This window comes from Lysobacter sp. Root983, assembly GCF_001429345.1.
Taxonomy (GTDB): Bacteria; Pseudomonadota; Gammaproteobacteria; order Xanthomonadales; family Xanthomonadaceae; genus Lysobacter.
Genome location: NZ_LMJO01000022.1, coordinates 1 through 55,602, shown reverse-complemented (window position 1 = coordinate 55,602; position 55,602 = coordinate 1). Strand labels below are relative to the sequence as shown.

Sequence of the window (55,602 nt, the reverse complement as noted above, 5' to 3'; positions counted from 1 at the left end):
GGATCGTAAGGCGCGATCAGCAGGGTGTCGTCGATCTCGCGCAGGGCTTGATCGACGTAGCCCATGGTCGCCAGGCGCTGCGCGTGGGCGCCGCGCCAGGAGGTGTCCGAGGGCGTGAGCGCGATCGAGCGTTCGGACAGCCTCAGGCATTGCTGCCATTGCTGTTCGCGGCAGGCGCGGTTGGCCTGCACGCCCAACGCGTCGGGTTGTTGCGGATCCAGTTTCAGCGCCGTGGCCGCGGCCTGATCGGCCTCGGCGCGCACGGCGTCGCGGCCGGGTTCCTTGGCCAGCGAGCGCAGCCACAGCCGCGCCGCCAACGCGCCCCAGGCGCGCGCGTAATCGGGATGCTCGCGCAGCAGCGCGCGCAAGGCGTTCTCGGACGCCAGCCCGGAGGAGTTGGTGTTGCGCAAGCCGCCGGACGAGGCGTTGCGCGCGATCAGGTAGCGCTGGTACAGCGCCGGGTCTTCGTTGGCCGGCGGCGCCGGCGGCTTCTCGCCGAGCTGGCGCTGCATGGCGTTGCCGATCGCGTAGGCGATGTTGCGCTGGATCGCGAAGATGTCGCGGAACTCGCGGTCCAGGTCCTGCGTCCACAGGGTGCGGTCGCTGGCGGCTTCGACCAGGCGCAGGCTGATGCGCAGGCGCTCGCCGTCCTGGCGCACGCTGCCTTCCAGCACGTGGGTCGCGCGCAGGCGGCGCGCGATCTCAGCCAAGGGCAGCTTGGCGTCGCGGAACTGCACCGAGGAAGTGTGCGAGGTCACGCGCAGGCCATCGATGCGCGCGAGCAGACCGATCAGCTCCTCGCTCAGGCCGTCGGCGAAGTCCTGGCTGCGCGGGTCGTCGCCGAACGCGCGCAGCGGCAGCACCGCCAGCACCGGCGGCGCTTCGCTGCGGGCGCCGGCCCCGCCGGGGTCGGCGCCGCCCTCGCCGCCGTAGCGCCACCACGCCAGGGCGGCGATCGTCAGCAGCGCGGCCAGGGCGGTCAGCAGGATCGCGCGCGTCCGCGTCCGGGGCGGCATCGCCACCGCGTCGCCGGCGCCACGCGGCGGGATCGGGGCGTTCGTATCGCCCACCGATTCCGGGCCGGCCCCGCCGGCGGACGCGACCGCCGGCGGCAGATCGAAGCGATAGCCGTAGCCGTGCACGGTGTGCAGGTAACGCGGCGAGGCCGCGTCCTCGCCCAGGGCGTGCCGCAGCAGGGTCATGACCCGGTTCAGCACGCCCGGGGTGACATGCCGGTGGCCCCAGACCGCGTCCAGGATCTCGTCGCGCGCATACACCCGCCCAGGGGCGCCGGCCAGCAGCGCCAGCACCGCATAGGCCTTGGGCTCCAGCGCCTGCACCTCGCCGTCGCGCAGCAGGCGGCGTCCGCCGCGGTCGATCACGATGGCGTCGAAGGCGAGCGGGGCGAGGTCGGGCGGGGCAGGATCGATCGGGGGCACGGCGGAGGTCATGTGATGCGGTCGCGGACCATCGGGGGACGGGCCATTAACGGTTACGCGCGGGCCGCGCTGACGCGGCCTAAGCTTTTCCCAAGCTTAGGTCTGCGGCCTCGGGCTTCCCAGTGACCTTCCTCATGCCGCCCTAAAGACCGCGCGGCGACGCGGCGCCAGCCTGTGCGGGCCGGGCCCTCCGGCGCTACCGACCTTACGCCATGAAGCTGACCGTCCTGTCCCTGGCCGCCGCGCTCGCGCTGGCCGTCCTTCCCGCGGCCGCCACCCCGCCGCAAGACGCCACGCTGTTGATCGACTGCGCGCGCCCGGCGCTGCCCGACCAACAGGCGGTCGCGCGCCTGACCGGCATCGACAACCTCGGCCAGGCCTACGCCGTGCGCGCGCGGCTGATGGTCGATGTCGGCCGCGCCTGCCGGCGTGCCGGCGCCCAGCGCGTAAGCATCGTGCTGGCGCCGCAGGCCGTGGACGCGCGCCGGCTCGCCGCCGTCCGTTAACCCTACGCCCACACGGCATGCGCTCTACTGGCGCCCTCGAACGCCCCGGAGCGACCGCATGCGCCTGTCCTATCTGTCCGCCGCCGTACTGAGCGCGGCCTTGGCCGGCTGCGCCGCCACCACCCCCGCCCCGGCCGAACCGGCGGTCGCGCCGGACCGCCTCGCGCCCGCCGAACGCCCGGCCGGCAAGATCGGCGCCGACCAGGTCGGCAAGGTCAGCCCGGTGCCCGCGTTCAAGGGCTTCGGCGAGCACTGGTCGGTCGACATCCAGGCCAGCGGCGACATGCAGCACACCGTGGCCCTGACCTGGGGCTCGGGCAGCTACAGCGCGAAGGGGCAGGCGCGTTACAACGGCCAGCCCGCGGACGCGCCGAGTTCGCTGATCGTGCTCAGCGGCGCGCTGGACACGGCGCAAGGCCCCAAGCCGATGATCATCGAGATCTCGCGCAAGGACTGCACCGACGACGGCGACCGCCCGCATCAGCACAGCGTGAGCGTGCGCGTGGAAGGCATGGACCCGCCGCTGCAGGGCTGCGGCGACCTCGCGGTGTACTGAGCGCGGCCTAGCCGACCGGTTCGCGGCCGCATGTCACAGCGGCGCGGACTGGATCGTCGTTCCAGTAAGACGGAATGGTCCGTCGCCCCTGGAGCGAAGCTATGAACGACACCGCCGCACGCGCGATCAACTACCAGCGCGAAATCCCCGATGTGCTGCAGGCCCTGGGCAGCGTGCACCGGGCCATGGACAGTCACGGTCTGGAGCGCGGCCTGCATCATCTGGTGCAGCTGCGCGCGTCGCAGATCAACCGCTGCGACTACTGCATCGCCATGCACACCCGCGAAGCGATCGCCGACGGCGAAACCGAAGAGCGCCTGCAGGCCTTGGCGGACTGGGCCGAACGCGCAGACTTCAGCGCGCGCGAAGCCGCCGCGCTGGCATGGACCGAGGCCCTGACCCGGCTGCAGCCCGACACCGAGCTGGGCCCGCTGCGTGCGCGCCTGCGCCAGCACTTCAGCGACAATGAGATCGGCGTGCTGACTTCGACCGTGGCGATGATCAATCTGTGGAACCGCATCCAGGTGTCGAGGCACTGATGGCGCAGGCCTCGCACCCGCGGGCCGCCGCGCTCGCGGCGACCTTCGAACGCCAGCGCGGTCTGCTGATCGGCCTGGCCTACCGCATCCTCGGCTCGCGCGCCGACGCCGAGGACGCGGTCCAGGACACCTATCTGAAATGGCAGGACGCCGACCACGCCGCGATCGACAACCCGGCCGCGTGGCTGACCACGATCTGCACCCGGCGCAGCATCGACCTGCTGCGCTCGGCGCACCGCAGCCGCGTCGACTACGTCGGCTCCTGGCTGCCCGAGCCCATCCACAGCGCCAGCGAGGATCATCCCGAGGCCGCGCTGTCGCTGGCCTCATCGTTGAGCACCGCCTTCCTGCTGCTGCTGGAACGGCTGACGCCGAAGGAGCGCGCGGCCTATCTGCTGTACGAGATCTTCGATATGCCCTATCCGCAGATCGCGCGCACCCTGGAGCTGCAGGAACCGGCCTGCCGCAAGCTGGTCTCGCGCGCCAAGGCGCACGTGGAGCAAGGCGGGGTGCGCCACGTCACCCCGCAGCAGCGCCAGGACCAGTTGCTGGCCGCGTTCGAGGGCGCGATCGCCAGCGGCCGCACCGACGACTTCGCGGCCCTGCTGGCCGACGACATCGAGCTGCGCGCCGACAGCGGCGGCAAGGTGCCCACGCGCCTGGACGTGCTGCACGGCCGCGAGCAGGTGCTGGACTTCGTGCTGGGGTCGCTACGCCAGTACTGGGGCGAGTACCGCTGGATCGTGTCCGACCTCAACGGCGCGCGCGGCGTGATCCTGGAGCACGACGGCCACGTCGCCGCCTCGCTGTCGTTCGCCTACGACCAGGACGGCCGCGCGACCCGCATCTACATCATGCGCAATCCGGACAAGCTGGCCGCGCTGGACGCCCCCGCGATCGGCTGAGCGCGCGTGGCCGGCGCCGACGCATTCACGTAGTCCGCGCCCGCGCGTTCTAAGGGGAGACGGCAAGCTCGCCGTCGCCGTCCGCAGGAGCGCTCCATGCGTGTACTCGTCGTCGCTATCGCCGGCCTGGGTCTGGCCAGCGTGCTCGCGTCCTGGCCGGCGCCGGTGCGTTCGGCCGATCCGGTCGCCGCCTCGTATCCGGCGGCGGTGTTCCGCGGCGGCAATCAGGGCTGGGGCCTGATCGTCGACACCGGCGCCAAGGCCGTGCGCTACGACCTGGTGGTGCCGCAACTGGCCGGCGTGGCCTACGGCGGCCTGATCCCCGATCCGAAGATCAAACCGCAGCCCGACCGCTACGCCCTGATCGGGCGCATCAACGTCAACGGCCAGTTGCGCGAACTGGTGGTGCGCATCAACAAGGTCGCCAGCGGCAAGACCTGCCTGGACAGCGCCGGCAAGAAGCACGCCTATGCGGTGATCGCCGGCGCGGCGCAAACCGCCAACTGGTACGGCTGCGGTGATTTCGCCGCGCAATGAGCGCGATGACGGGCGCCGCATTCCCTGGCTGGGACTGTTGGCGTTCGTGCTCGCCGGCCTGGGCCTGCCGCCGGCACCCGCGACGGGCTTGGCGGACGCGCGCCCGGGCGCTTGCGACGCAGCCGTGGACTGCGCCGCGGCGGGACCGCCGATGGCGGCCCAGGCCGGATCGAGCGTGGATGGCGAGGCGGCGCGGTTCGCGCGTGCAGCGACCGAACCCTGCGATCGCGCGCGCTAGCTCCCGTCGGCGCGCGGCTTACGGCGCCGGCAGACGGAAAAACGCGCGCGCGGTCGCGGTGCTGTTGGCGGCGGTCAGGGCCACGTCCTCGCCGCGATCGCGCGCGAGTTCCTCGACGATGTGGGCCAGGTACATCGGCTCGTTGCGGCGGTGCGAGGGCGCCGGCTTGACCGTGCGCGGCAGCAGATAGGGCGCGTCGGTCTCGATCATCAGGCGGTCGGCGGGAATGTTCTTGACCAGTTCGCGCAGGTGCTGGCCGCGGCGTTCGTCGCAAAGCCAGCCGGTGATGCCGATGTGCCAGTCCTGATCGAGGTAGTCGAACAGTTCCTCGCGGGTGCCGGTGAAGCAGTGCACCACCGCCGGGCCGAGCCGGCCGTCGAAGTTGCGCAGGGTCGCCATGAAGTCGGCATGCGCGTCGCGCTGGTGCAGGAACAGCGGCTTGCGCGTGTCGACCGCGATCTGCAGCTGCTGCTCGAACGCGCGTCGCTGGGCCGGGCGCGGCGAGAAATCGCGGAAGTAGTCCAGCCCGCATTCGCCCACCGCCACCACCTCGGCATGCGAGAGCAGGGCGCGCATCTCGGCGTCGCATTCGGCGGTGTACTCGCTGGCATGGTGCGGATGCACGCCGGCGGTGGCGTACAGCTCACCGGGGTGCTTGCGCGCCAGCGCCAGGGCCTTGGGCGAATGCTCGCGGCTGGCGCCGGTCACCACCATTTGCGCCACGCCGGCTGCGCGCGCGCGCTGCAGCACCGCGTCGCGGTCGGGATCGAAGCTGTCGTGGGTGAGGTTGGCGCCGATGTCGAGCAGTTGCATGAGGGTGCGTTCGGTAGCGAGGCGCGCAGTTTAGCAATGCCGGCCACGCGGCTCTCTGGGCGTCCTGTCTGTACTTTCTGTCTGTTTGTGTCTTCTGTGGGAGCGGCGTAAGCCGCGATGAGTGCCGGCCACGACGCAATCGGCGATCCCGGCGTACTGGAGCCATCGCGGCTTACGCCGCTCCCACAGGAAGCGGAAAGCGGGGCGCGTCGTGGCGCGGGCGCCGCGATGGCAAGCGCGCCGCCCCCGCGTATCCTTGCGCGCGTGACCGCGCCCGTCTTCCCCATCGATTCCCTGCTGCCGCAGATACGCGACAGCCTGGCCGCGCATCCGCGCCTGGTGCTGGAGGCGCCGCCGGGCGCCGGCAAGACCACCCAGGTGCCGCCGGCGTTGCTGGACGCGCCCTGGCTGCAGGGCCGCAAGATCGTGATGCTGGAACCGCGCCGGGTCGCGGCGCGCGCGGCCGCGCAGTTCATGGCGCGCCAGCGCGGCGAGGCCGCCGGCGAGACCGTCGGCTACCGCATCCGCTTCGAGAACCAGATTTCCGCGCGCACCCGCATCGAGGTCGTCACCGAGGGCATCCTCACCCGCATGATCCAGGACGATCCGACCCTGGACGGCGTGGGTGCGCTGCTGTTCGACGAATTCCACGAACGTCATCTGGCCGCCGACCTCGGCCTGGCCCTGGCCCTGGACGTGCAGGCCGCGCTGCGCGAGGACCTGCGCATCGTGGTGATGTCGGCGACCCTGGACGGCGAACGCCTGGCCCAGTTCCTGGACGCGCCGCGCCTGAGCAGCGCCGGCCGCAGCTATCCGGTGAACATCGCCCACCATCCCGCGCGCCGCGACGAGAAACTCGAACACCAGACCCGGCGCGCGGTCGAGCAGGCCCTGGGCCAGCACCCCGGCGACGTGCTGGTGTTCCTGCCCGGCCAGCGCGAGATCGCGCGCGTCGACGCCGCTCTGCAGACCAGCGAGACGCTGCGCGGCGTCGATGTGCTGGCCCTGCACGGCGAACTGCCGGTCGAACAACAGTCGCGCGTGTTGCAGCCCGATCCCGACGGCCGCCGCCGGGTGGTGCTGGCCACCAACGTCGCCGAATCCAGCGTGACCCTGCCCGGCGTGCGCGTGGTGATCGATGCCGGCCTGGCGCGCGAGCCGCGCTACGACCCCAACAGCGGTTTCGCGCGCCTGGACGTGGTCGCGATCGCGCAGGCCTCGGCCGACCAGCGCGCCGGTCGCGCCGGCCGCGTCGCCGAAGGCTGGGCCTATCGGCTATGGCCGGAATCGCAGCGCCTGGAGCCGCAGCGCCGGCCCGAGATCGCCCAGGTCGAACTGGCCGGACTGGCCTTGGAGCTGGCTGCGTGGGGCGATGCCTCGTTGCGTTTCCTCGACGCGCCGCCCAACGGCGCCCTGGCCGCCGCGCGTGAACTGCTGCAGCGCCTGGGCGCGCTCGACGGCGGCGCGATCACCGCGTTCGGACGGCGCGTGCTGGCGCTGGGCACGCATCCGCGTCTGGCCGCGATGTTGCTGGCGCCCAGCGATGCGAACGAACGCGCCCTGGCTTGCGACTTGGCCGCGCTGATCGAAGCGCGCGATCCGCTGCGCAGCGGCGGCGATGCGCTGGCCGCGCGCTGGCAGGCGCTGGCCGCGTTTCGCGCCGGGCGCGCGCCGCCCGAGGCCTCGCGTTCGGCCCTGGCCGCGCTGGATCAGGCCAGCAAGCAATGGCGCCGGCGCCTGCGTCTGGACCGCGCGCCGCCGTCGCAGGTGCCGTCGCACGCGCTCGGCGACCTGCTGCTGCACGCCTTCCCCGACCGTATCGCGCGTCAACACCCCAGCGATCCCTACCGCTATCAGCTCGCCAACGGCCGCAGCGCGCGCTTGTTCGACGACAGCGCGGTGTACGGCGAACGTTGGCTGGTGATCAGCGAACTGCGCGACGACCCGCGCGACGCGCGCGTCTTGCGCGCCGCGCCGCTGGATGAAGCGCGCCTGGAGCGCGAGTTCCCGCAGCGCTTCGTCAGCGAGGACCGGGTGGTCTGGGACGCCAACGCGCGCGCGATCGCGGCGGTGCGCGAGCGCCGCTACGACCGCATCGTGATCGATAGCCGCCCGCTCGCGCGGCCGGATCCGTCGCGCTACGCCGATGCGTTGGTCGATGCGGTGCGTCAGCTCGGCCTGGATGCCTTGCCCTGGACCGAATCGCTCAGCCAATGGCGCGCGCGCGTGCGCAGCTTGCGCGCCTGGCTGCCGGAACTGGCCGGCGAGCAGGGCCTGCCGGACCTGTCCGATGCCGCGCTCATGGACGATCTGGACGACTGGCTGAAGCCGGCCTTGTCCGGCAAGACCCGCTTGGACGCGCTCAGCGAAAGCGAACTCGGCGACGCCCTGCGCTCGCGCCTGGACTGGTCGTTGCGCCAGCGCATCGACGCGCTCGCGCCGACCCGCATCGTCGTGCCCTCGGGCATGGAACGCCGCATCGACTATGCCTACGAAGAGGAAGGCGGCGCCGCCGCGCCGGTGCTGGCGGTCAAGCTGCAGGAGCTGTTCGGCCTGGCCGACACGCCGCGCGTCGCCGACGGTCGGGTGCCGCTGACGCTGCATCTGCTGTCGCCCGCGGGCCGGCCTTTGCAGGTCACTCAGGACTTGAAGGGCTTCTGGGAGCGCACCTATCCGGAAGTGAAGAAGGAAATGAAGGGCCGCTATCCCAAGCACCCCTGGCCCGACGATCCCTGGACCGCGACGGCGACCCATCGCGCCAAGCCGCGCGGGACCTAGGGCGGTATGCGCACGCCGCCGCGCCGCGGCGGCTGCTAGGCCTCGGACGCATCGCCTACACTGCTCTGGTTCCCGCTACCGTCCTTCGCCGCGCATGAGCGCCAGCCCCGCCGACCTCCCCGAGTTCCTGCCGTTCAAGCTCGACCTGGTCGGTCGTCGCGTGCTGTGGCTGCGCTTGAACGCGCAACAACGCGCGCAGGCCGCCTTCCTCGACGATCGCGCCTTGCCGGCGAATGCCGAGGGCGGTTGGATGCCGCTGGACTCGTTGCCGCCCGCGCTCGCGCAGGGCGGTCCCCAGGCCGATGCGATCTTCCACATCGGCCATTGCGGCTCGACCCTGCTCAGTCGCGTACTCAGCGCCTGGCCGCAGGTGCAGGGCCTGCGCGAACCGCTGCCGTTGCGCACGCTGGCCGAAGCCTGGCCGCAACTCGGCCGGCCCGATTCGCGCCTGTCCGACACTGAAGCGCCGCAGTTGCTGCGCGCGCTGTGGGGCAACTGGAGCCGCGCCCTGCCGCCGCAGACACGCAGCGTGATCAAGGCCACCAGCGGCTGCAACGGCCTGATCGCGCCGCTGTTGAACGCTTGCGGCGACGCGCGCGCGGTGCTGCTGGACATGCCCTTGCGCCCGTACCTGGCGACCTTGCTGAAATCGCCGGCCTCGGTGCTCGACGCCGCCAGCGCCGCCGGCGAACGCCTGCGCGATCTGCAGGCGCGCGGGCACGCCGCCGATGCGGCGCTGCATGCCTTGTCGTTGCCGCAGCAATGCGCGATGGGCTGGCTGGCCGAGCGCGTTCGCTTCGCCGCACATGCGGGCGGCGAACACGCTACGCGCGTGCTGCGTCTGGATTTCGAAACCTTGCTCACCCAGCCCGAAGCCAGCTTGCAGCGTCTGGCGACGCATCTGAGTCTGGACCCGCAGGGCGTGGCGCAAGCGCTGGCCTCACCGGCCTGGGGCCGTTATTCCAAAGCGCAGACCCACGATTACAGCGCGGACGACCGCGCCCACGACCTGGCGTTGGCGATGCAACGCCACGCCGACGAAATCGCCGAAGGCGTGGCCTGGGTCGACACGCTCGTGCGCCGCGAACCGGCATTGGCGGCCGTCGTCGACTGATTCGCCGCGGCGGCATCGTCGCGAGCAAAGCAAATCCCCCTCAATCCCCCTTTTCCAAAGGGGGAGGAAAAGCACGGGAGGGGCGGGAAAAGCACGGGTCGTAGGATGCGGTGAGCCTTAGGCGAACCGCATCGTCGCGCTACTTTCGGTCTGCGCCGGCGTCCGCCTTGTCGCGCTTGGCGAGGACCACCACCAAGCATGCGGCCGCCGCGGCGAACAAGCCGTAGAAGAGCACGCCCAGGTCGGTATAGCGCGGGAATAGCGTGAGCGAATCGCGCAGCAGGATCAGGGCGACGATCGCCGCGAGCGCGAACACCACCGCGGCCACGCCGCGCCCGGCGCGTCCCAGCGGCCGCCACAAGGCCATGACGCCCAGCACCAGCAGCGCCGCCGCCATCACCGGCAGGCCGATCATGATCGTCATCAGACCCGACATGTCCGACGCGCAGGCGCTGGTAGGCGACAGCGCGCATGCCGTCGCCCAGGCCGCGCGCCGCCGCGCGCTCACGTATCGGCCCACATCCGGAACAGATTGGTGCGCAGCGATTCCAGCAGCACCTGCAGACGCGGGTCCGGTCCGCCGGGGAGGGCGGCGGCGATCGCGCGCGCTTCGTCCAGTTGCACCAGCAACTCGCGCTTGGACACGTCGGCGACCCAGCTCTGCAGCCAGGTGATCGCGGCCAGGCGCACGCCGCGCGTGACCGGGGTGACGCGGTGGATGGTGGTGGACGGGTAGAGGATGGCGCTGCCGGCGTCGAGCTTGTAGGTCAGGTGCTGGGCGCCGAGTTCGATCATGAGCTCGCCGCCGTCGTACTCGCCCGGCGGGTTGAGAAAGATGGTGCACGACAGGTCGCTGCGCAGCGGCGGCGTGGACGGGAACAAGGCCTCGTCCACGTGCCAGCCGTAGTTCATGCCCGGCTCGTAGCGCACCACCGTGGTCCGCGCCATTTGCTTGGGGTGGGCGTAGGTGCGCACATCGGGGTGGCGCATGAAGGCGTCGCGCGCGATCTGGGCGATGCGCGCGTTGGCCGGGTCCTCCTGCGGCGCCTGCAGGTTCTGCTTGACCGTGGAGTCGGGATTGGTGACGCGGCCGTCGCCGAAGCGCACCTGCGGCAGCAGCTCGCGCACCGCCTGCAGTTCGGCGGCGTTGAGCACGTTGGGCAGCACTCGGATCATGGCGGCTCGCGTCGGGTCGGTCCCGGATCGGGCGATCGGGTGCGGCCATGATCGGCATTCAGCCCCGAGCGGGCAATACGCGACCCCGATCACGCGATTTCAACGATCCGCGATGGAGACTGGCGCTCGCATTCCAGCCCCAGGATCGGATCCGATGAGCAAGCTCAATACGCTGCCCGAACGCGCCATGGAACTCGTCGCCACGGTCGGCGAGAGTCTCAAACAGGTCCCCGGCAGTGCCGGCAAGCTGCTCGAAGCGGGCGTCGTGCTGGGCGCGGTCAAGACCGGCGCGCGCGTGGCCGGCGGTTTCGTGCGCCGCAACCCGGCGATCGCGGTGGCCGCGGTGGCCGGCGCCGGCCTGCTGTGGCTGGCCGCCCGCCATCGCGCCAAGCAGAACCGCGCCGACGCGCCGATCGAAGGCAGCGCCAAGCGCATCGACGCGCGCCGCGCCGACGGCAGCACCCGCCGCCGCCGCGCTCGGACGACCGACGAAGGCACCGCCAGCGAGTAAGGCCCGGTCCGGATCGCCCGGGGTCGCCGTTACGGCGCCTCGGGCAGTTCCACCACGAAACGCGCGCCGCCCTGGCGGCGATCCTCGTACCAGAGCTGGCCGCCGAAGTTGGCCACGATCTGGCGCGCCAGCGACAAACCCAGCCCGCTGGACAGGCCGTCGTCGACGCTGTCCTCGTGCAGGCGCACGAACGGCTTGAACAGTTCGCGCTGACGCCCGGGCGCGATGCCGGGGCCGCGGTCGGCCACGATCAACTGCCAGAACCCCGGCGCGCCCGGACGCGCGGCCAGCAGCAGCTCGCTGCCGGGCGCGTACTTCATGGCGTTGGTGACCAGGTTTTCGCTGACCTGGCGCAGCACGCGCGGGTCGATCGCGACCTCGGCCGTGCCCGGCGGCGGCGCCACCTCGATGCGGATGCCGCGCGCGTCCAACTGCATCTCGTAGCGGTGCACCAGCCATTCCAGGGTCTGGCCCAGGTCGGCGCGCTCGTCGCCGCTGGCCGCGCGCTTGCCGGCGCTGCTGCTCTCCAGGTAGTGACGGATGTAGCCCAGGGCATCGTCCGCGCTCTCGTGGATCATCTGCAGGTAGCGCGGCACGCGCTCGGGCTTGCAGCCGCCGCTGCGCAGCAGGTCGCTGGCGAACAACACGCTGGTGAGCGGATTCTTGAGGTCGTGCGCGACCAGGTTGACCAGCTCCTCGCGCTCGCGCGCGACCCGTTCCAGGCGGTCGCGGGTGAGCTTGAGGCCGACGTGGGCGTTGACCCGCGCCAGCAGTTCCTCGGGCAGGAAAGGCTTGGTGACGTAGTCGACCACGCCGGCGTCGAAGGCGCGCAGCAGCAGGTCGCGGTCGTGGGCCGCGGTCACGAACACCACCGGCACCTTCAACGGCGCCTGCGCACGCAGCGCCTGCATGACCTCGAACCCGTCCATGCCCGGCATCATCACGTCGAGCAGGATCAGATCGGGTTCGGATTCGGCGTAACGCGCGAGCGCTTCGTCGCCGCTGGAGGCCGGGATCACTTCGTAGCCCTGGCGCTGCAGCAGGGTGCCGACCACGCGCAGATTGGCGGCCTGGTCGTCGACCACCAGAATCCGGCCCATGGACGTCGTGGCGATGGTCATACGTCCGGTGTCGCTCCCCAAAGCCTGTGTGGCTGGCGCCAGGTCCGGCAAGAGGTGGGCATCGCGGTCCGGAACCGGCGAGCTTTGCGGCGAGTCCTGCCGCGCCTCTGACACGTCGTCTATGCGCATTTATGGTGGCAACTTAACAGAATATTTCGCGGCGTAGCGGCGCGTTTCCGGGGACAGTCTGAACCATTCACCGGCGTTCGCAACGTCGCCGTGGGGGGCGCTGCGGGCGGGTCCGGCGGGCGCCGTCGGCGCATCGATTTCCAGCCGCCGCCGTCCGGGTTCGCCGGCTCCGCGGCGGCGGCCGCCCCGGCCGGCCCCGGCGCGGCGGCTATCATGGCCGGGCTCCGTCTTCGCGAACCCGCCGTGACCCCCACCCACGACCCCGCCGCGCGGCGCCTCGGCCTGAGCCTGGCCGCGGCCGGCGCGATCCTGTTTTCGGCCAAGGCGATCCTGGCCAAGCTGCAGTACCGCTACGGCATCGACGCCTTGGACGTGATGGCGCTGCGGATGTCGCTGTCGCTGCCCTTGTTCGTCCTGCTGGGCCTGCGCGAGACCCGCCGCGCCCGCACCCGCGGCGACGGCTTGAGCCGACGCGATCTGGGGATGATCGTGGTGCTGGGCGTGCTCGGCTACTACCTGTCCAGCCTGCTCGACTTCTGGGGCCTGGAGTACGTGCCGGTCTCGCTGGAACGCCTGATCCTGTTCCTCAATCCGACCTTCGTGCTGCTGATGGGCGTGTTCGCATTCGGCCGCAAGGTCGCGCGCAAGGAATGGATCGCGATGGCGGTCAGCTATGCCGGCGTGGCCCTGGTGATGGTCGAGAACCTGCGCGTGGAAGGCGATCACGTGCTGCTGGGCAGCGCGCTCGTGCTGATGGCGGCGTTCTGCTACGCACTGTACCTGGCGATGTCGGGGCAGCTGATCCAGCGTGTGGGCTCGCTGCGCCTGGTCGCCTACGCGATGGTGGTGTCGACCGCGGCCACCCTGATCCACTACCTGATCGCGCGCGATCCCGCGCATCTGCTGCAGCTGCCCTGGCAGGTCTACGGCCTGGCGGCGGCGAACGCGCTGTTTTGCACCTTCCTGCCGGTGACCTTCACCATGGCCGCGGTCGCGCGCCTGGGCGCGGGCACGGCGGCGCAGCTGTCGGTGCTGGGTCCGGTGTCGCTGGTGTTCCTGGGCGGCTGGGTGCTGGGCGAGGCGATCACGCCGGTGCAGATCGTCGGCACCGCGGTGGTCTTGGGCGGGGTGTTGATCCTGACCCGGCCGGGCGCGAACTCGGTACCGGTGGCGCCGCCGATGGCGGGGCGGGATTGAGGGGCACGCGGTAGCGACGCGCGCTTCGGTGGCGACGTCGCCGCATCGTCAGCGCGAATCGCGGCACCCCGAACGGCGGCGCGCTTCGATCGCGCTAGAGCTCCCGCCACGCCCCCGGCGCCAAACCGTCCAGGCGATGCTCGGCGATCGCCACCCGCACCAAGCGCAAGGTCGGCAACCCCACCGCCGCGGTCATGCGCCGCACCTGGCGATTGCGGCCTTCGCCGATGGTCAACGCCAGCCACGCATCCGGCACGGTCTTGCGAAAGCGCACTGGCGGATCGCGCGGCCACAGCGTCGGCGTCTCGATGCGTGTCGCTTGAGCGGGGCGGGTGCGGCCGTCGTTGAGGTCCACGCCCTCGCGCAGCGCGTGCAGCTGCGCCTCGGAAGGATCGCCCTCGACCTGCACCCAATAGGTCTTGCTCTGCTTATGACGCGGATCGGTGAGCCGATGCGCGAGGCCGCCGTCGTCGGTGAGCAGCAGCAGGCCTTCGCTGTCGTGATCGAGCCGCCCGGCCGCGTATACCTCCGGCGGCAAACCGAAGCCGGCCAGGGTCGGCCGCGGTGGCTGGCTGCGGTCGGTGAACTGGCAGAGCACCCCGTAAGGCTTGTTGAACGCGATCAGCATGCGCGCATGATCGCCGAGGCGCGCCCGCGTCGCCAAACCGCATGCCTGCGGCGCCCCTCACTCCAGTCACGCCCCGGCCCCAGCGCACAGCGGTCGGACGTTCGGTGCGGCGCGAGCCCATCGCTCGCTGCACCTCACCCCGCAAGCGGGAGAGGGGCTAATGCGTCGGTTGTAGGATGCGGTGAGCCGCAGGCGAACCGCATCGTCGCGACCTCCCGCCGCCGGCGCTGCCGCGCATCGGCAAGCGCCAGCACGCGACTCGCGCGATCGCAGCACGCGCCCGCGATCCAGCCGCAAGCGCGCGCTGCCCCGCAGTCCTCAGCCCGGCTTCTTGAAGCGCAGGGTCATGCGGTCGCTTTCGCCGATCGCTTTGTACTTGGCGTCGTCGGCGGCGTCGTGCTGGTTGCTGGGCGGCAGGGTCCACACGCCCTTGGGATGGTCGGCGGTGTCCTTGGGATTGGCGTTGACCTCGCTCTTCTCGTCGAGCACGAAGCCGGCGCCCTGGGCCAGTTCGATCACCAGCGCTTCGGTGAGGTAGCCGGACTTCTTCATCGCTTCCAGATCGGTGCCGGGCTTGGCGCGGTGATCGACCACGCCGAGCACGCCGCCGGGCTTGAGCGCATCGAAGAAGGCCTTGAAGTAGGCCGGCGCGTTGCCGTCGGAGACCCAGTTATGGGCGTTGCGGAAGGTCAGCACCACGTCGGCGCCGCCGGCCGGGCCGAAATTCGGCGCCTTGGGATCGAACACGCGCACGTCGGGCTTGCCGTAGATCGCGGGGCTGTCGGCGAACTTGGCGCGCAGCGCGGTGTTGAGGCTGTAGCGGTACTTGGGCTGGTCCGGAATCGCGTCGTCCCACACCGCGGCCACGTACTGGCCGTCGTCCTTGAGGTAGGGCGCCAGCACTTCGCTGTACCAGCCGCCGCCGGGGGTGATTTCGATGACGGTCTGGCCCGGCTTCACGCCGAAGAAGCTCAGAGTCTGGGCCGGGTGGCGGTAGACGTCGCGGGCGCGGTTCTTTTCGTTGCGCCAGTCGCCGGCGAGCACGCGCTCGAAGCTGGCGGCTTTCGTGGCCGCGGCGGCTTTCGCGGCGGGTGGCTTGGCTTCGACCGACGCGGCGCCCAGGCCGAGCGCGGCGGCGATCACGGCGACCAGCAAGGGACGGTGCAGGGAGAGTGCGGTCATGCGTCGGCCTCGGAGCGGAAAGGGCGATCAGCCTAACCGCTGCCGCGTTAGCGGCCAGTGCTGGTCGTCCCGGACCCGCTCAGGTCTGCGAGTGCTTGCGCACCGGTCGCGTCAGCGCTTCGTCGCTGGGCAGGGTCTCGTGCATGCGCTGCACATAGGCCTGGGCCTGTTCGTGCACCCAGCCGCGGAACGCGAGCAGGCCGGCGTGATCGGCCGAGCGCTGCGGGTAGACCAGGTAATGGGCGTAGTCGGTGCGCAGGCGTTCCGGGCGCAGCGACACCAGCTGGCCGTTCTCGATCAGCAAGCGCGTGCGCGCCATGCGTGCCAGCGCCACGCCCATGCCTTCGACGGCGGCGCGGTGCATGGTCTCGGAATCGTCGAAATGGGCGACGTAGCGGTTGGGTTCGCGGCCGCCGTAGTGCTCGAACCAGTCGCGCCAGTGATCGGCCGGATCGCCCAGCAGCGGCCAGCGCTGCAGATCCTCCAGCGCCGGCAGCCCGCCCATGCGTTCGACCAGCTTGGGGCTGGCCACCGGGGTCAAGGTCTCGTCGAACAGGTGCTCGATCACCACGCCCGGCCAGCCGCCGTAGCCGCCGCGCAGGGCGGCGTCGACATTGGTCTCGCGCTCGAAATCGACCAGGCGCGTGCTGGACTGCAGGTTGAGCTCCAGCTGCGGATGCAGGGCCAGGAAATCGCCCAGCCGCGGTACCAGCCAGGCCGAGGCCATCGAGGCCATCAGGCTCAGGGTGAGCACGTCGTCGCGGCAGGGCGCGTAGGGGCGCAGGGCGTGGTCCAGCGCCTCCAAGTGCGGCGCGATCCGGTTCATCAGGCGCTCGCCGTCGGCGGTCAGCTTGACCCCGCGCGGACCGCGATCGAACAGGCGCCGCCCGAGGCGCTCCTCAAGTGCACGGATCTGGTGGCTCAAGGCACTCACGGTGAGGTGCATCGAGCCCGCGGCGCGGGTCAGGTTGCCGCTGCGGGCGGCCGCGGCGAAGCCCAGCAGGGCGTGCAGAGGAGGGCGGCTCATCTTGAATCCTGCTCAAGGCTGACTTGCAGAATGGTCGCTTTTTCAAGGCCAAGCCTAAGCGTAACTTGCACCCTACTCAACTAGCCAGTCCATTCCGGACCGGCGCCCGTCCCGCCAGGAGCACGTCATGAGCGTCTTGAGCATCTACAAGGACCTGCTGTTCATGCAGGGATACCTGACCGATCACCGCTTCTTCGACCCGCCCGAGGCCGTGCCGGCCGCCGACACCAAGGCGGTGGTTCCCAAGCCGATTCTGGCCGGCGTCCCCCAGGCCGCCGCCAGCTGCGGCGTCCCAGGCGCGATCGGCGCGTGCTGCTGATAGCGACGGGCCGCCTGCGCGCCCTCCCCTAGAAGGCCCGGCCCGTCCGGGCCTTCGCTTTGTGGGAGTCGCGCGGGCCTTGCTTGTGCAATATTTAGGCGTACTATGGGCTCAAACCGAGCAGGAGCCCGCCGTGTCCGCCGCCGCCTTCGACACCTTCCTCGAAACACTACGCGAGCCCTCGCGCCCGACCCTGTCGCCGGTGCGCATGGCCCAGGCCCTGCACATGGGCGTGAGCGACCTGGCCGGGCTGGCGCGCGTGCACCGCAATACCGTCACCGGCAATCCGGAGTCGGCGCAGCTGCAAGGCGCCTTGCGCGACATCGTCAAAGTGCTGGCCGCGGCCTACCGCGTGAACGACGACCGCGAGCGCACCCTGTTCTGGTTCATCAACCACCCGATCGCCGAGTTCGGTTACCAGACCGCGGCCGATCTGGTGCGCGACGGCAAGTCCGAAGCCGTGATCCGCTACCTGGCGACGCTGGAAGGCGGCGCCACCGGATGATCCTCGCGGGGCTGGGGCCGGAGCTCCCGGCGTATCGCATGCACACCCCGCGCTGGTCGTTCCAGCCGCTCAGCGGCGCCGGCGCGGCCGTGGCCGGCGGCCGCCTCAACCGCCCCGGCATCGACGCGCTGTATCTGGCGCTGGAGCCGGACACCGCGATCGAGGAATTCCGCCAGGACGATCCGCTGGTGCGCCCCGGCACCCTGGTCGCCTACCGCGTCAGCATCGCGCGCGTGGCCGATTTCCGCGCCGGCTACGACCCCGCGCAGTGGGCGCCGCTGTGGCAGGAGCTGTCCTGCAACTGGAAGCGCCTGGCTTTCCTGGACGGGATCGAGCCGCCGAGTTGGGTGATCGCCGACGACGTGCGCGCCGCCGGCCTGGCCGCGATCGTGTTCCCGTCCACCCGCCGCATCGGCGGCCTGAACCTGGTGGTGTATCCCGACCTGCTCGGCGCCGACGACCGCCTGCTGGTGCACGACCCGCGCATGGACCTGCCGATCGATCCGTCCAGCTGGCGTTGAGCGCTAGGGCAGGCGCCGGTCCAACGGATACGGCGCGACGTCGGTGTAGCGGCCGGCGACCAGCGCCGCCTGCACCTGTTGCCACCAGGCGACCTGGAAGATCTCCGGGTGCGCGTGCAGCAGCGCGCCCAGCAAGGGCGGCGCCAGGCCGAGGAAGCGCGGGAACTGCTCGGGGAACACGTCGTTGCCGGCCGCGTAGAACCAGGCCCCCGATTCCATCTCGTCTTCGTGATTGCGCGCCTCGGGCACCGCGCGGAAGCGGCAATCGGTGACCAGGCACAGCTCGTCGTAGTCGTAGAACACCGCGCGGCCGTGGCGCGAGACGCCGAAGTTCTTCAGCAGCAGGTCGCCGGGGAAGATGTTGGCCAGGGCCAGGTCCTTGATCGCCTGGCCGTAGTCGATCGCGGCGGCGCGCGCGGCCTCCAGCGGCTGCTCGCGCAGATACAGGTTCAAGGGCCGCAGCCGGCGTTCGACGTAGCACAGGTGCAACACCAGATCGTCGCCGTCCTGGGTGATGCTGCCGGCGCAGGTGCTCAGCAGTTCCTCCAGCAGGTCCGGCGCGAAGCGTGCGCGCGGAAAGCGCAGGAAGCGGAACGGCTGCGCATCGACCAGGCGGCCGACGCGGTCGTGGTGGAACACCAGCGCGTACTTGGCCTCGACTTCGGTGCGCGCGATGTCCTTGGGATAGGCGAAGCGGTCGCGGATCAGTTTGAACACCAGCGCATAGCTGGGCAGGGTGAACACCGCCATCACCATGCCGCGCTCGCCGTCGGCGCGCACCAGGCGTTCGCCGGCCTGGGCCGCGAACTGACGGAAGAAGGTGCGGTAGCGTTCGGTCTTGCCCTGCTTGGCGCGGCCGAGCACGGTGTAGAGCTCGTCGATCGGCTTGCCCGGCAGCAAGGTGCGCAGGAACACCACCGCGTCGCCGACCGTGGCGAGGTCGGCGTGGAAATAGCTGCGCGAATAGCTGAACAACTGGACCACGTCGGCGCGCAAGGTCAGCACCGCATCGACGCGCAGGGCGCCGCCGTCGTTGACCAGGGCGATCACGCAGGGCGAGAACGCGCGCTCGCCGAATACCCGCCCGATCAGGTAGGCGCGGCGCTCGCGGTAGAACACCGCGTCCAGCAGCTCGATCGCGCGCACCGGGCTGGGGCCCCAATGGTGCAGATCGTCCTGCAGGCGCACCGCGATCCCGGCCGCGCAGCGTGTGCGGTGCGCGTAGGGCACCGCGAACGGATAGTCGTCCAGCACCCGCATCAGGGTTTCGGTGAGCCGGTCCTCCGACACCGCGTAGCTGTGGCGCGCGACCGGGTGGGTGATGGCGTCGGTGGGCTCGATGTCCAGGGCCACGAACTCGATCGCCGCGTCCACGCCGCGAGTCTTGAAGAAGCGCCGGGTCAGGGTGTTGAAGAAGGTCTTGTAGAGCTCGCGATCCAGCAGCGGCTCGATCTGTTCGGCATAGCGCGCGTGCACCGCCGACCATAGCGCGCGGTCGTGGGCCTGCGCGCCCAGGCGCGCGTCCAGCGCGTCGCTGGCCTCGGCCACGCAGCGGTCGTACAGGGCGATGCGCTCGACCGCGTCGTCGCGCGCGCCGTTCCAGTCGCAGGTTTCGAAACGGCCCTTGGCGCGCCGGGTGATCGCGGCGAAGCGCGCGTGGTAATCGGCGAAGGTCTCGCGGATCTGCGCGGCGACGGCGTCGGCTTCGACCAGGGCGACGGGATCGATGGGCATGCGGCCAGTGTACGGCTCACCCGGGCGGCGGCGCGCGCATCCGCGCGTGCGATTCGGAAATCCTGCGGGCGCAAACCTTACCGTCTTGAATCGCGCCGGCTTCAGCCGCCGAAGCGGGCCAGATCGAAGGCCGCCAGTTCGGGCGGTGCCTCGGCCTCGCTCATCGCCCGGGCTACGAGTTCGCCGCTGATCGCGGCCAGGGTCAGCCCCAGGTGCTGGTGGCCGAACGCGTAATGCAGGCGCGGATGACGCGCGCTGCGCCCCATCGCCGGCAGATAGTCGGGCAGGGTCGGGCGCGCGCCGAACCATTCGCTGGGCTCGCCGCGCACCGGCAGGCCGAGTTCGGCGACGTGCCGGCGCAGGCGCCGCCACTTGCCAGGGTCGGGCGGCGAGTCCACGCATGCGTATTCGACGAAACCGGCGGCGCGCAGGCCGCCGTCGAAACGGGTCACGATCATCGAGCGGTCCTCGAACACCACCGGCGGCCGGTCCGGCCAGTCGTGGTCCGCCCACTGCAGGTGATAGCCGCGCTCGGCCACCAGCGGCGCATCGATGCCGACCGAGGCCATCAGGGCGCGCGAACGCGCGCCGGCGCAGACCAGCACGCGCTCGGCGCGCAGTTCCGCGCCGTCGCCGGTGCGCGCGAGCACGCCGTCGTCGTCGAAGCTCAAGGCTTCGATGCGGTCGTAGCGGCGCCCGCCGCCCATGGCCTGGTAGCGGTCGTGCAACGCCGCGGCCAAGCGGCGCGGGTCGGCGATCTGGGCGGTGCCGGAGAACGCGATGCCGGCTTCGATCGGCGCGCGCAACGAAGTACGCAGAGCGTCGAGGTCGCGCGCGATCAAGGCATCGAAACGGGTGTCGCCGATATCGCTGTGCTCCCAGCTCGCGCGGCCCTGCTGCGCGCTGCGCGCGGACTCCCAGCAGACCCAATGCCCGGTTTCGCGCAGCAAGTCCGGCTGCTCCAGGGTCTGCGCGAGTCTTTGCCAGGCCGGCAGCGCTTGCGCGAGCAGGCCGCGCAAGGCCAGCCGGCCGCGTTCGTAGGCGGCGGGCGTGCATGCGCGCAGATAGCGCCAGACCCAGGGCGCGATGCTGAGCGGATCGCGCAGCGCCAGCGGCCCGCCGAAGGCGTACAGCCGCCGCGGCGCCGAGCGCAGCGTCGCGGGCGAGGCCAGCGGCTGCGCCTGTTCGGTGGCGATATGCCCGGCGTTGCCCCAGGACGCGGCCGCGCCTTCGCGATCGGGATCGGTCAGGAGCGTGCGCCAGCCGCGTTGCTGCAGGGCCAATGCGCAGGCATGGCCGATCACGCCGGCGCCGATCACGAGCACGGAAGACGAAGTTCGGCTCAAGCGCGCGGCCCGGGCGGACGAGGAGCCACGATGCTAGGCGCGGCCGCGGCGGGCGACTACGCAAATATCCGCACGCCGGGCGCGGAAGCCAGACAAGCCGCGCGCGCCGGCGCGCACCGAACATGCCTCGGCACGCGTCCGCGTGCGCTGCGCAGGAGTCGGTCGATGGATCCCATCCGGGACGGCACCATCCTTTTGCTGTCGGCACTGACGCTGCTGGCCCTGGGCTATGTCGGGCGCTGGTGGATGATCGAACGCGCGCGCCGCGTGCCGACGGACGCGCCGCGTCGGCCGGATGCGCGCGATCTGGCGACCGGCTTCGTCGCCAACTTCTTCGACACCCTCGGCATCGGTTCCTTCGCCACCACCACCGCGATCTTCAAACTGCGCGGCCGCGTCGACGACGACCGCATTCCCGGCACCTTGAACGTCGGCAACGCGCTGCCGACCGTGGTCCAGGCGCTGATCTTCATCGCGGTGGTGGAAGTCGACCTGACCACCCTGCTGGGCATGATAGGCGCGGCCGTGATCGGCGCCTGGCTGGGTGTGCGCGTGGTCGCCCGCCTGCCGCGGCGCGCGATCCAGATCGGCATGGGCGTGGCCCTGCTGATCGCGGCCGGGCTGTTCCTGGCCGCGAACCTGGATTGGCTGCCCGGCGGCGGCGTCGCGCTGGGATTGGAAGGCGGCAAGCTCGTGTTCGCGATCGCGGTGAGCCTGTTGCTGGGCGCGCTGATGATGCTGGGCATCGGCCTGTACGCGCCCTGCCTGATCCTGGTCGCGCTGCTGGGCATGAATCCGATCGCCGCGTTCCCGATCATGATGGGCGCCTGCGCTTTCCTGATGCCGGTCGGCGGCGGCGCCTTCGTGCGCTCGGGCCGCTACGACCTGCGCGCGGCGCTGGGCCTGGCGGTGGGCGGCATTCCGGGCGTGCTGATCGCCGCGTTCGCGGTCAAGTCGCTGCCGCTGCAATGGCTGCGCTGGCTGGTGGTGGTGGTGGTGCTGTACGCGGCCGCGCAGATGCTCATGTCCGCGCGCAAGGCGGCGCGGGCTTGAGCCGGCGATAGTCGCGCGGGGTCAGGCCGACGCTGGCCTTGAACTGGCGGCTGAAGGCGCTTTGATCGGTGAAGCCGCACTGGTGGCCGATCGCCGCGATGGTGTCCTCGCCGTGCAGGCGCTGCATCGCCGCTTCGATGCGCAGGCGCGTGAGCCATTGCTGCGGCGCGAGCTGGAACACGCGCCGGAACTGGCGTTCCAGTTGCGATAACGACAGGCCCGCCAATTCCGCCAGGGCCTGCATGCGCACGGGTTCGCCGTAATGCGCTTCCATGTGGTCGAGCACGCGGCGCAGGCGCGCGTAGCCGGGATGACGGCCGTCGGGCTGGGCGAGGTCGCGCGAGATGCCGATCAGGCCCAACACCTCGCCTTCGTGCCACAGCGGCTGCTTGCTGGTCAGGCACCAGCCCGCGGCGCGGTTCTGGAACATGTGCATTTCCAGCTGGTCGTCGATGCGCCCGCCGGCCAGCACGCGCCGGTCCTGCGCGGAGTAGCTGTCGCCCAGGCGCGCCGGAAACAACTCGCTCGCGCCGCGGCCGATCACCGCCTCGCGCCCGCCCAGGCCGAGGCGCTGGACCAGGGTCTGATTGGCGTGGGTGTAGCGGCCCTGGCGGTCCTTGATGAAGAACACCACGTCGGGCAGACGATCGAACAACTCCTGCAGGAGGTCCGGGTCCACCAGCGGCAGCGGCGCGGAAGGCATCGTCCGATTATGCGGCGCGCGCGAAACTTTGTGCCGATTTCCGCATCCGCCGTGGCGCAAGCCCGCTAGACCCGCACGCGCCCTCGGCCGGACCATGGCGATCATGCGCAGCATCGACTACATCGACAGCCACACCGGCGGCGAGCCCACGCGGGTGGTGCTGTCCGGCCTGCCCGATCTGGGCAGCGGCGATCTGGCCGAGCAGCGCGCGGCCTTCGCCGCCCACCACGACCGCTGGCGCAGCGCGATCGCCTGCGAGCCGCGCGGCTCCGACGCCATGGTCGGCGCCTTGCTGCTGCCGCCGCAGCACGTGTTCTCGGTGGCCTCGACGATCTTCTTCAACAACGTCGGCACCCTGGGCATGTGCGGCCACGGTACCATCGGCCTGGTGCGCACGCTCGCGCACCTGGGCCGGATCGGCCCGGGTCGGCATGCGATAGACACGCCAGTGGGCACGGTGGTGGCGCAGCTGCACACCGACGGTCTGGTCTCCATCGACAACGTCGAAAGCTATCGCCACGCCCAGGACGTGGTGCTGGACGTGCCCGGCTACGGCCGCGTGCGCGGCGACGTGGCCTGGGGCGGCAACTGGTTCTACATCACCCGCGACGGCACGATCCCGCTGGCGGTCGCGCATTGGCGCGCGCTGACCGCCTACACCGAGGCGATCCGGCACGCGCTGGAAGCCGCCGGCGTGCGTGGCGCGGGCGGCGCCGAAATCGACCACATCGAACTCAACGGCGCGGCCACCACGCCCGGCGTGGATGCGCGCAACTTCGTGCTGTGCCCGGGCCTGGCCTACGACCGCTCGCCCTGCGGCACCGGCTTCTCGGCCAAGCTGGCCTGCCTGGCCGCCGACGGCGCGCTCGCGCCCGGTGCGGTCACGCGCATGGAGAGCGTGCTGGGCAGCGTGTTCGAAGGCAGCTACGAACATGCCGCCGATGGCCGCATCCGTCCGCGCATCAGCGGCCGCGCGCATCTGATGGCGCAGGGCCGGCTGCTGGTCGAGGACGACGATCCCTTCGCCTGGGGCGTGCGTCCCGAGTAGACGCCGCGCGCCGCGAACCCTTTCAACACCGTATCGAACAGGATCCCTACATGAGCAACGCAAGCTTCTGGCGCGGCGTCGTGCCCGCCATCACCACGCCGTTCACCGCCGACGGCTCGGTCGACCATGCTTTCCTCGCCCACCACGCCAACCAGCTCATCGACGCCGGTTGCACGGGCATCGTGCCGCTGGGTTCGCTGGGCGAGGGCGCGACGCTGTCGTTCGAGGAGAAGCTGGCGATCATCGAAACCCTGGTCGCGGCGCTGGGCGATCGCGCGCCGGTGATCCCCGGCATCGCCGCCCTGTCCACCGCCGAGGCCGTGCGCCTGGCCCAGGCCGCCGAGCGTCTGGGCGCGCGCGGCCTGATGGCGCTGCCTCCCTACGTCTATTCCACCGACTGGCGCGAGATGGGCGCGCACATGCGCGCCATCCTCGAGGCCACCGACCTGCCGGTGCTGCTGTACAACAACCCGGTCGCCTACAAGACCGACTTCGTGCCCGAGCGCATCGCCGAGCTCGCCGCCGCCTATCCGAACCTGCAGGCGGTCAAGGAATCCTCCTGCGACATCCGCCGCTTCGCCGCGATCAAGGCCCTGCTGGGCGACCGCCTGGAACTCATGGTCGGCATGGACGATGCGATCGTGGAAGGCGTGTCGATGGGCGCGGTGGGCTGGATCGCCGGCGTGGTCAACGCCTTCCCGGCCGAATCGGTGCGCGTGTTCGAACAGGCCCGCGCCGGCGGCGCGCCGGCGGCGATGGCGCTCTACGCGTGGTTGCTGCCGCTTCTGCGCATGGACACCGTGCCCAAGTTCGTGCAGCTGATCAAACTGCAGCAGCAGCGCGTGGGCATGGGCGACGAGCGCGTGCGCGCGCCGCGTATGGTGGTGGAGGGCGCCGAACGCGCCGAGGCGCTGGCGGTGATCGAGCACGCCCTGGCTACGCGCCCCAAGCTTTGATCCAGGCCACCCCGCGAGGAACCAGCGCATGCAACCGATTCTGATCGCAGGCCAATGGCAGCAAAGCCGCGACGACGCCGGCGGCTTTCGCGCGTTGGATCCGGCCAGTGGCGAGCCCATCGGCGAGATCTTTCCGCGCTCGGGCCCGCGCGATATCGAGGCGGCCGTGGCCGCGGCCAGCGCGGTCGCCGACGAACTGGCGGCGACCGCGCCCGCGCGCATCGCCGATTTTCTCGAACGCTACGCGGCCGGCATCGAGGCGGCCGCGGACGAACTGGTCGCGATCGCGCATGCCGAAACCGCGCTGCCGCTGGCGCCGCGCCTGTCCGCGGTCGAACTGCCGCGCACCACCGGCCAACTGCGCCAGGCCGCGGCGGCGGTGCGCGCTTACGCCTGGACGCAGCCGGTCATCGATACCCAGGCCGGGCTGCGCGCGCACTACGCGCCCCTGCACAAGCCGGTGCTGGTGTTCGGCCCCAACAATTTCCCGTTCGCCTTCAACGCGGTGGCCGGCAGCGATTTCGCCTCCGCCATCGCCGCGCGCAATCCGGTGATCGCCAAGGCCCATCCCTCGCATCCGGGCACCAGCCGCGTGCTCGCGCGCATCGCCCATGAGGCCGTGCACGCCAGCGGCCTGCCGGAGGCGACGGTGCAGCTGCTGTACGACCTCGACCCCGAGCGCGGCCTGCAGCTGGCCGGCGACCGCCGCCTGGGCGCGATCGGTTTCACCGGCAGTCGCGGCGGCGGTCTGGCGCTGAAGGCCGCGGCGGACCGCGCCGGCATCCCGATCTACGCCGAGATGTCGAGCGTCAACCCGGTGTTCCTGCTGCCCGGCGCGCTGCGCGAACGCGGCGAAGCGCTGGCGCAGGAGTTTCATGCCTCCTGCACCCTGGGCAGCGGCCAGTTCTGCACCAACCCCGGTGTGGTGGCGCTGCCGCAGGGCGAGGACGGCGACGCCTTCGTCGCCGCTGCCGCCGCGCGCTTCGTCGCCGCGGCGCCCGCGGTGCTGTTCTCTTCCGGCGTGCAGCGCCAGCTGGAGCTGGCGGTGACGCGGCTGCGCGCGGCCGGCGCGCAGGTGGTGGCCGGCGCGGCGCAGGCGTCGGGTCCCGGCGCGCGTTTTGCGCCGACCCTGCTGAGCGTGGACGGCGCGGACTTCCTAGCCGCCGCCGAAGCCCTGCAGCAGGAAGCCTTCGGACCGGTCTCGCTGCTGCTGCGTTATCGCGACGCCGACCAGGCCGTGGCGATCGCGCGCGCCTTCGACGGCAATCTCACCGGCAGCCTGCACAGCGCCGCCGACGGCAGCGACGAGGAAACGCGCACGCGCATCGCCGCGGCCTTGCGTCCGCGCGTGGGCCGTCTGATCGACGACAAGTGGCCGACCGGCGTGGCCGTGAGTGCGGCCATGCAGCACGGCGGGCCCTATCCCAGCACCAGCCACGCCGGTTTCACCTCGGTCGGCATGCCCGCGTCCATCCATCGCTATGCCGCATTGCACAGCTACGACAACGTGCGCCAGGACCGCCTGCCGCCCGAGCTGCGTGACGCCAACCCCGGCGGCGTGCAACGCTGTATCGACGGAGTCTGGACCACCGCCGACCTCGATTCGGGCGTTTGACGCGACCGGGTCGGATCGATGCGCGTCGGCGTGCTCGGCCCGCATCGAACCACTGGCCGAGTGACAGAACATGAGTCGTGAAAACAATCCGGACTACGATATTCGGCTGCCGCCATGGAATGCGCCCGATCCGCAGTTCGGATTGGCCGGTAAAAGTCGCAAGAAGACCTTATTGGCGGGGAAAGCGCCTTGGCGCATTGCCCCGCGCGAAAAACACGAGCCTGTGCACGGCAAGGCGAGCTCGTGCGATTCCCTGTTGAGCGTTCATCCCAACGCCATCGTGGTCGGCGCGCCGGCGGGCACGACCGAAATCGCATTCATGATGGGCTTGTATACGATACTCATCGGATTCGCCGCCGGCATGTTCGGATGGGGTGCCGTCGAATCCATCATGGATCTGGATCCGAGCAAGTCGGATCATGTCTTGAATGCATCGATTTCCATCGTCTCGACGCTCGCGGCGCTGTTCTTTCTGGTTGCGGCGATCTTTTTCTTCCGGGTTGGATTTCTTACCCCCCGCGATCTGCCGGTCCTGTTCAACCGCCAGACCCGAGAGGTTTCATTCTTCGCCGTCATCCCGATGAAGTTCTGGAAATTCTGGCAACGTGCCGGCGTTGGCGAGGTAAAAACCTATCGCTGGGACGATGCCCATGCGCGCAGCTATCGACTCAACGAGATGACGGGCGAAGCGGCGCGCACTACGTATCTGCTGGCGTTGCTGTGGGACGACCCCAAGCAACCCGGGCAATGCCCGCAGATCGCGACCATCGGCTACAAGGGTTGGTGGGAGGATGAATTGCTGTGGCGCCTGTACGAGCACATTCGACGCTACATGGAAGAGGGCGGCCCGCCGATTCAGCCGGGCGAGAGCCTGCGGCGTTCGGGAACGGGCGCGTTGCCGCAATTCCCAGCGCAGGTCATCGCCGCCGCCGGCGGGCCGGCCTTGAGCGAGGACGCCGTGCATCGGCTGGCGAGCGTTCGCGAATGACGCACCCTTGTCGTCTGCCAGCGCCCACGACGCCGGCCTCGCCGCGGCCGGCATGCCCGCATCCATCCATCGCCATGCCGCGCCGCGCCGCCGCGACAACGCGCGCCAGGACCGCTTGCCGCCCGCATCGCGTGACGCCGGCCGCGGCAGCATGCAAGGCTGTATCGACGCAATCTGGACCACACCCGCTCCGACTCGAGCGCCTGACGCCACCGGGTCGGATCGATGCGCGTCTCCCGTTCCGCCCGCATCCATCTTCGCCGAGAGTCCGCGCATGATCGTTCGCCTGCTGTGTCCGCCCTTGTTGCTCGCCGTGCTGTCGTTGACGGGCCCGACGCCGGCCAGCGCCGCCGAAGCCGGCGCCAGCGCCGCCGCCGCCGCGCCCAACGAGACCACGCGCCAGTTGCGCGAGCTCTACGACGCCGAGTGGCGCTGGCGCCAGCAGGAATTCGTGCGCGTGCGCGAGCCCGACGGCCGCTGGGAAGACGGCGACCGCATGCCCAGCGTCACCCCGCAGGCCTGGCAGCGCCGCGTCGCCTACTGGGAAAAGGCCCTGGCCGAGCTCGACGCGCTGCCGCAGGCGCAGCTGTCGGACGAGGAACGCATCAACGCCGCGGTGTTCCGCACCTCGGTGACGATCGAGCTCAACAACGCGCGTTACCGCACCTATGAGGCGCCGTTCAACAGCGATACCTTCTTCTGGGGTGGGCTCAACCCGCGTCGCCCCTACCAGAAGGCCGAGGAATACCGCCGCCTGCTCGGCCGCCTGCACGACCTGCCGCGCTACTTCGACGAGAACATCGCCAACATGCGCGCGGGCCTGGCGCGCGGCTACAGCGTGCCGCGCGTCGCCATCGAAGGCCGCGACCGCACCATCGAGGCCTATGCCAAGGGCGGCGCCGACAATCCGTTCACCGCCACCTTCGCCGCGATTCCCGCGCACCTGGGCGAACAGACGCGACGCGCCCTGCAGGCCGAGGGCGAGCGCGCGATCCGCGACGAAGTGGCGCCGGCCTACGCCAAGCTGCTGCGCTTCATGCGCGAGGAATACCTGCCGCGCACGCGCACCAGCACCGCCGCGCGCGAGCTGCCCGACGGCGAGGCCTTCTATCGCAGCCAGATCCTCGAATACACCACCACCGACCTGACCCCGGCGCAGATCCACGAGATCGGCAAGCAGGAGGTCGCGCGCATCTCGGCCGAGATGCACGAGGTGATGCGCAAGGCCGGCTTCAAGGGAAGCTTCGCGGAGTTCCTGGCGTTCCTGCGCAGCGATCCGCAGTTCTACGCCAAGACCCCGCGCGAACTGCTGTCGTATTCGGCCTACGTGACCAAAAAAGTCGACGGCCGCCTCGAGGACCTGTTCACTCAGCTGCCGCGCAAGCGCTTCGCGATCCTGCCGGTGCCGGACGACATCGCGCCGATCTACACCTCCGGGCGCGGCGGCCTGGACTCGTGCCTGATGAACACCTACGACCTGCCGTCGCGGCCGCTGTACACCCTGGCCGCGCTGACCCTGCACGAATGCGTACCCGGCCACAGCCATCAGGCGGCGATGGCGCTGGAAGCGCCGGACCGTCCGGACTTCCGCCGCCAGACCTATTTCTCCGGCTACGGCGAAGGCTGGGGCCTGTACACCGAATGGCTGGGCATCGAGCTGGGCGTGTACGAAACGCCGTACGAGGACTTCGGCCGCCTGACCTTCGAAATGTGGCGCGCCGCGCGGCTGGTCATCGACACCGGCCTGCACGAGTACGGCTGGAACCGCCAGCAGGCGATCGACTATCTGTCGCAGCACACCGCACTGGCGCCGCACGATATCCGCACCGAGGTCGATCGCTACATCAGCTGGCCCGGCCAGGCGCTGGCCTACTACCTGGGCTATCGCAGCATCCGGCAGCTGCGCAGCGAGGCGGAGACGACGCTGGGCACGCGTTTCAACGAGGCCAAGTTCCACGACACCCTGCTGAACCTGGGTTCGGTGCCGCTGCCGGTGCTGGAACGCGAGATGCGTCGCTTCGTCGCTACGAGCCAAGCCGAGGTGACCACCGCGCCGGCCGCCGCCGCGCGCTGAGCGAGCGCCTAGGCCGCGCCGTCCCGCGAGCGGGGACGGCGCCTGTGGCAGGTTGCGCGCCATCGCGGCTTACGCCGCTCCCACAGAGAGCGCGAAGCTCGCATCGTCGGTGAAGCGACGCGGTGGCGACTTGCGCCGCTCCTGCATCGAAGAGGCGTGGCTTTCTGTGGGAGCGGCGTAAGCCGCGATCGCATCACCCACATCCGACGCAAGCCCGCCCGCCCCTGTAGGAGCGGCGCAAGCCGCGACCGCGTCATCCACTTACGACGTAAGCCTCGCCCCACCAGCACAAGCGGCGCCCCACAGAGACTTCCCTCGGTCATAAGACGCAATCGATCAGCAGCGAACGCACCGCCATTCCCACCCGCCGGAACGACCGCGGCAACAAAACAAACCGCATCCAACAAACGCGCGTCGAGCACACAACGAATGTGCGCAACTCTGCTCTCAAGGCAGCCTGAAATCGCACGCGACCAAGGTCACATAGACGCGCGCGCGCTCACCCGCCAAGACTGATCGCGCATCCTGCAGAACCTCAAGCAGCCTGGAGCGCCCAGCACCATACCGAACCGTCGCATACGATCCGCGCTCGCAATTCGATCCCGTGCGCGGTCGGTCCGACGCCGGGTCCGGCTGCGCGCGTATCCCGCGCATCGGCTGTCCTGGGCTGGGACGGTTCGGAGATGTTCCCGAGGTGAGCGCAGTTTGCCCTTGCCGCCGGCGACGTCGATCCGCTATCGACGTCGGCGGAACCGTCGCTTACGACCAGTGAGTCTTGCCATGTCCATCATCGCCCGTTTCCTCGCCATTGCGACGCTGTGCCTATCGTTTGCCGGCGCCGCGAGCGCGCAGACCGCCATCGCGATCAACAATCCCAGCTTCGAAGCCGACCCCATCGCGGGCGCACAGGCCCCGGTCTTCCAGATCCGAGTGCCCACAGGCTGGACGGCGGTGGGGCCTAGCCAGGGCTCCGGCCTGCTCGCACCCAACGCGACCGCCAACGACACGTTCTACCCCGGCGCCACCTACGGCTTCGACGGAAATCAGATCGCATTCCGCTACCAGGATGGCGGCGCGCTGGAGCAGGTGCTGAGCGAACGTCTGCAGGCGAACACCCGTTACACCCTCAGCGTCGCCAGCGGCACGCGCGCACCCGATGCCCAGGGCAGGGACCTGTTCGCCGGCTACGACATCCGCCTGGAAACCGAGAACGGCCATCTGGTCGGCGCCTGGAGCGGCATCGGCCGCAACCTCGCACCCTCGGCGCAGTTCACCGATACCACGCGCATGTTCGACAGCGGCCCGGCGCCGGCCGGCGCCGGCGAGCGCCTGCGCATCCGCCTGCGTCAGGTCGTGCCCAACTACGGCTACACCGATCTGGACAACGTGCGGTTGAGCAAGACGCCCTTGCCCGCACGCGCAACGCTGCCGATCGACGTGGTGATCGTGGCCGGGCAGTCCAACGCGCACGGCTGGACCGCGCGCTCCGATCAACTCGGCACCGCAAACGCGCCCTATGCTCTTTGGCCGGATTCGCGCGCCTTGCTGGGCTATCACCAGCGTTCGATATCCGACGCCGTCGCCAACATCGGGTCCATGGGGCAGCTCGACACCCAGGGCTCGGGCTTCTCAGGCAACTACGACGGCTTCGGCCCGGAGCTGTCGCTGGGCGGCGATCTGGCCGCGCTGAACAAGGCGCCGATCGCGGTGATCAAGTACGCCGTCGGCGGGGCGGGCCTGTACTACGGCTTCCAGAAGCGCAATCCGGCCGGCTACGAGGCGCTGTATCCGCCGATGATCCAGCACATCCAGACCATGCTCACCCAGTTGCGCGCGCAAGGCTACACGCCCAGGCTGCGCGCGATGTTCTGGCTGCAGGGCGAGACCGACGCGATCTACGGCGGTGCCGCGCAGTACGAGGCCAACATCAAGCAGTTCATCGCCGACGTGCGCACCGATATCGAGGCGCCTGAGCTGCAGTTCTATCTGACCCAGATCAATCCCTACATGCCCGCCTTCGCCTCCTACCAGGCCACGGTGCATCAGGTGAACATGGGCATGGTCAACGCCGCCGCCGCCGATCCGTCCCGGGTGTTCTTCGTCGCCACCGACGACATCCGCTGCGGCTTCGCGCCCGACGGCATCCACTACACCGCCAACCAGACCATCGCCATCGGCCAGCGTTGGGCCAACCTCTACCTGCGCTTCAACCCCTGAGCAACAGCAGTGGCCGGTCCGCGGGGTCGTAGCCTCGGGCCGGCCCTGCACCTTCCGCCGCCGCCGCACCGACGCGGTGCGGCCGCTTGTCCGAACCGGCCAAGCGCATCCGGAACCGGACCGATTTCGCGTTCCCGAGCCATCATCTCCTCTACCGGCGCCGCTCTGCCGTAGCATGCTCGCCTGCGGCCGAGCATCGGCGCCGCGGCGACGGATCGCCCCGATCCCGATACGCCGCGTGCGGTCTATGATCGTCTTGCGCATGACTTGTGGCTGCGATGCGGAACCATTGCAACGCTAGCCCGGGTTTTTGCATCGATCCTGTGGATACCACCCCGGCGCGACGCGCCGACCACCGAGACTGCCCCATGCCGTACAGCCGAATTCCGCGCTCCCTGCTGCCGCTGCTGTTGCTGACCAGCCCGGCCGCGTTCGCCTCCAACGCCACCGACACCACCAGCTGCCACGCCGGCGCCTACCGCCTCGACGACGGCAGCATCGTCGACGTCGCCAACGCCGACAAAGGCGCGCTGCGCTGGCGCCTGATCGACGGCCGCACCGGCCGCCTGAGCGAGCGCGACGGCCAGTGGACCAGCACCCTGGGCTGGACCGAGCGCCCCGACAACGTGCGCGTGAGCTTCGGCGACTGCGGCCAGGGCAAGATCGCCTTCGAGGGCAAGAACGGACGCAAGCTCAAGTTCGACATCACCGAGACCCGCTTCGAAGGCAACGACGTCAACCTGCGCGGCCGCCTGGTGCTCCCGCCCGGTGCCGGCCCGGTGCCGATCATCGTCACCGTGCACGGCTCGGAGGACTACTCCGGCGTCAACCGCTATCACATGCAGAACCTGTACCCGGCCAACGGCGTGGGCGTGTTCGTGTACGACAAGCGCGGCACCGGCGAATCCGGCGGCAAGTACACCCAGGATTTCTACCTGCTGTCCGACGACGCCAAGGCCGCGCTGCGCGAAGCCAAGCGTCTGGCCGGCAAGCGCGCCGGCCGGATCGGCTTTTCGGGCGGCAGCCAGGCCGGCTGGATCGCGCCGCTGGCCGCCAGCAAGACCCCGGAAGCGGCCTTCGTCGCGGTCGGCTACGGCATGGCGATCAGCCCGCTCGGCGAGGATGCCGGCCAGGTCGCGCTGGACCTGCGCAACGCCGGCTACGGCGACGACGTGGTGGCCAAGGCGCGCGAAGTCACCGACGCCACCGGCAAAATCGTCGCCTCGCACGGCAAGGACGGCTGGGACGCGCTGACCGTGGCGCGCAACAAGTACGGCCAGGAAAAGTGGTGGGGCGCGATGAAGGGCGAGTACACCGGCCTGGTCGTCTCGCACACCCCGCAGCAGCTCAAGGCGATGGAGCCCGAGCTGGACAAGGGCACCAGCTGGGACTACGACCCGATGCCGGTGCTGCGCGAACTCAAGGTGCCGCAGCTGTGGATGCTGGCCGGCGCCGACCGCGAAGCGCCGCCGGAGGAAACCCGCCAGCGCCTGCAGTCGGTCGCCGCCGAAGGCCGCCCGCTGACCCTGGTGGTATTCCCCGACACCGACCACGGCATCCTCAAGTTCGAAACCGCCGCCAACGGCGAGCGCACCGAGACCCGCATCGCCGACGGTTACTTCCGCATGCAGCTGGACTGGATCAAGACCGGCAAGCTCGGCCGCGGCCCCTACGGCGACGCGCAGGTGCTGACCGGCGCCGCGCCCGCCGCACCGGCGACGCCGCCCGCGGCCGCGCCCAAGGCTGCCAAGCCTTAAGCCGACGCGCATCGCCGGCAGCAACGAAGGGCGCCGCAGGGCGCCCTTCGCTTTTGCGGCCAACCGGTTCGGCGCAGCGGGGCGTAACCGCGTTGACACGATCCGACCGCGTTGCCGACCATGGCGCCCGCGCCAGGGGGCGCGTCGGCGCGTCGCGCCTATCGATACGCGAACAGGGGCTCCATGAAACTGATGCAAGCATTGCGGTGCCTGGCGATCCTGGCACTGGTCCTGGTGTTGTCCGCCTGCGCGACCTCGCGCAATCTCGCCGACGGCAAGCGCATCGCGCCCGGCCAGGGCGTGCTGGTGTTCAAGGTCGAGAGCAACCTGACCTGGCTGCAATTGCAGTTCAAGAAGTTCCGGGCCCAGGAGACCTTCGGTTCGGCCATGGCCGAGGCCTTCATCGGCCCCGACGAGGCCGTGTTCGTGAATCAACCGGAAAAATACTGGGTGATGCCGGTGACCTCGGGCGACTACATGTGGAGCAAGATCGTCGTCACCGGCCGCGAGGCGAGCTTCCACTCCTCGAACAAGTTCACCGTCGAAGCCGGCGCCATCACTTACGCCGGTCATATCCGCATCGACTCGCGCGGCAACATGGCGCGCATCCTGGCCACGGACGAGGAAGCCGACATGCGGACCTTCCTCGAGCGCGACTATCCGCAGTACATGCGGACGATGGCGTTCAAGAAGCACATCACGGACATGAGTCTGTAAGCGGATCGGCGATGGCGCTGACGGCAAGCGCCCCGGCGCCCGCAATCGGCCCAAGACGAGGCCAGCCGCCTTCGGAAAGCGGGGCGGACTCACGCGCGCGGCGAGTAGCCGATGGCTCCAGGTGCAAGTGTTGCTAGGCGCTTACGAATGCGCCCTGACTTTCACCATCGCCGGCTTCGAACGTCTGGACGAAAGCCGATGCGCAAGACCGAGCACCACCAGGTTACGGCGCGGCCTGGACCCGCTTCGCGGCCCGATTCAATAGTGGACCTAAGGCGGCGATTCGAGCATATCGTATGGGTGTCGCTCTTCGCCTTCCATGAGCCCGTAAGGATCACGACCATGAATCGTCTGCTCGCCCTGACATTGGCCCTAGGACTCGCACCCACAGCGACTTTCGCAGCGGAACCGATCCGCAAATCGGAGCAATGCTGGCAGGGTTCGTTCACCGAGCAGCTGAGCGGACCCGTGCGCGATCTGAGCTCGTCGGGGCGGGGATCGGGCTATACGAGCAGCTACGACGGCGACTTCAAGTGGAAGGGAGAGCCGGCCCGGCAGGCGGTAACGTCGACGTATGTCTTCTGCTTCACCGATCGATTGGACGATGGCGGCGCGCTGATCGCCAATGGCAAGCGGATCGAGCTCGATCGGATCGGTTCGATCCGGCGCCCGCCGGTGGCGCAGGAGAGCGCCTTCCGCAGCTCGGTATCCATCCGGGATGTCCGTGAGTTCCCGAGGCTGTACGGTATCTTCAGCACACCCGGCAAGCCGAGCACCAGCTTGGAGATCCAACTGGAGCCGTTGCGCGAGAAGGTCTTGGTCGTGTCCAGTGCGCGCGACCAGGCTGGGCACCGCATCGTCAGCGTATTGGAGGGCCCGGCTACCCGCGTGGCTCCCTGAAGTCGCGCGACGCGCGAGGCGGAAACATGCCCCGCTTGTGAGTTTTTTGGCAGCGGAAATCGATCATGCGTCGCGGGCTTCGAGCCACACCGTCGACGGCCCGGACTGTCACCTCACTGGACCGCCAACCCCATCCTCGACCAACTCCATCTCATCCGAATCCAAGGCCAGATCGTGGCTGTGGATGCGTCCGGGCGAATGCGGGAACTCGGCTTCGATCCAGGCCGCGCCCCATTCGTCGATCTCGCTGATCGGCAGCACCTGGCCGACCAGCGACGACAGGCGCGCGAACTCGTCGGCGGGAATCTGGCGTTCCAGCCAGGCTGAAATCTTCAGCACACGTACGCGCGAGCCGACGTGGACGCGGCGGCCCCGGCAGTCCACGGGCGGCGGCGGGGCGTCGCTCACGCGTTCGCTCAGGGGTTGTTGCCGTCCGGCATCATCAGCACCAGCGGCTCGCAGGCCTTCGCATCGCAGCCCCACTTGCGCACGTTGTCGCCGCGCGTCCAGGTCGCGGTGGCTGCGGCGTTGATCTCGAACTCCCAATCCTGGCCGCCCGCGCGCAGGCTGCCCTTGATCGAGCAGGGCAGCCAGTAATAGGCGTCGTGGGTGCCGTCGGGGTACTCGCGCGCGGCGGCGAAGTAATTCGCCACCTGTTTGTCGCTCAGTGTCCATGCCTCGCAGCGGGGCTTGAGCGTGGGGTCCTTGCCCGAGGCGGCATCGAACACCGCGCGATCGACGCGCGTGACCGTGATCGCGGAGGCGGCGCCGGACTTAGCGGGTGGGCCCGGATGGCTGCACGACGGTAGGAGGGGGAGTGCGATTGCCAGGCACATACAGATCCGCGCCTTCGCCCAGGGTCTTGTACGAGATGGCATCGTGTTTGTAGACGTCTTTGTCATTGAGCCCGTATTCCTTTTGCAGCGTGCCCACCAGCTTGTTGATCGACGCGGTCTGCTCGGGCGTCGGCGCGTCCCAGGTCTTGGTCTTGCTGTTGTAGCTGCCGACCACCTCGATGCCGACGCTGTCGGAGTTCATCGGGAAACGGTCCGGATAGGGCTTGGCCTTCTCGTGATCGTGGATCGCCTTCGGGTTCCAGCCGGTCTTGTCGAAGAACGCCTTCTCTTCCTTCGAGCAATTGCCTTCCTCGACGCAGCGGCCGCGGATCTTGCCCACATGCTGGGTCTGCTGATTGAGGCTGGCGGTCTGGTAGATCGTGCCGTCCTTGTCGATCAGGAAGTGGGTGCCGGTGCCGGTCTTGAACGAGTTCAACGCGCCTTGCGCGGTCGAGCCCTCGGTGCGGTGCATGACCACCGCGTGGACGTCCTTGAGCGTTCCCTTCTCCAGCGCCGCGATCGGCTGCTTGGTGATGCCCGGATCGGTGAGGTAACCGTCCTTGCCGACCTGCGGCGTGTGCGCGTAAGCGCTCAGGGTCTGGTCGGCGTTGGTCTTGGCCATCGCGGTCGGCACGCTGACCCAAGGCTGCGCGTCGGGCGGCGTGCCGGCGCCCTTCATCGCGAACACCGAGGGCACGGCGGCATCGGGCTTGCCGACCACGATGCGATCGAAGTCGCCCATTTGCGGGTTGCGCTTGAGCTGGTCGTACAGCCCGGCGGCGACGTTGCGGGATTCGGCGTCGTTCCACTGCCCGGTGGCTTTCACGCCGTCGAAGACTTTCTGATAGCGGGCGTGATCGGGGTGGGACGCGTCGTAGGGGAGTACGGGGGTCGGGTCGGCCATCGGAAATCCTTTCCTGTGCGGGCGCGAGGCGGTGCTCGTCGCGAGGAAACTGCCAGCTTTCCGCGGGCCTATCAAGTGAGGGGGCGCCGCGGCGCGCGATTTCACTTGCCTGAACGCGCCAATCCATTCGGGATTCGGCCAAAACAAAGGGCGCCGTAGCGCCCTTTGTCATAACCCGATGCCAGCGTCGCCGCCTCAGAGATGCTTGATGATCTCGTCGGCGAACTCCGAGCACTTCACCTCGGTCGCGCCGTCCATCAGACGGGCGAAATCGTAGGTCACGCGCTTGCTGGCGATGGCCTGGTCCATCGCCGCGATGATCGCGTCGGCGGCTTCGGTCCAACCCAGGTAACGCAGCATCATTTCGCCCGACAGGATCACCGAGCCCGGATTGACCTTGTCCAGATCGGCGTACTTCGGCGCGGTGCCGTGAGTGGCCTCGAACACGGCGTGGCCGGTCACGTAGTTGATGTTGGCGCCCGGCGCGATACCGATACCGCCGACCTGCGCGGCGAGCGCGTCGGAGAGATAGTCGCCGTTGAGGTTGAGCGTGGCCGAGACGTCGTACTCCTTCGGACGCAGCAGGATCTGCTGCAGGAAGGCGTCGGCGATCGCGTCCTTGATGACCAGGCCCGCGCCCGGCTTGCCTTCCGGAATCACGTGCCAGGGGCCGCCGTCGAGCTCGACCGCGCCGAAGAAGTCGCGCGCCACCTGGTAGCCCCAATCACGGAAGCCACCTTCGGTGTACTTCATGATGTTGCCCTTGTGGACCAGGGTCACCGACTTGCGCTTGTTCTCGATGGCGTAGGCGATCGCGCTGTGGACCAGGCGCTCGGTGCCCAGGCGGCTGACCGGCTTGATGCCCAGGCCGACTTCGACCGGCAGCTCGCGCGCCGGCGCGCCGATGGCCTCAAGCTCCTTCAGCCAGGCGCCGTTCTTGTCGGCGGTGCCGAAACGGATCTTGTCGAAGGCCTGCGGGAATTCCTTCTGCAGGAAGTCCAGCACCTTCTGCGCGTCGGCGCTGCCGCCGGCCCACTCGATGCCGGCGTAGATGTCCTCGGTGTTCTCGCGGAAGATCACCATGTCGACGTCGCCCGGCTTCTTGACCGGCGAGGGCACGCCCTCGAACCAGCGCACCGGGCGCAGGCAGACGTACAGGTCCAGCATCTGGCGCAGGGCGACGTTGAGCGAGCGGATTCCGCCACCGACCGGCGTGGTCAGCGGGCCCTTGATGCTCACCAGGTAATCGCGGCAGGCCTGCACGGTGCCGTCGGGCAGCCAGGTGCCGTAGGTGTTGTTGGCTTTCTCGCCGGCATAGACCTCGAGCCACTCGATCTTCTTGGCGCCGCCGTAGGCCTTGGCCACGGCCGCATCGAGCACGCGCACGGACGCGCGCCAGATATCCGGGCCGGTGCCGTCGCCTTCGATGAACGGGATGATCGGACGATCCGGCACATTCAGGCCGGTCGGGGTCTTGGTGATCTTGGCGCCGCCTGCGGGCGGCGTCGCTACGAACTCGGTCATTACGATCTCCAGTGGGGCCGTCCCGTGCGCAAGCGCATGGGCGAAGCAGGGTTCTGGCGGGTCGCGATGGCGCTGCGATCCGGCCCGCCATTGTCGCGGTTCGGGAGGGGCGTGGCAAAGGCCGAGGCGGCATCGGGACCGTTCGATGTGGAATGATGCATTCCGTGCCTGGGGGCTGGTTCCCGGGCTCAGGTGTTGACGGCCCGGTGAGCGGCGTCAGGAGGTCCGATGAGCAGCGCGAAAGAGGCAGTCGAATCTGGCACGACCGGGATCGAGGCTGGCGAACGTTTTGCCGCGAAGTTGCTGTTTCAGTTTCGTGTGATGGTCGACGGCGACCCGGGTGTGATGCGCACCTGCGAGGAGCGGATCATCGTGTTTCGTGCCGCGACCGCGCGTAAGGCGCTGGCGTATGCCAAGCAGCGAGGCCGGTCGGCCAAGCGGCAGTCTCGCAATAGCGACGGAAACCCGATCCATTTCGAGTTCGTGGGCGTGCTCGACCTGATGCATTTGGGCGACGAATGCGATGCCGATGAGGTCTGGTACGACATCACCACGCGCAAGCTTCCCATGGAGCGCGCGGCGAACCTGATTCCGCCGGAGCACAAGCTTTCCGCGATCCGCCTTGGAATCTGACATCGACGCGAATGCAAGTCGGATCCAGCGAAGCATGAGTGTGATTCGGGTAGACAACGCGCGATGGCATGAAACGGTAGCCGCGATTCCTGTCTGCGTTCTGCCCTGGAGGGCGGATGAGTTCGCCGCGAAGTGGCAACTCACGCTGGAGGAATTCGAGGAGCCGGGCCTGGGACGGGTCCGTGGCGCCGTGCTCGCGCTAGGCAATTGCGTTTGTCTTGCGCAGGCCCATCCGCATGGGCCTGACGCCGCGCAGCGGGTCAGTATTTCCGTAGCGGGTACATCGCCCGACACGCGTTTGGACCTGATCGAGATCCTGACAGCGATGGCACTGTCGGAAGCCGACTTGCCTTGGGTCAGTCCGGTGCTGGGGCCGGCGCGGTGGTTGCTGTACCGTTTGGACGACAACGGAAACGAGTTCCTGATCGAGCGTTATCAACAGCCCGAAGCGGCCGAGAGGATACGCGCGCAGTACGAGGCCAAAGGGCACAAGCAGCTGTACTTCGTTCGGTCGGCTCGCTAGTTGCGATCGGCTCGAGTCGTAGGGTTGGCGCCACTGCAAGCGCTAGCGGGCTTGCTGTTGCGACCATTGTTCCGGCGTCAGAGGAGCCAAGCCATAGGCGATGCGCGCTTTGTCGCATTGCGGGCTAGGTTCGCCGTACTCCCACGCGGCTTGCAGTTCGCGACACGGCGACGGGCGATGCGCGTAGATGCCGCAGTGGGCGGATGCGCCGATATCGCCTTGCAGCGCGATACAGCGCAGGCTGCGACCGCCGTAGGTGCCGCGCATCGCGACGCGGTGGGCGTCCAGCGTTTCGGTCAACTCGGCCGGTGTGCCCTTGGCATCGAAGGCGTCGGTTTCGCTCCAGTGCAGGGCGACGCGGAAGTGGGCGCAGCAGGCGCCGCAGCTGAGGCAGGGGTGGGAGGGGCTCTGCATGGTGGAAGCGCGGAGAGGGGGTTACGAGGAGTGCGGTGGATCAAGCAAGCGACGGAGTCGCTCGCGCGCTTGTTTGGCGCGTCATTCCCGCCTGAGCGGGAACGACACCCGACGCTTGCCTGCCGCAACGCGCAAACGGCGCTACCGGCTCAAGCCCCGCAGCACTTCTTGTACTTCTTCCCACTCCCGCAAGAACACGCGTCGTTGCGGTCCGGCGTGTCCGCGCGGCGCAGCGGTTCGCGCGGGGTCAGGGCTTCGATGCGGTGGTGGTGCAGATCGGCCAGCATGCCGGGCAGGCTGGAGACGATCTCCAGGCGCTCGCGGTAGCTGATCGGCGTGCCCGGCGCTTCCGGGTCCTCGCCCAGCACTTCGCCGCTGGCCAGGCGGTCGAACAGGACGAAGATCTCGTCCATCCAGTCGTTCTCGTCCAGCCAGCCTTCCCACGCGGTTTCGCGCAGTTCGACGCCGCGGAAGAAGCCGAAGGCCCAGTCGCGGCCGACGTCGAGGTCGTCGCCCTGGTCGACTTCCACGTCCTCGGGCAGCCACAGCAGCGGCGCCAGGTGGTCGGGCAGGTCGTCGTCGCCGTGGCGCACGCGCGCGGAGGCCATGTTCCAGTGGCCCTGCAACAGCGCCTCGACCTGAGCCGCCTCGGCCTCGTCGCTCCAGCGCGGCGGGTTGCCGCCCCAAACCACGGGCTGCCATTCGGTCGCCGGCACGGCCTCCGGCGCCACTACCAGCGCCGACAGGAAGCCGTCCAGCGCCTCCAGATTGAAGCCCTTGAACGGGACGGCGCGTTGGTCGAGCAGGTCGGCGAGGCGTTCGATCTGGGCGTCGTCGAGGTAGGCAGGGGGGTTCATGGCAGGTCGCGCAGCGGGGTTCGGGACGCGCATGGTAGTCGCAGCGGCGTGCGCTCGCCGAGAATTCACCTCCCGGCCGCGGTTTTCGCGGCCGACCGACCCGGAAAGCCCGCATGTCCGCCTGCCCCTGCGACCCCGCCCGCCCTTACGCCGCCTGCTGCGGGCCGCTGCACGCGGGCGCTGCGGCCGCCGACGCCCAGGCCTTGATGCGCTCGCGCTACAGCGCCTACGTGCTGGGCCTGCGCGACTACGTCCTGGCGACCTGGCACCCGAGCACGCGCCCGGCCGAACTGGCCTTGGACCCGGCCGCCACGCGCTGGCTGGGGTTGGAGGTGAAGCGGCACGGCGCCGACGGCGACCGCGCCACGGTCGAGTTCGTCGCCCGCTACCGGGTCGGCGGCGGCTCGGCGGTGCGCCTGCACGAAGTCAGCCGCTTCCTCCGCGAGGACGGCCGCTGGTACTACCTGGACGGCGAGTTCCCGGGCGGCTGAGCGCCGGCTGCCGGAATCGCGGACAAAAAAAGGGCGCGGTCCTCGAGGAACCGCGCCCGGGCTTGCCCGCCCATCAGGCGGGGAGAGAGTTACTTGACCTCGAATTCCTTCGACTGGACCACGGCGCCGTCCAGCGACACGTCGACCTTGTACTTGCCGGTCGGGAAACCCTTCGGACTGTTGATGCTGAAGTTGGTCACGCCGGGGCCCATCAGCTGCGCGTCGGCGCTGTCGTCCTTCACGGTCTGGCCGTCCTGGAAGGTCCACTTCGCGCCCAGCTTCGCCGGCACGGTCGCGGCCGGGTCGGAGGTGGACGTGGAGATGGCGACGTAGATCGTGTCCTTCGGCTTGAAGGTGGTCGCCGGCGCGGTGACCTTCTTGTCGGCGCCCACGGCGCTGCCCAGGTCGACGCTGGCGACGGCCGCGGTGGCGGCCATCGGCGCCGGCGCCGGGGTCGGCGCGACCGGCTCGGCGGCCGGCGGCGGGGTCACGGCTACGGGTTCTTCCTTCTTCTTGCAGCCGGCCAGGGCCAGCGAGGCCACCAGAGCGGCGGCCAGGGCGTAGTGCATGCGGTTACGGATCATCATGGTGTTTCTCCTGGAATAGGTGCGAACAGGCATTCGACCGCGCCCGGAACTCGTGCTCCCGGCGGATCTGTCGTAGGAATCAATCTTCGATCGCGGGGATCTTCAGCACCTGACCGGGCTTGATCTTGTCGGGATCGTCGAGCTGGTCGCGATTGGCCTCGAAGATCGCGTTCCACTTGTTCGCCTTGCCGTAGAACTGCTTGGCGATGTGCGACAGCGTGTCGCCCTTTTCCACCGTGTAGGTCTGATCCGTGGGCGCCGTCGACGACGTGATGTCTTCGGTGGAGCTAACCGAGGATTGGACGTCGCTGAAGTCGGCCCGCTGGGTTACCTGCTCGGTGCTGTCGACGCTGCTCTGCACGTCGGAGAAATCGGCTTTCTTGTCCGGGGTAGTCATGGGTTTACGTGCTCCTGCCGAATTGGCGAAAGCACGATGACATGCCGATTGTTAAAAAGGCATTGCGTCCGTGTGAACGTCAGGGGCCTTCGTTATTGACGTTCATCGCGGTGTGCCTGTGGGCGCAAAAAAAACGCCGTGGCCCGCCAGGGGTTGATGTCCAGGCCGCCGCGGCGGGTGTAGCGCGCCTCCACCGACAGGGCCTGCGGGGCGGCCAGGCGCAGCAGGTCGGCGAAGATCCGCTCCACGCATTGCTCGTGGAACTCGGCGTGGTCGCGGAACGAGACCAGGTAGCGCAGCAGCCCGGCCCGGTCCAGGCGCGGTCCGCGATAGGCGATGTCCACGCGCGCCCAGTCGGGCTGGCCGGTGACCGGGCAGTTGGACTTCAGCAGGCCGCTGCTCAGGGTCTCCTCGACGACCATGGCCGGGTCGGCGGCCAGATGGGCGGCGTTGGGCGGGCCGTAGTCGTCGATGGCGACCTCCAGGCCGTCCAGCGATTCGCCTGCGCCTTCGCGCACCGGCGGCAGGCCGAACGCCACCTCGACCGCGGCGCCGGCGGACTGGCTGAGGTCGGCGACGATGCGCGCGCGCACCGCCTCGGCGCTGTCGAAGCGCGAGGCGTTGTAGGAGTTCAGGTAGAGCTTGAGCGACTTGGACTCCACCAGGTTGGGCGAATCGGCCGGCACGGTCAGGGTGGCGGTGGCCATGCAGGGCTTGCCGCGCGGGTCCAGCCAGCTCAGCTCGTAGGCATGCCAGCGGTCCAGGCCGACGAAGGGCAGGGCCTGATCGGACAGGCCGATGTGCGAGCGGCCGAGCGCGCGCGCGATCGGGAACAGCAGCGAGGGGTCGTACTCGCGCGGGTAGTCGACGTGGCGGCCGAGGGGGAGTTCTTGGGTCATGCGCGCATTTTACCCGCATGCCGCGCGCGGCCCCCTCGCCGCCGCAAGAATCGGATATCGCGCCCGTACGCGGCGGCCGAGACTGGCGCCATCGCCCTGGGAACCCGCGCCATGCTCACCCTTTACGACTACCTGCCTTCGCAAAACGCCTGGAAGATCCGCCAGCTGCTGCAGCACCTGCAGCGCCCCTACCGCACACGCATCGTCAGCATCTTCGAGGGCGAGGGCCGCCGCGACGACTACCGCCGCATCAACCCCACCGGCGCGGTGCCGGCGATCGAGCTCGAGGACGGGCGCGTGCTGGCCGAGTCCAACGCCATCCTCGACTACCTGGCGCAGGGTTCGGCCTACCTGCCCGACGACGCGTTCGCGCAGGCCAAGGTGCGGCAGTGGCTGTCGTTCGAGCAGCAGTACGTGGAGATGAGCATCGGCTCGCTGCGCTACTGGACCCTGACCGGCAAGCTGCCGCAGCGCGCGCCGGCCTTGATCGAAGCCAAGCGCGGCGCGGCCTTGCGCGCGCTGGGGATCCTGGAATCGGAGTTCGCGCAGCGCCCGTTCGCGGCCGGCGAGGATTACAGCATCGCGGATATCGCCCTGTATGCGTATGCGAGCCGGGCCGAGGACGCGGGTTTGGACCTGGCGCCTTACCCGCAGTTCCGTGCCTGGATCGCGCGCGTGCAGGCGCAGCCGGGCCACTTGGCGGAACGGTATGCGTACGACATCGACCCGTATTCGGGTGGTGAGTTGTGAGGCGCGGCGCGTCGACGGCGAAGCTTCGCGCTTCCCTCTATTGCGGCTCCCTCTTTCGCTGCTCCCTTCTCCCGCCGCCGCTCCCTTCTCCCGCCCCCGCTCCCTTCTCCCGCCCCCGCTCCCTTCTCCCGCCCCCGCTCCCTTCTCCCGCCACTGCTCCCTTCTCCCGCCACTGCTCCCTTCTCCCGCCGCCGCTCTCTTCTCCCGCTTGCGGGAGAAGGTGCCCGCAGGGCGGATGAGGGCAGCGCCTGTGGTTGAAGCCCACGCCTCGCGTCAGCCTTCACCCCAACCCCCACCCCGGGCCGACCGCACAGCGGTCGGGCGTTCGGTGCAGCGCGAGACTATGGCTCGCAAAGCAGCCCCTCACCCCGCAAGCGGGAGAGGGCTACAAGCAGGAGACGGCCTAAACAGCGCGCGAACTCGGCGGCGTTCAACCCTTGGGCTGATGCAAATAATCCAGCGTCACCTGCAACAACGCGCGCAAACCCAAATCCAGAGACGACTCGTCCAGCTTGAACTGCGGCGAATGATTGCTGGGCGCGGTCACCGGGTCCACGCCCTTCTCGGTCGCGCCGACGAAGAAGAACATCGCAGGCACTTCCTTGGCGTAGTAGGAGAAATCCTCCGCGCCCATCTGCAGCGACGGCTCCACCACGTTGGCGTCGCCGGCCACGGCCTTGAGGCTGGGCAGCATGCGCGCGGTCAGGGCCGGGTCGTTGTAGGTGACCGGATTCCCCTCGCTGTCGGGCACCGCCGACACCGCGGTCGCGCCGTGCGCGGCGCTGACGTGGTCGGCGACGTTCTTCAGGTCGGCGAAGATCTTCGCGCGCATGCCTTCGTCGAAGGTGCGGATGGTGCCGACCATTTCGACTTCGTCGGGAATGATGTTGTAGCGGATGCCGCCCTTGATCGCGCCGAAGGTCACCACCGCCGGCAGCTTGGCGATGTCGGTGCGGCGGCTGACGATGGTCTGCGCGCTGCCGATCACGTCGGCCGCGGCGACGATGGGATCGATGCCGCCCCAGGGCCGCGAGCCGTGGGTCTGGCGGCCCTTGATCTTGATGCTGAAACGGTCCGAGGCCGCCATCAGCGGGCCCTGGCGCACGCCGATCTGGCCGACCTGCAGGGTCGAGAACACGTGCAGGCCGAACATGGCATCGGGCTTGAAGTCCTTGAACAGGCCTTCCTTGAGCATCAGCGATGCGCCGCCTTCCTCGTTGCCGGGCGCGCCTTCCTCGGAGGGCTGGAACACCAGCATCACCTGGCCGGGCAGCTCGTCCTTCATCGCCACCAGCGCGTCGGCCACGCCGAGCAGGATGCCGGTGTGGGCGTCGTGGCCGCAGGCGTGCATCACGCCGGTGGTCTGGCCGTTGAACTGGGTGGTGACCTTGGACGCGAACGGCAGGTCGACCTGTTCGGTCACCGGCAGCGCGTCCATGTCGGCGCGCAGCGCGAGCTTGGGCCCGGGCTTGCCGCCCTGGATGATCGCGACCACGCCGTGGCGGGCGATGCCGGTGCGCGGCTTCAGGCCCAGCGCACGCAGGTGCTCGGCGACCTTGGCCGCGGTGCGTTCCTCGCGGTTGGACAGCTCGGGGTGCTGGTGGAAGTCGCGCCGCCAGGCGATCACCTGGTCCTTCACCTTGGCCGCCGCGGCCTGCACCTCCGGACGTTGCGCCGATTGCGCGCTGGCGGCCAGCGGCAGGGCGAGCAGGGCGCAGCTCAACGCGACGGACAGCGGACGCTTCATCGACGGACTCCGGAGGGAAAGTCCCGATCCTAGCCGATGCCCTGCCTGCGGAACTGCCCGACCTTGGTCGATTGGCGTTGGCGCCCTGCGGAGTCGATGGCGGTCCCGCTCGCGCACGCCCCTTCCCCTGTGGGAGCGGCGTAAGCCGCGATCACGCAAGCTCCGACCCCAGCGCAGGCCGGCGAGGTTCGCGATCGCGGCTCACGCCGCTCCCACAGAAAGCCCCCGGTAGGAGCGGCGCGAGCCGCGACCGCGTCACTACGCCCGCGTCGCGAGCTGCGCCGCCGATCGAGATTGGGCGGTCGCGGCCCACGACGCGCCTACCCCAACGCCGCGCGAATCAACCCTGCGGCGCGCCGCCCAGGTAATCCAGCGCCAACTGAGGTTCGCGATCGCGGCTCACGCCGCTCCCACAGAAGGCCCTCGGTAGGAGCGGCGCGAGCCGCGACCGCGCCACTACGCTTGCGTCGTGAGCTGCGCAGCCGATCGAGGTTGGGCGGTCGCGGCTCACGCCGCGCCTACCCCAAAGCCGAGCGAATCAACCCTGCGGCGCGCCGCCCAGGTAATCCAGCGCCAACTGCAGCATCGCCCGCGTGCCCACGTCCAAGGCGCCCTCGTCGAGCACGAACTGCGGCGAATGATTGATCGGGGCCTTGGCCGGATCGATGCCCGCCGCGGTCGAGCCGACGAAGAAATACACACCGGGCACGGTATTGGCGAACTGCGAGAAATCCTCGGCCACCGTCACCATCGGCATCTCGACCACCTTGTCCGCGCCGACCGCGCGTTGCAGCGAGGGCCGCACGCGCTGCGTCAACGCCGGGTTATTGATGGTGGCCGGCGCGTTGTTGACTACCGTGAGTTCGGCGCTGGCGCCGCTGGCATGCGCCAGATCCTGCGCGGTGCGGCGGAAGCGCGCGATCACATCCTCGCGCACGTCCGCGTCGAAGGTGCGCAGGGTGCCGACCAGCTTGGCTTCGTCGGGGATGATGTTGAAGCGCACGCCGCTGTTGAACTGGCCGGCGGTCAGCACCACCGACGTCGCGGCGATATTGACCTGGCGCGCGATCATGCTCTGCGAAGCCAGCAGGATCTGCGCGCCGACGGTGATTGGGTCGACGCCGTCCCAGGGCCGCGAACCGTGGGTCTGTTTGCCGCGCACGGTCAGGCTCCACTCGTCGGCGCTGGCCAGCGAGGGGCCGGCGCGCACGCCGATGCTGCCCACCGGCAGGCCCGCCCACACGTGCAGGCCAAACACCGCCTCGGGCTTGAAGTCGCGGAACACGCCCTGCTCCAGCATCAGCGCGGCGCCGAAGGGCTCGCCCGGATTGGGCGGACCTTCCTCGGACGGCTGGAACACGAACATCACCTCGCCCGGCAGCGTCGCCTTCTGCGCCGCCAGCGCGGTCGCCACGCCCAGCAGGATCGCCACGTGCGCGTCGTGCCCGCAGGCGTGCATCACGCCCACCGGTTGGCCGCGATAGGTGGTGGTGACCTTGGACGCGAACGCCAGCCCGGCCGGCTCGGTCACCGGCAGCGCGTCCATGTCGGCGCGGATCGCGATGCGCGGGCCGGGGCGGCCGCCCTTCAGCACCGCGACCACGCCGGTGTGGGCTATGCCGGTCTTGGGTTCCAGCCCGATCCGGCGCAGCTGATCGGCGATCAGCTTGGCGGTGCGCACTTCGTTGTTGCCCAGCTCCGGATGCTGGTGCAGGTCGCGGCGCCAGCCGACCACGTCGGCCTGCACGGCGCGCGCGGCGCGGTCGAGCTCGGGCGTGGGCGCGGTCTGCGCGGCGGCGGTCGTCGCGAACAGGGTGCTGGCGATCAAAAGGGCGGGCAGGCGCATGCGGGGCAGGGGATCCGTGGGCGAGGGCTCGATGCTAGACCAGGCGCGAACGGCGCCGCAGCACGATCGGTGATGGCGACCCTACCATCGAACATGGGCCTGGGCGCCAGCGGGATGCCCGCGCCGGGCGCTGGAGTTCGCGATCGCGGCTTACGCCGCTCCCACAGAGAGCGACGTCGTCGCCCGATGCTCGCTGTGGCGCGGGAGTGGCCCACCGCGGGGGATTTTCTTCGGCCATAGACCGCGACCGCCTGCTCGCGATACGGGTTCCAGCAATGCGGGCGCTCGCCGCCCTCTGTGGGAGCGGCGTAAGCCGCGATCGCGCCGTTCCGGCCACGACGCAGGTCGCGATTTACGTCGCTCCCACCCCCAAGCCGCGCGTGCGCTTGGATGCAAGCGAATGCGAACGCTCGCCGCCTTCTGTGGGAGCGGCGTAAGCCGCGATCGCGCCGTTCCGGCTACGACGCAGGTCGCGATTTACGTCGCTCCTGCCCCAAAGCCCCGCGAGTGCTTGGATGCAGGCGAATGCGAGCGCACGCCGCCTTCTGTGGGAGCGGCGTAAGCCGCGATCGCGCCGTTCCGGCTACGACGCAGGTCGCGGTTTGCGCCGCTCCTACCCCAAAGCCCCGCGCGTGCTTGGATGCAGGCGAACGCGAGCGCTCTCCGCCTTCTGTGGGAGCGGCGTAAGCCGCGATCGCGCCGTTCCGGCCACGACGCAGGTCGCGGCTTGCGCTGCTCCTATCCCCATGCTGAGCTTGCCGACGAAGCCACCGCCGCTACGGGCGGCGGCGTCGCAACCGGCGAGGCCTCAATGGCCGACCATCGTCATGCCCACCGCCGAATAACGATCGCCCGCGATCGCATCCGGCGCGAACGCCGCATCCAGCGCGGCCAGATCGCCCGCGTCCAAGCGCACGTCCAGCGCGCCGACGTTGTCGTCCAGATACTTGCGCCGCTTGGTGCCGGGAATCGGCACGAGGTGCTCGCCCTGTGCCAGCACCCAGGCCAGCGCCAGCTGCGCGGGCGTGCAGCCCTTGCCGGTAGCCAGCGTCTTCACCGTCTCGGCGAGCACGAGGTTGCGCTGGAAGTTCTCGCCCTGGAAGCGCGGCGTCTGCAGGCGAAAATCGTCGCTCTGCAGATCGCCGGCCGACGCGATCTGACCGGTCAGGAAACCGCGGCCCAGCGGGCTGTAAGGCACGAAGCCGATGCCCAGGCGCGCGCAGGTTTCGAGTACGCCGTTGCGCTCGACATCGCGCGTCCACAGCGAGTATTCGCTCTGCAGCGCGGTGATGGGATGCACCGCATGCGCGCGTTCCAAGGTGGCCGCCGATGCTTCGGACAAGCCGAGGTAACGCACTTTGCCTTGCGCGACCAGCTCGGCCATCGCGCCGACGGTGTCCTCGATCGGTACGTTCGGATCGACGCGATGCAGGTAGTACAAATCCAGATGATCGGTGCCCAGACGTTGCAGACTGCCCTCGATGCTGGCGCGTACGTACTCCGGACGGCCGTTCACGCCGCGCAGAAGCGGCTGCGCGGGATCCATCAGGATGCCGAACTTGCTGGCCAGGAACACCTGGTCGCGGCGTCCCTGCAGCGCGCGGTTGAGCAGTCGCTCGTTGGTGTGCGGGCCGTAGACGTCGGCGGTGTCGAGAAACGTAACGCCCAGGTCGAGCGCGCGATGCAGGGTGGCGACGGCCTCGTCCTGGTCGGCGGGGCCGTAGGCGAAGCTCATGCCCATGCAGCCCAGGCCTAGCGCGGAAACGCGCGGGGCCTGCGGGCCGAGAGTGCGGGTGTTCATGTTGTTGCTCCGGTGGGGGATGGAGGAATCAGGCGGCCGGCAGCGCCGATGCGAAGTAGCGCAGGCGTACCGGTTCGGACAACAGCTGCGGCGTGCGCGCGAAGAAGTCGCGCAGATAAGGCATGGCCATGTGCGCCTCGAGCGCCGCGCGCGAACGCCAGTGTTCGTAGATCAGCAGCAAGTCGGTGTCGTCGCTGGAGCGGTGCAGGGTATAGCCCTGGCAGCCGGGCTCGCTCAGGGTAGGCGCGATCAGCGCCTGCAGTTCGCGTTGCAGGGTATCGCCCAGGCCCGGCTGGGCCTGGAGTTCGGCGATGAGGGTGAAGGCGGATGCGTCCGGGTTCATGGCGGGGTCCTTGAACGATAGCGAGGCGGTGGCGATCACTGGGTGACGTAGCCGCCGTCCATGACCAGGCCCTGGCCGCTGAAGAAGCTGGCGTGCTCGGAGGCCAGGAACAGCGCCGCGCTCGCGACTTCTTCGGGCGTGCCGCTGCGGCCGGCGACGGTGGCGTCGGCGAAGGCACGCTTGCTGGCTTCGTCGCCCCAGACGCGGTCCTGGAACGGGGTGTCGATGATGCCGGGCAGTACCGCGTTGATGCGGATGCCCTGTGGGAAGTACTCCAGCGCCGCGGTCTTGGTCAGGCCCATCACCGCATGTTTGCTGGCCACGTACACGGCCGCGTTCTGAAAGCCGATCAGCGCGCCCATCGAAGCGTTGTTGACGATCGCGCCGCCGCCGCTTTTCAGCATCGCCGCGATCTGGTGCTTCATGCTCCAGAACACGCTGCGCACGTTGGTGTTCATCACCTGCTCGTAGTTGGCGTTGTCCTGCTCGATGTAGGGCGAGAAGCGGCCGTCGGTGCCGGCATTGTTGAAAGCCACGTCGAGCCGGCCGTAGTCGGCCACCGCGGTCTCGACGAGGCGGCGGATGTCGTCCTCGCGGGTCACATCGGCCTGCAGGAAGCGGGCCTGGCCGCCGTCGGCGCGGATCGCCGCGACCACCGCTTCGCCTTCGGCGGCGCGGCGGGCGGCGGCCAGCACGATCGCGCCCTCGCGGGCGAAGGCGGCCGCGCTGGCCGCGCCGATGCCGGAGGACGCGCCGGTGACCAGGACGACCTTATCGCGCAGTCCGAAACCAAGGGTGGGGGTATGCATGAGTGCTCTCCTAGGTGGGGTGGAACCGTGGGAGCGACTCTAGGACTGGCCGACTGCGCGAAAAATGGGGATTATCCGAACGTGTTCTGAAGGGGTACTTCATAATGGCCGCGCACCCGCTCCCCGCCGTGATCGCCTTCGCGCGCGTCGCCCGGCTCGGCAGCTTCACCCGCGCTGCGGCCGAATTGGACGTATCGCCCTCCGCCCTGTCGCAGACCGTGCGTACCTTGGAAGAGCACCTGGGCGTGCGCCTGCTCAACCGCACCACCCGCCGGGTCGGCCTGACCGAACACGGCGCGCGCTTCCTGGCCCAGGTCGCGCCGGGCCTGGACCAGATCGATGCCGCCTTCGACGACCTCGACACGGTGCGCGACCGCCCGACCGGGCGCCTGCGCATCAACGCCGGCCGCATCGCGGCGCGCACGCTCATCGAGCCGCGCCTGCCCGAATTCCTGGCGCGCTACCCGGACGTGCAGGTGGAAGTGTTCGCCGACGACACCCTGGCCGACCTGGTCGCGGGCGGCTTCGACGCCGGCATCCGCCTGGGCGAGTGCCTGGCGCGCGACATGGTGGCCAGGCCGCTGGGCGGGGCGCAGCGCACCATCGTGGTCGGCTCGCCCGACTACTACGCCCGCCACGGCCGTCCCGACGTGCCCGAGGACCTGGTCCGGCACGACTGCATCCGCCAGCGCCTGCCCGGCAGCGGCCGCATGCAAGCCTGGGAGTTCAGCCGCGACGGCCAGGATTTCGAGGTGGACGTGGGTGGCCGCCTGATCTTCAACGACAGCTCGCTGTCGCGCGGCCCGGCCCTGGCCGGACTGGGCCTGGCCCAACTGTTCGAGACCCTGGTGGCCGACGACGTCGCCGCCGGCCGCTTGGTGCAGGTGCTGGACGCCTACACGCCGCCGTTCCCCGGCTTCTACATCTATTACACCGCGCGCCGGCAGCTGGCCCCCAAGCTGCGCGCCTTCGTCGAGTTCATGTGCCAGGGCGATTGATCGAAAACGCGAAAGCGATGCCGTTCGTCTGAGTGAAACCCCGGATTTATGTGCCGCGCCGGCGGGGCTAGGGTGTGCGCGTCCCCCGCCCGCGCAGCCGCGGAGTAAGTCGCGATCCACGCCGTCACGCATCGCGCCGTGGCGATACCTGTCGAACGCGGATCGCGGCTTACTCCGCCGCTGCGGGGCCCGCGCGGCCTCGCCTTTGCGCCCGGGCCGTGCGAGGCTGCGACGCAGTCTCCCGGGGACCCGCCATGAGCACAGCCGCCACGCCCGCCGACGGGTCCGCACCTGCACCGTCGGCCGCGCTGCAGGGCGACGCCGCGCTGGTGCGCGCGCTGGGGCCGTTCCAGCTCGGCGCCTCCATCATCAACATCATCGTCGGCGCCGGCATCTTCATGCTGCCCGCGCTGCTGTCCTCGCGCCTGGCCGGCGCCGCGCCGCTGGCCTTCATCGCCGGCGCGATCGCGATCGTGCCCATCGCGATGTGCTTCTCCGCCGTCGGCAGCCGCGCCGCCGCCACCGGCGGGCCCTACACCTATGTCGGCGCCGCCTACGGTGCGTTCGCCGGTTTCATCGCCGGCGCCCTGATGTGGATCTGCAACACCGCCTCCAGCGCCGGCGTCGCCGCCGCGCTCGCCGGCCAAGTCGCGCAGGCCTGGCCCCAATCCGCGCAACCGCTGCCGCGCGCGCTGCTGATCCTGGGCGTGTACGCGAGCTTGTTCGCGCTCAACGCGTTCGGCGTGAAGCTGGGCGCACGCATGATCGTGCTGCTGGCCACGCTCAAGCTCACCCCGCTGTTCCTGCTCGCCTCGCTCGGCCTGCTGTTCGTCGACTGGCAGTACGTGGCCTGGAGCGGCATCGGTTCCTGGAGCGCGATGGGCAGCGCGATGGTGCTGGTGGTGTTCGCCTATTCGGGCATGGAAACCGCACTGGTGCCGACCGGCGAAGTGCGCGACCCCTCGCGCCACGTGCCGCGCGCGACCTTGTCGGCGATCGCGATCGTGGTGCTGCTGTACATCGGCTTGCAGGTGGTCTGCCAAGGCACGCTGGGCGCGGCGCTGCCCGCCAGCGGCGCCCCCATCGCCGACGCCGCCGGCGCGATCTGGGCGCCGGGCCGCGCCCTGCTGCTGATCACCGCCTGCGTTTCGATGACCGGCTTCCTGATGGGCAATTTGTTCGCGTCCTCGCGCCTGCTGTTCGCGCTGGGCCGCGACGGCTACCTGCCGCACGCCTACGGCCGCGTCGACGCCAAGCACCGCGTGCCGCGCCTGGCGCTATTCACTCACGCCGCCGTCGGTGCCGCGCTCGCACTGGGCGGCAGCTTCGAATCCCTGGCCCTGATCTCCGGCGGCGCGATCTGCCTGGTCTTCGCCGCCGTCTCCATCGCCGCTTGGCGCGCCCAGCGCATCGATCTGCGCGAACGCGGCGCGCCGTTCGTGCTGCCGGGCGGCCCGATCGTGCCGCTGATCGCGGTGCTCACGATGGTGGCGATCCTGGCGACGATGACGTTGCGGGAGTGGACGGCGATCGGGGCGTCGCTGGCGGTGTTGGTGTTGGTGTATGCGGGGTTGCGGGCCTGGCGAGGGCGGGCCGATTGACGGCCATGGCCACTACCGGGAATTCGCAGCCGTCTGTTTGCAGCCGAAAGTTTGAACAGACCTCACGATTCGCGGTCTTCATCGATTGACTGCAATTGGCGGTTCGATGCCAGTCAAAAAAAGTGCCGGACGCCGTCTTGAACCGTGAGACGCGGATTCCCGATGATGGGAACGCACAGTGAGGTGCGTAGTCGGGGAAGGGTGTATGCGCTCGCTTAAAGCGTGGTTCGTCTTGGGGCTGGCGCTGCTGGCGTGTCCGTTTACGGTAGCGCATGCCGCTTGCGCAGTGGGCGCCGATTGCGTTCCACCGCAGTACACCGCCTGGTGTCACGTCCGCGGTGACGACGGAGCAGGCAACTTGCCCCCATATAGCTGTTCGGCGGCACAGAACAATGCATTGGGGTTCAGCAACTACCCAGACGACACCGATTGGTCGATTCGGGTGTTCAAGAATGTGTACGGCTACGTCAGCGGTACCGCGGCGCCGGCAGGGCCGGAGACGCTGAGCTACAACGTCTGGCCGGACCCGGTACAGCGACACCAGAACTGGGACTACACCATGAAGGCGGCGAACGGCTCCACGGCTGTGCTGCATTCGGCCAACGGCGGCCAGCGCTGGGGCTACTGCCCGATAGGGTTCGAACTGAACGTCAGCGGTCAATGCGAGCGGGCTCGACCTGCCGTCAACCCCAAGAATCTGGGCTGCTGCGTCAATAGTTCTCCTTTACGCAGCATGGTCGGCAACCCGATCAATGCGGGTGTCGCGAATAAGGTCCAAACCGAGGTCGACTATTCGGGCTCGGGTGCCTTTCCGCTTGAGTTCGTTCGCACCTACAACAGCCTGTTCGGTCCGTACACCACCAGCTTCCACGCCTATTGGGTCGGCAACTACGATCGTGCGGTCTTGCCTGGCACTGGTCCGGACGATGCGATCGTTACCCGTCGCGACGGCAAGGCGTACTTCTTCAGTCTCGTGGCCGATGTCGGGACCACCGACGCCGATGTAACCGACCGGCTGTACCGTTTGCGCGACGGGCTGGGCAATGTCACCGGTTGGAGATACGTCGCATCCAACGACGAGGTCGAACTGTACGACGCGAGCGGAAAGCTCAACCTCATCACCAACCGGGACGGCTTCACCCAAACCCTGACCTACAGCGACATCAACACCTCGGCGGCGATTGCCAAGTATCCGGGGGAGCTCATCGCGGTTACCGACTCGAACGGCCGCAGCTTGCGGATGGCCTACGATGCCGACAACCGCCTCACCACCGTGACGGATCCCACCGGTGGCGTCATCCGCTACACCTACGACGCGCGCGGCAATCTCTCCACACGCGTCGATGCCGACGGCAAGACGCGTACCTATCTCTACAACGAGAGTGGGCTCAACGGAGGGAACCTCTATTTGTTCTATTGGCTCACCGGCATCGTGGGCGAGGACGGAATCCGTTACGCCAGTTATTCCTACGACTACTACGGCAAGGCCATCTCCACCGAACATGCGGGCGGGGTGGACAAGGTCTCTGTGACCTACAACGGTGCGGGCAGCGCCACGGTCGTCGACGCCAATGGGGCCAGCAGGACTTACTCGTTCACCCAGATGTTTCAGGCCCCCAAGCTGACGTCTATCCAGGAGCCGTGCCCGGCCTGCGCCGGTGGAATGGGCACACGTTCGGTTACGCTGGATAGCAACGGGTTCGCCAACATCGCCACGGACACCGCAGGCGTTACCACGGACTACGATTACAACGCTCGAGGTCTGGAGGCTCGCCGTATCGAATCGGCTAACAACGCCACGACCAAGCGCAGCGTCGAAACCGATTGGCACGCCACGTTGCGTGTTCCGACAGAGCGCCGCACCTACGATTCGGCCAATACCCTGGTAAGCAAGAGCACCTGGGCCTATAACGCTCGTGGTCAGGCGCTGACTTCGACAGCGGCCGATCCGGCGACACCGGCCAACACGCGCACGTCGACGACCACCTACTGCGAAGCCGCTGACGTCACTGCCGGCACCTGCCCGCTGCTGGGTCTGGTCACGTCGGTCAACGGCCCGCGAACCGACGTCGCCGACACCACCCAGTTCACCTACTACGCCAGCGACGACGCTACCTGCGCCAGCGCCCCGACCACCTGCCCGCACCGCAAGGGCGACCTGTGGAAGGTCACCAATGCGCTGGGCCAGGTCATTGAAACCCTGGCTTACGACGGCGCCGGTCGTCCGCTGTCGGTCAAAGACCCCAACGGCGTCGTCACCGATATGGAGTATCACCCGCGCGGTTGGATGACCGCGCAAAAGGTCCGCGGCTCCAATGCCGGCAGCGAAACCGACGACGCGATCACCCGCTACGAGTACACGCCTACCGGCCTGGTCAGCAAGATCACCCAGCCCGATGGCAGCTACACCATCTTTGGCTACGACGCCGCGCACCGCCTGACCACGATCACCGACAACGCCGGCAACCAAATCGTCTACACCCTGGACAACGCCGGCCAGCGCACCAAGGAAGACACGAAGGACAGCGGCGGCGTGCTGCTGCGCACCCTGTCGCGCGTCTACAACCAGCTCGGCCAGCTAAGCACCGGCAAGGACGCCTATAACCACGCCACTGGCTACGTGTACGACGTCGGCGGCAACCTGGACACCGTCACCGACGCCCTGGGCACGGTCACCGACAACAATTACGACCCGCTGGGCCGTCTGGTGAAGACCCTGCAGGACACCGCCGGGATCAACGCCCAGACCCAGTTCCAGTACGACGCGCTGGACCGCCTGACCCAGGTCACCGA

At 69.4% G+C, this 55,602-nt stretch carries 54 protein-coding genes (1 of these 54 only partly in view); 29 read left to right on the top strand and 25 right to left on the bottom strand.

All coding sequences use genetic code 11. From position 1 onward, the window contains the following. On the bottom strand, positions 1–1,451 hold the 5' portion of the coding sequence (locus ASE43_RS20890) for a winged helix-turn-helix domain-containing protein (RefSeq protein WP_057161804.1). 544 nt of this gene lie to the left of the window's left edge; 1,451 of the gene's 1,995 nt are visible here — the first part of the coding sequence; it begins with the start codon at positions 1,449–1,451; the stop codon falls past the left edge of the window. 200 nt (positions 1,452–1,651) lie between these two features. Here ASE43_RS20890 and ASE43_RS20885 point away from each other — a divergent pair, with 200 nt between their 5' ends. The 5 genes from ASE43_RS20885 to ASE43_RS20865 all read left to right on the top strand — a co-directional run bounded on the left by ASE43_RS20885 (position 1,652) and on the right by ASE43_RS20865 (position 4,482). Continuing rightward, on the top strand, positions 1,652–1,945 hold the full coding sequence (locus ASE43_RS20885; protein ID WP_057161803.1) for a hypothetical protein: 294 nt from the start codon (positions 1,652–1,654) through the stop codon (positions 1,943–1,945). Positions 1,946–2,003: 58 nt separating this feature from the next. Then, positions 2,004–2,501, top strand: a complete 498-nt coding sequence (locus tag ASE43_RS20880) for a hypothetical protein (RefSeq protein WP_057161802.1) — start codon at positions 2,004–2,006, stop codon at positions 2,499–2,501. 101 nt (positions 2,502–2,602) lie between these two features. After that, positions 2,603–3,040, top strand: coding sequence for a carboxymuconolactone decarboxylase family protein (locus tag ASE43_RS20875; protein ID WP_057161801.1), 438 nt, complete (start codon positions 2,603–2,605; stop codon positions 3,038–3,040). After that, a complete protein-coding gene (gene sigJ, locus ASE43_RS20870; RefSeq protein WP_057161800.1) occupies positions 3,040–3,945 on the top strand; it encodes an RNA polymerase sigma factor SigJ in 906 nt (301 codons plus the stop codon). Before ASE43_RS20875 ends, sigJ begins: the two co-directional genes overlap by 1 nt. A gap of 96 nt (positions 3,946–4,041) precedes the next feature. After that, complete coding sequence (locus ASE43_RS20865) at positions 4,042–4,482, top strand: hypothetical protein (protein ID WP_057161799.1); 441 nt, start codon at positions 4,042–4,044, stop codon at positions 4,480–4,482. Between the two features lie 256 nt (positions 4,483–4,738). Here the strand turns inward: ASE43_RS20865 and ASE43_RS20855 are convergent, their stop codons facing one another. Further along, on the bottom strand, positions 4,739–5,533 hold the full coding sequence (locus ASE43_RS20855; protein ID WP_056177479.1) for a TatD family hydrolase: 795 nt from the start codon (positions 5,531–5,533) through the stop codon (positions 4,739–4,741). 264 nt (positions 5,534–5,797) lie between these two features. Between ASE43_RS20855 and hrpB the strand changes: the two genes are divergently transcribed. Together hrpB and ASE43_RS20845 are read left to right on the top strand one after the other, a co-directional pair. Then, positions 5,798–8,311 carry an ATP-dependent helicase HrpB gene (gene hrpB / locus ASE43_RS20850; protein ID WP_057161797.1) on the top strand — a complete coding sequence of 838 codons (2,514 nt, stop codon included), beginning with the start codon at positions 5,798–5,800 and terminating at the stop codon, positions 8,309–8,311. 94 nt (positions 8,312–8,405) lie between these two features. Continuing rightward, on the top strand, positions 8,406–9,425 hold the full coding sequence (locus tag ASE43_RS20845) for a hypothetical protein (RefSeq protein WP_057161796.1): 1,020 nt from the start codon (positions 8,406–8,408) through the stop codon (positions 9,423–9,425). Positions 9,426–9,564: 139 nt separating this feature from the next. Here ASE43_RS20845 and ASE43_RS20840 read toward each other — a convergent pair whose 3' ends face one another. Together ASE43_RS20840 and ASE43_RS20835 are read right to left on the bottom strand one after the other, a co-directional pair. Continuing rightward, positions 9,565–9,861: a hypothetical protein gene (locus tag ASE43_RS20840; protein ID WP_057161795.1), complete on the bottom strand. Its 297-nt coding sequence runs from the start codon at positions 9,859–9,861 to the stop codon at positions 9,565–9,567. Positions 9,862–9,929: 68 nt separating this feature from the next. Continuing rightward, entirely contained in the window at positions 9,930–10,601 is a 672-nt protein-coding gene (locus ASE43_RS20835) for a Fe2+-dependent dioxygenase (RefSeq protein ID WP_056177488.1), read from the bottom strand. A 154-nt stretch (positions 10,602–10,755) separates the two neighbouring features. Here ASE43_RS20835 and ASE43_RS20830 point away from each other — a divergent pair, with 154 nt between their 5' ends. Next, entirely contained in the window at positions 10,756–11,112 is a 357-nt protein-coding gene (locus ASE43_RS20830) for a hypothetical protein (RefSeq protein ID WP_056177490.1), read from the top strand. A gap of 29 nt (positions 11,113–11,141) precedes the next feature. On the opposite strand, the gene ASE43_RS20825 is transcribed toward ASE43_RS20830, so the two are convergent. Then, on the bottom strand, positions 11,142–12,233 hold the full coding sequence (locus ASE43_RS20825; protein WP_057161794.1) for a hybrid sensor histidine kinase/response regulator: 1,092 nt from the start codon (positions 12,231–12,233) through the stop codon (positions 11,142–11,144). 372 nt (positions 12,234–12,605) lie between these two features. On the opposite strand from ASE43_RS20825, the gene ASE43_RS20820 reads away from it, so the two are divergent. Further along, positions 12,606–13,559, top strand: coding sequence for a DMT family transporter (locus ASE43_RS20820; protein WP_057161793.1), 954 nt, complete (start codon positions 12,606–12,608; stop codon positions 13,557–13,559). Positions 13,560–13,653: 94 nt separating this feature from the next. Here the strand turns inward: ASE43_RS20820 and ASE43_RS20815 are convergent, their stop codons facing one another. From ASE43_RS20815 to ASE43_RS20805, 3 genes are all read right to left on the bottom strand, one after another. Continuing rightward, on the bottom strand, positions 13,654–14,187 hold the full coding sequence (locus tag ASE43_RS20815) for a pseudouridine synthase (RefSeq protein ID WP_057161813.1): 534 nt from the start codon (positions 14,185–14,187) through the stop codon (positions 13,654–13,656). A 318-nt stretch (positions 14,188–14,505) separates the two neighbouring features. Then, the gene (locus ASE43_RS20810) at positions 14,506–15,369 is read right to left on the bottom strand and encodes a class I SAM-dependent methyltransferase (protein WP_057161792.1); all 864 of its coding nucleotides are present in this window, start codon (positions 15,367–15,369) and stop codon (positions 14,506–14,508) included. 79 nt (positions 15,370–15,448) lie between these two features. Continuing rightward, the gene (locus ASE43_RS20805; protein WP_056177499.1) at positions 15,449–16,396 is read right to left on the bottom strand and encodes a LysR substrate-binding domain-containing protein; all 948 of its coding nucleotides are present in this window, start codon (positions 16,394–16,396) and stop codon (positions 15,449–15,451) included. Positions 16,397–16,523: 127 nt separating this feature from the next. Here ASE43_RS20805 and ASE43_RS20800 point away from each other — a divergent pair, with 127 nt between their 5' ends. From ASE43_RS20800 to ASE43_RS20790, 3 genes are all read left to right on the top strand, one after another. Continuing rightward, positions 16,524–16,715 carry a hypothetical protein gene (locus tag ASE43_RS20800; RefSeq protein WP_056177501.1) on the top strand — a complete coding sequence of 64 codons (192 nt, stop codon included), beginning with the start codon at positions 16,524–16,526 and terminating at the stop codon, positions 16,713–16,715. Between the two features lie 133 nt (positions 16,716–16,848). After that, positions 16,849–17,220 carry a DUF2384 domain-containing protein gene (locus tag ASE43_RS20795; protein WP_091637461.1) on the top strand — a complete coding sequence of 124 codons (372 nt, stop codon included), beginning with the start codon at positions 16,849–16,851 and terminating at the stop codon, positions 17,218–17,220. Positions 17,221–17,258: 38 nt separating this feature from the next. Beyond that, complete coding sequence (locus ASE43_RS20790) at positions 17,259–17,741, top strand: RES family NAD+ phosphorylase (RefSeq protein ID WP_200943978.1); 483 nt, start codon at positions 17,259–17,261, stop codon at positions 17,739–17,741. Between the two features lie 3 nt (positions 17,742–17,744). Here ASE43_RS20790 and aceK read toward each other — a convergent pair whose 3' ends face one another. Both aceK and ASE43_RS20780 read right to left on the bottom strand, forming a co-directional pair. Next, on the bottom strand, positions 17,745–19,475 hold the full coding sequence (gene aceK, locus ASE43_RS20785) for a bifunctional isocitrate dehydrogenase kinase/phosphatase (RefSeq protein WP_057161791.1): 1,731 nt from the start codon (positions 19,473–19,475) through the stop codon (positions 17,745–17,747). 101 nt (positions 19,476–19,576) lie between these two features. Beyond that, entirely contained in the window at positions 19,577–20,800 is a 1,224-nt protein-coding gene (locus ASE43_RS20780) for an FAD-binding oxidoreductase (RefSeq protein WP_200956297.1), read from the bottom strand. 186 nt (positions 20,801–20,986) lie between these two features. On the opposite strand from ASE43_RS20780, the gene ASE43_RS20775 reads away from it, so the two are divergent. Further along, positions 20,987–21,874 (top strand): sulfite exporter TauE/SafE family protein, encoded by an 888-nt coding sequence (locus ASE43_RS20775; RefSeq protein WP_082607424.1) that lies wholly within the window; start codon positions 20,987–20,989, stop codon positions 21,872–21,874. Here the strand turns inward: ASE43_RS20775 and ASE43_RS20770 are convergent. Next, positions 21,843–22,577 carry an AraC family transcriptional regulator gene (locus ASE43_RS20770; protein WP_057161789.1) on the bottom strand — a complete coding sequence of 245 codons (735 nt, stop codon included), beginning with the start codon at positions 22,575–22,577 and terminating at the stop codon, positions 21,843–21,845. The two genes, ASE43_RS20775 and ASE43_RS20770, sit on opposite strands and share 32 nt — an antisense overlap. 103 nt (positions 22,578–22,680) lie before the next feature. Here ASE43_RS20770 and ASE43_RS20765 point away from each other — a divergent pair, with 103 nt between their 5' ends. The 9 genes from ASE43_RS20765 to ASE43_RS20725 all read left to right on the top strand — a co-directional run bounded on the left by ASE43_RS20765 (position 22,681) and on the right by ASE43_RS20725 (position 34,849). Then, positions 22,681–23,625 carry a proline racemase family protein gene (locus ASE43_RS20765; RefSeq protein ID WP_057161811.1) on the top strand — a complete coding sequence of 315 codons (945 nt, stop codon included), beginning with the start codon at positions 22,681–22,683 and terminating at the stop codon, positions 23,623–23,625. A gap of 50 nt (positions 23,626–23,675) precedes the next feature. After that, entirely contained in the window at positions 23,676–24,581 is a 906-nt protein-coding gene (locus ASE43_RS20760) for a dihydrodipicolinate synthase family protein (protein WP_057161788.1), read from the top strand. Positions 24,582–24,609: 28 nt separating this feature from the next. Further along, the gene (locus ASE43_RS20755; RefSeq protein ID WP_057161787.1) at positions 24,610–26,196 is read left to right on the top strand and encodes an aldehyde dehydrogenase family protein; all 1,587 of its coding nucleotides are present in this window, start codon (positions 24,610–24,612) and stop codon (positions 26,194–26,196) included. A 70-nt stretch (positions 26,197–26,266) separates the two neighbouring features. Continuing rightward, positions 26,267–27,184 (top strand): DUF6708 domain-containing protein, encoded by a 918-nt coding sequence (locus ASE43_RS22415; RefSeq protein WP_200956296.1) that lies wholly within the window; start codon positions 26,267–26,269, stop codon positions 27,182–27,184. A gap of 274 nt (positions 27,185–27,458) precedes the next feature. Next, complete coding sequence (locus ASE43_RS20745; RefSeq protein ID WP_057161786.1) at positions 27,459–29,258, top strand: DUF885 family protein; 1,800 nt, start codon at positions 27,459–27,461, stop codon at positions 29,256–29,258. Between the two features lie 780 nt (positions 29,259–30,038). Next, a complete protein-coding gene (locus ASE43_RS20740; RefSeq protein WP_057161785.1) occupies positions 30,039–31,475 on the top strand; it encodes a sialate O-acetylesterase in 1,437 nt (478 codons plus the stop codon). 368 nt (positions 31,476–31,843) lie between these two features. Then, a complete protein-coding gene (locus ASE43_RS20735; protein ID WP_057161784.1) occupies positions 31,844–33,232 on the top strand; it encodes an alpha/beta hydrolase in 1,389 nt (462 codons plus the stop codon). Between the two features lie 183 nt (positions 33,233–33,415). Further along, positions 33,416–33,949, top strand: coding sequence for a hypothetical protein (locus ASE43_RS20730; RefSeq protein ID WP_057161783.1), 534 nt, complete (start codon positions 33,416–33,418; stop codon positions 33,947–33,949). A 342-nt stretch (positions 33,950–34,291) separates the two neighbouring features. Continuing rightward, on the top strand, positions 34,292–34,849 hold the full coding sequence (locus tag ASE43_RS20725) for a hypothetical protein (protein WP_157500167.1): 558 nt from the start codon (positions 34,292–34,294) through the stop codon (positions 34,847–34,849). Between the two features lie 108 nt (positions 34,850–34,957). Here ASE43_RS20725 and ASE43_RS20720 read toward each other — a convergent pair whose 3' ends face one another. The 4 genes from ASE43_RS20720 to icd all read right to left on the bottom strand — a co-directional run bounded on the left by ASE43_RS20720 (position 34,958) and on the right by icd (position 38,113). Then, positions 34,958–35,257 (bottom strand): hypothetical protein, encoded by a 300-nt coding sequence (locus ASE43_RS20720; RefSeq protein WP_057161781.1) that lies wholly within the window; start codon positions 35,255–35,257, stop codon positions 34,958–34,960. Between the two features lie 8 nt (positions 35,258–35,265). Next, positions 35,266–35,577, bottom strand: a complete 312-nt coding sequence (locus ASE43_RS20715; RefSeq protein ID WP_056177526.1) for a hypothetical protein — start codon at positions 35,575–35,577, stop codon at positions 35,266–35,268. Positions 35,578–35,623: 46 nt separating this feature from the next. Continuing rightward, positions 35,624–36,589, bottom strand: coding sequence for a peptidoglycan recognition family protein (locus ASE43_RS20710; protein ID WP_057161780.1), 966 nt, complete (start codon positions 36,587–36,589; stop codon positions 35,624–35,626). 195 nt (positions 36,590–36,784) lie between these two features. Next, a complete protein-coding gene (gene icd, locus ASE43_RS20705; RefSeq protein ID WP_056177530.1) occupies positions 36,785–38,113 on the bottom strand; it encodes an NADP-dependent isocitrate dehydrogenase in 1,329 nt (442 codons plus the stop codon). 228 nt (positions 38,114–38,341) lie between these two features. Here icd and ASE43_RS20700 point away from each other — a divergent pair, with 228 nt between their 5' ends. Next, a complete protein-coding gene (locus ASE43_RS20700; protein ID WP_082607422.1) occupies positions 38,342–38,746 on the top strand; it encodes a DUF4288 domain-containing protein in 405 nt (134 codons plus the stop codon). Beyond that, positions 38,736–39,269: a hypothetical protein gene (locus ASE43_RS22410; protein ID WP_200956295.1), complete on the top strand. Its 534-nt coding sequence runs from the start codon at positions 38,736–38,738 to the stop codon at positions 39,267–39,269. The genes ASE43_RS20700 and ASE43_RS22410 overlap by 11 nt, the downstream gene beginning before the upstream one ends. Positions 39,270–39,311: 42 nt before the next feature. On the opposite strand, the gene ASE43_RS20690 is transcribed toward ASE43_RS22410, so the two are convergent. Beyond that, on the bottom strand, positions 39,312–39,683 hold the full coding sequence (locus tag ASE43_RS20690; protein WP_057161778.1) for a YkgJ family cysteine cluster protein: 372 nt from the start codon (positions 39,681–39,683) through the stop codon (positions 39,312–39,314). 149 nt (positions 39,684–39,832) lie between these two features. After that, complete coding sequence (locus ASE43_RS20685; RefSeq protein WP_057161777.1) at positions 39,833–40,540, bottom strand: UPF0149 family protein; 708 nt, start codon at positions 40,538–40,540, stop codon at positions 39,833–39,835. A 113-nt stretch (positions 40,541–40,653) separates the two neighbouring features. Here ASE43_RS20685 and ASE43_RS20680 point away from each other — a divergent pair, with 113 nt between their 5' ends. After that, complete coding sequence (locus ASE43_RS20680) at positions 40,654–41,031, top strand: YchJ family metal-binding protein (protein WP_056177538.1); 378 nt, start codon at positions 40,654–40,656, stop codon at positions 41,029–41,031. Positions 41,032–41,120: 89 nt separating this feature from the next. On the opposite strand, the gene ASE43_RS20675 is transcribed toward ASE43_RS20680, so the two are convergent. The 3 genes from ASE43_RS20675 to queF all read right to left on the bottom strand — a co-directional run bounded on the left by ASE43_RS20675 (position 41,121) and on the right by queF (position 42,914). Next, on the bottom strand, positions 41,121–41,618 hold the full coding sequence (locus ASE43_RS20675; RefSeq protein WP_056177540.1) for a hypothetical protein: 498 nt from the start codon (positions 41,616–41,618) through the stop codon (positions 41,121–41,123). 79 nt (positions 41,619–41,697) lie between these two features. Then, positions 41,698–42,015: a LysM peptidoglycan-binding domain-containing protein gene (locus tag ASE43_RS20670; RefSeq protein WP_056177542.1), complete on the bottom strand. Its 318-nt coding sequence runs from the start codon at positions 42,013–42,015 to the stop codon at positions 41,698–41,700. A gap of 92 nt (positions 42,016–42,107) precedes the next feature. Continuing rightward, positions 42,108–42,914: an NADPH-dependent 7-cyano-7-deazaguanine reductase QueF gene (gene queF / locus ASE43_RS20665; protein WP_057161776.1), complete on the bottom strand. Its 807-nt coding sequence runs from the start codon at positions 42,912–42,914 to the stop codon at positions 42,108–42,110. 111 nt (positions 42,915–43,025) lie between these two features. Between queF and ASE43_RS20660 the strand changes: the two genes are divergently transcribed. Continuing rightward, positions 43,026–43,664 carry a glutathione S-transferase family protein gene (locus tag ASE43_RS20660; protein WP_057161775.1) on the top strand — a complete coding sequence of 213 codons (639 nt, stop codon included), beginning with the start codon at positions 43,026–43,028 and terminating at the stop codon, positions 43,662–43,664. Positions 43,665–44,094: 430 nt separating this feature from the next. Here ASE43_RS20660 and ASE43_RS20655 read toward each other — a convergent pair whose 3' ends face one another. The 5 genes from ASE43_RS20655 to ASE43_RS20635 all read right to left on the bottom strand — a co-directional run bounded on the left by ASE43_RS20655 (position 44,095) and on the right by ASE43_RS20635 (position 50,210). After that, positions 44,095–45,411: a M20 family metallopeptidase gene (locus tag ASE43_RS20655; RefSeq protein WP_056177548.1), complete on the bottom strand. Its 1,317-nt coding sequence runs from the start codon at positions 45,409–45,411 to the stop codon at positions 44,095–44,097. Between the two features lie 538 nt (positions 45,412–45,949). After that, a complete protein-coding gene (locus ASE43_RS20650; protein ID WP_057161774.1) occupies positions 45,950–47,257 on the bottom strand; it encodes an amidohydrolase in 1,308 nt (435 codons plus the stop codon). Between the two features lie 808 nt (positions 47,258–48,065). Then, on the bottom strand, positions 48,066–49,058 hold the full coding sequence (locus ASE43_RS20645; RefSeq protein WP_057161773.1) for an aldo/keto reductase: 993 nt from the start codon (positions 49,056–49,058) through the stop codon (positions 48,066–48,068). Between the two features lie 28 nt (positions 49,059–49,086). After that, on the bottom strand, positions 49,087–49,401 hold the full coding sequence (locus ASE43_RS20640; protein ID WP_056179785.1) for a putative quinol monooxygenase: 315 nt from the start codon (positions 49,399–49,401) through the stop codon (positions 49,087–49,089). A gap of 35 nt (positions 49,402–49,436) precedes the next feature. Continuing rightward, a complete protein-coding gene (locus tag ASE43_RS20635; RefSeq protein WP_057161772.1) occupies positions 49,437–50,210 on the bottom strand; it encodes a glucose 1-dehydrogenase in 774 nt (257 codons plus the stop codon). Between the two features lie 104 nt (positions 50,211–50,314). Between ASE43_RS20635 and ASE43_RS20630 the strand changes: the two genes are divergently transcribed. The 3 genes from ASE43_RS20630 to ASE43_RS20620 form a co-directional block, all read left to right on the top strand. Then, positions 50,315–51,208, top strand: coding sequence for a LysR family transcriptional regulator (locus ASE43_RS20630; RefSeq protein ID WP_082607421.1), 894 nt, complete (start codon positions 50,315–50,317; stop codon positions 51,206–51,208). A 254-nt stretch (positions 51,209–51,462) separates the two neighbouring features. After that, positions 51,463–52,809: an APC family permease gene (locus tag ASE43_RS20625; protein WP_057161771.1), complete on the top strand. Its 1,347-nt coding sequence runs from the start codon at positions 51,463–51,465 to the stop codon at positions 52,807–52,809. Positions 52,810–53,206: 397 nt separating this feature from the next. After that, positions 53,207–55,602, top strand: a 2,396-nt coding sequence (locus ASE43_RS20620) for a DUF6531 domain-containing protein (RefSeq protein WP_235568851.1), incomplete at its 3' end; no start/stop codon positions are given.

Coding starts and splice junctions, on each gene's coding strand:
- ASE43_RS20885 (WP_057161803.1), top strand. CDS start 1,652: ATGAAGCTGACCGTCCTGTCCCTGGCCGCCGCGCTCGCGCTGGCCGTC.
- ASE43_RS20880 (WP_057161802.1), top strand. CDS start 2,004: ATGCGCCTGTCCTATCTGTCCGCCGCCGTACTGAGCGCGGCCTTGGCC.
- ASE43_RS20875 (WP_057161801.1), top strand. CDS start 2,603: ATGAACGACACCGCCGCACGCGCGATCAACTACCAGCGCGAAATCCCC.
- sigJ (WP_057161800.1), top strand. CDS start 3,040: ATGGCGCAGGCCTCGCACCCGCGGGCCGCCGCGCTCGCGGCGACCTTC.
- ASE43_RS20865 (WP_057161799.1), top strand. CDS start 4,042: ATGCGTGTACTCGTCGTCGCTATCGCCGGCCTGGGTCTGGCCAGCGTG.
- ASE43_RS20855 (WP_056177479.1), bottom strand. CDS start 5,533: ATGCAACTGCTCGACATCGGCGCCAACCTCACCCACGACAGCTTCGAT.
- ASE43_RS20845 (WP_057161796.1), top strand. CDS start 8,406: ATGAGCGCCAGCCCCGCCGACCTCCCCGAGTTCCTGCCGTTCAAGCTC.
- ASE43_RS20840 (WP_057161795.1), bottom strand. CDS start 9,861: ATGTCGGGTCTGATGACGATCATGATCGGCCTGCCGGTGATGGCGGCG.
- ASE43_RS20835 (WP_056177488.1), bottom strand. CDS start 10,601: ATGATCCGAGTGCTGCCCAACGTGCTCAACGCCGCCGAACTGCAGGCG.
- ASE43_RS20830 (WP_056177490.1), top strand. CDS start 10,756: ATGAGCAAGCTCAATACGCTGCCCGAACGCGCCATGGAACTCGTCGCC.
- ASE43_RS20825 (WP_057161794.1), bottom strand. CDS start 12,233: ATGACCATCGCCACGACGTCCATGGGCCGGATTCTGGTGGTCGACGAC.
- ASE43_RS20815 (WP_057161813.1), bottom strand. CDS start 14,187: ATGCTGATCGCGTTCAACAAGCCTTACGGGGTGCTCTGCCAGTTCACC.
- ASE43_RS20810 (WP_057161792.1), bottom strand. CDS start 15,369: ATGACCGCACTCTCCCTGCACCGTCCCTTGCTGGTCGCCGTGATCGCC.
- ASE43_RS20805 (WP_056177499.1), bottom strand. CDS start 16,396: ATGAGCCGCCCTCCTCTGCACGCCCTGCTGGGCTTCGCCGCGGCCGCC.
- ASE43_RS20800 (WP_056177501.1), top strand. CDS start 16,524: ATGAGCGTCTTGAGCATCTACAAGGACCTGCTGTTCATGCAGGGATAC.
- ASE43_RS20790 (WP_200943978.1), top strand. CDS start 17,259: ATGCACACCCCGCGCTGGTCGTTCCAGCCGCTCAGCGGCGCCGGCGCG.
- aceK (WP_057161791.1), bottom strand. CDS start 19,475: ATGCCCATCGATCCCGTCGCCCTGGTCGAAGCCGACGCCGTCGCCGCG.
- ASE43_RS20775 (WP_082607424.1), top strand. CDS start 20,987: ATGGATCCCATCCGGGACGGCACCATCCTTTTGCTGTCGGCACTGACG.
- ASE43_RS20770 (WP_057161789.1), bottom strand. CDS start 22,577: ATGCCTTCCGCGCCGCTGCCGCTGGTGGACCCGGACCTCCTGCAGGAG.
- ASE43_RS20765 (WP_057161811.1), top strand. CDS start 22,681: ATGCGCAGCATCGACTACATCGACAGCCACACCGGCGGCGAGCCCACG.
- ASE43_RS20760 (WP_057161788.1), top strand. CDS start 23,676: ATGAGCAACGCAAGCTTCTGGCGCGGCGTCGTGCCCGCCATCACCACG.
- ASE43_RS20755 (WP_057161787.1), top strand. CDS start 24,610: ATGCAACCGATTCTGATCGCAGGCCAATGGCAGCAAAGCCGCGACGAC.
- ASE43_RS22415 (WP_200956296.1), top strand. CDS start 26,267: ATGAGTCGTGAAAACAATCCGGACTACGATATTCGGCTGCCGCCATGG.
- ASE43_RS20745 (WP_057161786.1), top strand. CDS start 27,459: ATGATCGTTCGCCTGCTGTGTCCGCCCTTGTTGCTCGCCGTGCTGTCG.
- ASE43_RS20740 (WP_057161785.1), top strand. CDS start 30,039: ATGTCCATCATCGCCCGTTTCCTCGCCATTGCGACGCTGTGCCTATCG.
- ASE43_RS20735 (WP_057161784.1), top strand. CDS start 31,844: ATGCCGTACAGCCGAATTCCGCGCTCCCTGCTGCCGCTGCTGTTGCTG.
- ASE43_RS20730 (WP_057161783.1), top strand. CDS start 33,416: ATGAAACTGATGCAAGCATTGCGGTGCCTGGCGATCCTGGCACTGGTC.
- ASE43_RS20725 (WP_157500167.1), top strand. CDS start 34,292: ATGAATCGTCTGCTCGCCCTGACATTGGCCCTAGGACTCGCACCCACA.
- ASE43_RS20710 (WP_057161780.1), bottom strand. CDS start 36,589: ATGGCCGACCCGACCCCCGTACTCCCCTACGACGCGTCCCACCCCGAT.
- icd (WP_056177530.1), bottom strand. CDS start 38,113: ATGACCGAGTTCGTAGCGACGCCGCCCGCAGGCGGCGCCAAGATCACC.
- ASE43_RS20700 (WP_082607422.1), top strand. CDS start 38,342: ATGAGCAGCGCGAAAGAGGCAGTCGAATCTGGCACGACCGGGATCGAG.
- ASE43_RS20690 (WP_057161778.1), bottom strand. CDS start 39,683: ATGCAGAGCCCCTCCCACCCCTGCCTCAGCTGCGGCGCCTGCTGCGCC.
- ASE43_RS20685 (WP_057161777.1), bottom strand. CDS start 40,540: ATGAACCCCCCTGCCTACCTCGACGACGCCCAGATCGAACGCCTCGCC.
- ASE43_RS20680 (WP_056177538.1), top strand. CDS start 40,654: ATGTCCGCCTGCCCCTGCGACCCCGCCCGCCCTTACGCCGCCTGCTGC.
- ASE43_RS20675 (WP_056177540.1), bottom strand. CDS start 41,618: ATGATGATCCGTAACCGCATGCACTACGCCCTGGCCGCCGCTCTGGTG.
- ASE43_RS20670 (WP_056177542.1), bottom strand. CDS start 42,015: ATGACTACCCCGGACAAGAAAGCCGATTTCTCCGACGTGCAGAGCAGC.
- queF (WP_057161776.1), bottom strand. CDS start 42,914: ATGACCCAAGAACTCCCCCTCGGCCGCCACGTCGACTACCCGCGCGAG.
- ASE43_RS20660 (WP_057161775.1), top strand. CDS start 43,026: ATGCTCACCCTTTACGACTACCTGCCTTCGCAAAACGCCTGGAAGATC.
- ASE43_RS20655 (WP_056177548.1), bottom strand. CDS start 45,411: ATGAAGCGTCCGCTGTCCGTCGCGTTGAGCTGCGCCCTGCTCGCCCTG.
- ASE43_RS20650 (WP_057161774.1), bottom strand. CDS start 47,257: ATGCGCCTGCCCGCCCTTTTGATCGCCAGCACCCTGTTCGCGACGACC.
- ASE43_RS20645 (WP_057161773.1), bottom strand. CDS start 49,058: ATGAACACCCGCACTCTCGGCCCGCAGGCCCCGCGCGTTTCCGCGCTA.
- ASE43_RS20640 (WP_056179785.1), bottom strand. CDS start 49,401: ATGAACCCGGACGCATCCGCCTTCACCCTCATCGCCGAACTCCAGGCC.
- ASE43_RS20635 (WP_057161772.1), bottom strand. CDS start 50,210: ATGCATACCCCCACCCTTGGTTTCGGACTGCGCGATAAGGTCGTCCTG.
- ASE43_RS20630 (WP_082607421.1), top strand. CDS start 50,315: ATGGCCGCGCACCCGCTCCCCGCCGTGATCGCCTTCGCGCGCGTCGCC.
- ASE43_RS20625 (WP_057161771.1), top strand. CDS start 51,463: ATGAGCACAGCCGCCACGCCCGCCGACGGGTCCGCACCTGCACCGTCG.